This window comes from Ruegeria sp. CH5, assembly GCF_056537025.1.
The window spans coordinates 169055-224253 of the sequence record NZ_JBQFQT010000003.1 but is presented as its reverse complement, the minus strand read 5'-3'; the positions used below and the strand labels follow the sequence as shown (position 1 = coordinate 224253).

The following is a 55199-nucleotide window of genomic DNA, read 5'->3' as shown; positions in this document are numbered from 1 at the left end:
GACGCACCCGGCCTGGATCGCCCACGAACAGCGTCGGCAGGAACAGGTCATAGTCGACCAGCAAGGTCAGCCCCTTGTCGCGCACCGTGGGCTGCAGCAGCATCGCAACTTCGAGGATGCAACGTTCAAGATCGAAATCCTCCGGATGCAGCACAAGCTTGTCCGCTTCGATCTTGGAATAGTCCAGAACGTCATTGATGATGACCAGCAGCGCGTCCCCCGAATTGCGGATCGTATCGACATAAAGCCTCTGCTCCTCATTCAGAGGGGTTTCCGACAGCAGGTCGGTCATCCCGACGATGCCATTCTTCGGGGTCCGGATCTCATGGCTCATATTGGCAAGGAAAGCCGACTTGGCCCGGTTGGCGGCCTCGGCCTTTTCGCGCGCGGCTTGCAGTTGCGCCTCATGCTGGACCGAGGCCGTGATGTTCAGGGCCAGACTGACCACATCGCCGCCCTGCCCGCGCTGGTCGATCAGCTTGATATATTGCCCATTCCACAGCTGGATCACTTCGGGCGGCGGGTTGATCCGGGTCCAGCGGCGCATCATGCGGGTTTTCCACGCCTCGGCCGGTTCCGACCCGATATCGATGATGCCCTCTGTGGTCAGCAGATCAAGAATGCGGGGGTATGAAATCCCGGGCGCGACCTCATCCAGTCCTTCGAATACGCTCAGATAGGCCGTATTTGCGCTGATCAACCGATCACTGCCGTCGAAGAAGGCGAAACCGTCCTGGATCGTCTGGATCGAGTGCCAGAGGCGGCGTTCGGCCACTTCGATCTTGGCATTTGCAACGGTCAGGTCCGATTTGACCTTTTCATTCTCGCCACGCACGGTTTCGACCTCGGCCTCGGTCTCGCCGATACGTTTGGTCAGGGCCATCGCATATTCGCCCAGCTTGCGATTGGCCTCGGACAGTTCACTTTGCTGAAGTGCAAGCATGCGTTCGGCGGCCAGACGCGCCCGCCGTTCCTGTGCCAGTTTTTCTGCAAGACTCATGGTCATCTTCCCGGTCGGTTCGGGATCAGCATTCCCGCAGACCGTGAAAATCTGTTTAAGACCAAAGGCCGGTCAGCGCCGTCCTTCGCGCAGCCAGCCCGCCAGCAGGAAGCCACCCGCCAGCAGCAGCACCAGCCAGGGAGGCAACAGTCCGGCCTGGGTCACGTCACGGGTTTCATATGCCTCGCGCGGGGTCAGACCGATCCAGCCACGCCCGGCCGCAGGACGCCCGGCGCGCACGTTGCGGATTGCCGGCAGCCCGTCCTCGACCCGGATCACCCCGCCGCGCATCCCGGCCATGACCGGTTCAAGGATTTCGGCTGTTGCGATGGTGCGTTCGAATTCCCGCGGCGCCGCAGGGCCAAGGCCGATGACCGAGGACAGCTCACCTTCCTGCAGGCGATAAAGCCCAATTTCAGGGCCGAAATACTGCGCCTCGAACCGACCGGGGGACAATTCGCGCAAGGGCACTTCAAGCGTGTCGCCATTGGGTCGGGTGACCGTGACGGGGCCCACCTCTTCGTTCAGGGTCTGGCGGATGATGCGCATTGACTGCCCGTTGGCCTCTGCCCACAGCGCCTCTTCTTCAAGCTCGGGCTCTTTCATCATCCAGTGGGCAAGGCGGCGCAGCAGTTCCAACTGCGGGCCACCGCCCTCGTAGCCACGGCTCCACAGCCAGGCGTGGTCCGAGGCCAGCAACGCCACGCGCCCTTCCCCCACACGGTCCAGCACCAGCAGCGGACGGTCGTCGACGCCGGTCATCAACAATTCACCCGAGCGCTGTTTCACGTCGATCTGCCGCAGCCATGCGCCCCAGTCGCCCGTCTCACCCAGATCGGCGGTCACCGGATGACGCTGGCCCAGGTCTGTCACCGTGGGCACGTAGCGTTCTTCGATGACCCGGGCCGAGGGTTGCGCCGGCAGGATCGCAGACAGGGGCGAGCGGAAGATGCTGTCGGCGGTGGCAAAGTCTGGCCCGGCCGCAATCAGCACAGCACCGCCGTCATTGATGTAGTTGGTCACGTTGTCCAGATAGATCGCGGGCAGGATGCCGCGCCGCTTGTAGCGGTCAAAGATGATCAGGTCGAAATCGTTGATCTTCTCCAGAAACAGCTCGCGCGTGGGGAATGCGATCAGCGACAGTTCGTCCACCGGAACCCCGTCCTGTTTCTCGGGTGGGCGCAGGATGGTGAAATGCACCAGATCGACCGAGCTGTCGGATTTCAGCAGATTGCGCCAGGTTCGCCCGCCCGGATGCGGCTCGCCCGAAACCAACAGAACCCGAAGCCGGTCGCGCACGCCGTTCATCTGGATCAAGGCGGTGTTGTTGCGGTCGGTCAGTTCGCCGTCGGCCTGCGGAACCGTGAACTGGATGACGTTGCGCCCGCCATGGGGCAGGGTCACCGGCAGTTCGACATCCACACCGATCGGGATGCTGAACTGCTGCGGCTCGCCCCCGTCCACCGCAATCTCGAGCGGGGCGGACGCCGGACCGGCGGGCACCGCGCCACTGTCCTCGACCCGCAAGGTCAGAGTGACGGGCTCATCGATGATGGCAAAGGCCGGCGCATTACGCACGATCAGGCGGCGGTCCCAGTCCTGCGCGCGACCGGTCTGCAACAGGTGCATCGGCGCGGGCAGGTCTGGGGCCTGATCGACGTCATGCACGATGCCGTCGGACAGGACCAGAATTCCGGCGATCCGGGCGCGCGGTTCCTCGGCCAGCGCGGCATTCAGCGCCGCCATCACCTGGGTACCTTCGTCTCCGTCGCCGTCGCCCACGGTGATGCGGCGCAGTTCGGTGTTGTCGCGGGCCTCGATCTCGGCGGCCAGGGCCTCGGCGGTCTGCGCGGTCTGTTCGGCGCGGTCCGACAGGGTTTGGCTGGCGCTTTCATCCTCGATCATCAACACGATGTCGGTCAGCGGGGCGCGGTCCTCGATCTGGTAGACCGGGCCGGACAAAGCCGCCAGCAGCACCAGCGCCGCCAGTCCGCGCAACGCCCAACCCGACAGCCCGCGCCACAGCGCCAGAACCGTCGCGGCCAAAGCGATCGAACCGATGACCACCAGCACAGGCCACGGGATCAGCGGGTCAAAGATGACGGAACCGGTCATTGGCCCAACCTGTCAAGCAGAGCAGGCACGTGCACCTGATCGGATTTGTAGTTCCCGGTCAGCACGTGCATGACCAGGTTGACGCCGAACCGATTGGCCAGCTCGCGCTGGCGTTCTCCGGCATAGCCGCGCCCGACCGGCAGCAGCGCCTGCCCGTTCCGGTCGATTGCCCAGGCCCCGGCCCAGTCGTTGCCACCGATCACCACCGGGGTGACGTTGTCGTTGAGGTTGCGGAAGGGCATGCCTTCGATCTGTTCGGCGTCCAGGGGCGCGGCCTCGACCCAGACCTCGGTTCCGGCAAAGCGGCCGGGGAAATCCTGCAACAGGTAAAATGCACGGGTCAGGACATGATCGCGTGGAACAGGCTCTAACGCAGGGATATTCAGCGGCGCAGCCAGTTGCTGCAACTTGCGGCCATTGGGGCTCGAGGCGCCAAACCCGGCGATGTTGGCGTCCCGCGTGTCAAACAGGATCATCCCGCCCGACCGCAGATAGCCATTCAGCTTGGCATAAGCTTCGGCCGAAGGCTGGGGCTGATCCGGCGTGATCGGCCAGTAGAGCAGCGGGAAGAAGGCCAGTTCATCACGTTCAAGGTCCACGCCCATAGGCTCGGCCGGTTCGACGGACGTGCGATAAAACAGAGTTTGCGACAGGCCGCGCAGCCCGGCATGGGCGACGTCGTCAATCTGGGCATTGCCGGTCAGTACATGGGCCAGCACCAATTCCTTGGTCGCCTGCAGGGCGAATTCAGTCTCCTCGGGCGTCTGCGCATGCGCCTGCGGTGCGATCAGAACCGCACCCAGCGCGACCGCCGCCGCCCGCGCCAGCCCCAGACGCCCCGACAGCGCCAGCGAGGCCACGACGTCAACCGCCAGCAGGATCAGGGCCAGGCTCAGCAGCAGACCCCCGATCGGCGTCTCGGCACTGACCTCCTGCCCCTTGATCGGCACATCCGCAGGCCAACTTATCGGGCGCAGCGTGCTGTCCTCGGTGAGCACGTTCAGGGCCAGTTTCTGCTTGCCGCTTTCATACAGACCCGGGCGCAAGTCGGGGCCAAGGGCGCTGGATACCAGCGCCGGGCCATCGACACCGGCCAGATTGCCCGCATCAGACAAGGTTCCGAACCCGTCCATCACCTGAATCGGCTCCCACGTGGTGCCTTGCAGCTGTTCGACCTGCCGCGTCTTGGCCGCCGAGGCCACGGCCAGCCGGTCGAGCATTTCGACGAACAGGCCCGACAGCGGCAGGGTCGACCATTCAGCATCGGCGGTGACATGGAACAGCACCACCTGACCCAGGCCCAGCGGCTTGCGCGTCACCAGCGGGGTGCCATCCGACAGCGCGGCGATCACCCGGTCGGCCAGGTTCGGGTCGGGCTGCGCCATCACCTGGGTGCTGACGGTCACATCGTCGGGGATGCGCAACCCGTAGAAGGGCGAACCTTCCTGGAAAGGCGCCAGACCCTTGGCGTCGCCCCAGCTCATCGCGCCGCCGACCGAGCGGCCACCGCTGCGCAACCGCACCGGCAAAAGGGCGTCTTCGGCATCGCGGCCCAGATCGCTGGCCGCCATGTGCGGACCGGCAAAGCGCAGCAACAGTCCGCCCTGCTCGACCCATTCGACCAATCCGGCCTGTTCGGCGGGGGTCAGCTTGGCCACATCGGCCAGCACGATCACATCCGGGTTGGCGGGTAGAACCTCGGCCAGCCCGCCCTCGACGAAATCGGCGGTGGGGATCAGCACCTGCGTCAGATAGTGCAGCGGCGACAGCAGCTCCAGCCCCTCGCGGTTGACGGTTCCGGCGATCAGCGCGACCTCGCGCCGGCGCAGGCTGTCATCGGTCAGCGACACCGCCCCGGCAGACCGCTGGCCCTGCAGCTCGAACCGCGTGATGCGGGCGCGCAGTTCGGATGGCAAGGCCAGATCAGCCTGTGCCTGGGTCGCGCCGCTCTCGAAGCTGACCTCGACCGATTGCAGCAGGCGCATCACGCCCGCCGGGTCGCGCCCCTGCGCATTGATGGTGACGGTCTGCGCCGGACCGGGTGTGGCGCGCACCGCGGTGAGTCGGATCGCCCCATCCTGATAGGTGGCCGGCAGCAGCGCCAGGATCGGCGCCGCCGCGCGATAGACCGTGACCGCGCCCCGCGCCTGCAGCGCAAACAGCAGGGTTTCCCGGCCCGGATAGTCCAGCTTGTCGGTGAACCAGTGCGTATCGAACCCGCCCTCGACCGTCGACAGGTCGGCCAGCGCCTGTTCGATCTGCGCCGCGTCCGGCTGCCACGGCTGCGGAACCAGCCCGGGCAGGCGGTTGCGCCAGGCTTCGGCGGCCTGGAAAACGGGCGGTTCCGGCTCGGTCAGACGCAGGATCGACACCGGGCGCCCGGCCCGTCCGGCTTCGGTCAGCTGCGCGTCGAGCTGATCCAGCGTGGCGGGCCAGCGCGTGGCCCCGGCCCAGCTGGCATCCAGCACCAGCAGCAACGGCCCCGATCCGGACTCATCGCGCGACGGGTTCAGCACCGGGCCGGCCAGCCCAATGATGATCGCCGCCGCCGCCAGCATCCGCAGCAGCAACAGCCACCACGGGGTGCGGTCGGATACGCTCTCGTCGTCCTTCAAGCCCAGCAACAGGGTCACCGCCGGGAACAGCCGTCGGATCGGCGCGGGCGGCACGGCGCGCAGGATCAGCCACAGGATCGGCAGGGTCAGCAGACCCAGCAACACCCATGGCGCGGTAAAGCCGATGCCCGCCAGAACCGTCATCGCGCCCCTCCGTCCAGCGCACGATAGAGCCACAACAGGGCCGCCTGCGCGCTGTCGCCCGTATGGTGCAGGCCCAGCTGCCACCCGGTCACCCGGCACAGGCGGGTCAGGTCATCCTTGCGCCGCGCCAGCCGCGCCAGATAGCGCTCGCGCAGGTCGCCGGCCTTGAGGGTCTCGTGCCGGACCGAGCCGCCGACGCTTTCGAAGATGGTGCGCCCGCGATAGGGGAAGTTCTCCTCGCCCGGGTCCAGAACCTGCAGCAGCACGCCGCGCACGCCGCGATCGGCGGCCTTGGTCAGGGCCAGTTCGACCTCGTCCAGCGGGCCGAGGAAGTCAGAGATGAACACGGCGCGGGCATGGGGGATCATGGCGCGGTGTTCGGGCGGGGCATAATCGGCCTCGGTATCTTCGGACAGGGCCTGCGCCAGCCGGATGATCTGGGCGTTGCCGCGCCGGGGCGGCAGGGTGGTTCCGGTCAGGCCCACACGCTCGCCCCCGCGCACCAGCAGAATCGCCGTGGCCAACCCCAGAAGGCGGGCCCGGTCGGCCTTGGTGGGCAGAGATTTGTCGGACGCAAAGCGCATCGAGGCGCCCTGATCGACCCACAGCATGATCGACTGCGCAATCTGCCATTCGCGTTCGCGCACGTATTGCTGATCGCCGCGGGCCGAGCGCCGGTGGTCGATCATCCGCCGGCTGTCGCCGATTTGCGCCGGCCGGTATTGCCAGAAATCATCGCCCAACCCCGAACGCCGCCGGCCGTGATCGCCCAGCAGCACGGTTCCGGCCAGGTGTTCGGCCCGCGCCAACAAGGGCGGCAGCCGGGACGCCTCGGCCTCGGATCTTTCGCGAAGGGTGCGGGCCGCGTTCACGCCGCCGCCTCGGCCCGGACAAGCCCCGCCGCGGTGGTTTCGATCAGGTCGGCCAGGCTGTCACCGCGCGCCCGCGCGGCGAAGTTCAGCGCCATCCGGTGGCTGAGCACCGGGCGCGCCATGTCCAGCACGTCTTCGGCGTTGGGGGCCAGCCGGCCCTGCAGCATCGCCCGCGCCCGCACCGTCATCATCAGCGCCTGCGCCGCGCGCGGACCGGGGCCCCAGGCGACGGTCTCGGACACGCGCTCGGACACGCCGGGTTCCTCGGGGCGGAACGCGCGCACCAGATCGAGGATCAGTTCGACCACCGACTCGCCCACCGGCATCCTGCGCAGCAGAACCTGCGCGGCCAGCAGTTCTTCTTTGGTGAAGATCTGGTGCGCCTCCTCCTCGGCCGCGCCGGTAGTGGCCAGCAGGATGTCACGCTCAGTCTGGCGGTCAGGATAGTTCACGTCGATCTGCACCAGGAAACGGTCAAGTTGGGCCTCAGGCAGCGGATAAGTGCCCTCCTGTTCGATGGGGTTCTGCGTGGCAAGCACATGGAACGGCACGCCCAGCGTGCGGTCTTCGCCTGCGACGGTCACCGTGCGTTCCTGCATCGCCTGCAGCAGCGCCGACTGGGTGCGCGGGCTGGCGCGGTTGATCTCGTCCGCCATCAAGAGTTCACAGAAGATCGGGCCGGGAATGAATCGGAAATGACGGCTGCCATCCTCGGCGGTATCCAGAACCTCGGACCCCAGAATGTCGGCCGGCATCAGGTCAGGGGTGAACTGGATGCGGTTGCCATGCAGGCCCATGACCGTCGACAGGGTTTCGACCAGCCGCGTCTTGCCCAGGCCCGGCAGCCCGATCAGCAGGGCATGACCGCCACACAGCAGCGCCGTCAGCGTCAGGTCAACGACCCTCTCCTGCCCGATGAAGCGGCGGGTGATCGAGGATTTGGCCTGTTGCAGTTTCTCTTCCAGCGCTTCGATCTCGGAGACGAGGTCGGCAGGTTCGGTCATGACTTTCCCTTCCGTGGACTTATTATGGTTGAAGTGTATCGCGCTGAGAGGAAATGGCAAAAACAATGAGCGGACAAAATCCTGTGAAACCGTCCCCTGAGGGTCTGGCGGCCTCGGTCAAGGCGGCCAAACCGCGGGGTCTGCCCCCTGTCGAAAGCTGGAATCCTCCGTTCTGCGGCGATCTGGACATGCGCATCGCGCGCGATGGCACCTGGTATTACCTAGGGTCGCCCATCACCCGGTTCGAGCTTGTGAAGCTTTTTTCCTCAATTCTTAAGAATGAAGGGGACGCCTATTTTCTGGTCACCCCGGTCGAGAAGGTCGGCATCAGGGTCGAAGACGCGCCGTTTGTGGCGGTCGATTTCGACCGGACCGGCGCGGACGAGGATCAGGTTCTGACCTTTACCACCCATGTCGGCGATACGGTGTCGGCGGGTCCGGATCACCCGATACGGGTGGCCATCGACCCGGAAACAAACGAACCCAGACCCTATATATTGGTGCGATCAAACCTTGAGGCGCGGATCGACCGCAAGAGTTTCTACCGCCTTGTGGACATTGCGACGGAACGCGCCGGGCAGGTCGGGGTCTGGTCCGGCGGGCAGTTCTTTGTCTTGGGTCGCGCCGAGGAAACGCCTTAGGCAACCCGTCGTGCGGGACGGTCTTGCGCAAGGACAACCGCCAGCGCCACGACTCCGGCGCCCAGCGCCCGGGTCCAGTTCCACTCCGAACCCAGAACCACCATGATGAGCATCACGTAGAACGGGGCCACATTGATGTGGAATGACGCCAGAGCAACACCCAGCCGGCCGATCGAAGCGATGAACAGGACCTGGCTGAGGCCGAGAGAGATCACGGCGTAGATCGCCAGCATTCCTGCCTGCTGCGGGTCGATCGGCGACGATGGCCAGACTTCGAACCCGAGGACGCTCGACAGATAGAACAGCGCGCCGGCCATGAACGTGCCGCCGATCAGCGTGATCGTGGTACGTCCGGTCTGGCTGAGGTCCGGGAAGTCCCGCGCGGTCGCCATGCTGGCCCAGCAGAACAGCGCGGTCGAGGCGATGGCGCAAAGCGCGCCCAACCCCAGCTGGGCCGGCGCCACCGCGCTGGTTGCGATCAGGCCGCCTATGATCGAAACGGCAACCCCCAGCGCGAAGTTCCACCGCAATCTGCGCGTTCCCGCAGCCAGCTCGAGCAGTGTCGCAATCAAAGGCGCGCAGGAGGCGATGATGGCAACGGTTACGGGATCGGTCAGTTTCTGCGCCAGGATGATCAGGAACATGCCCAAGCCAAGTCCAAACCCGCCCACTCTCATCGCATGGGCCCAGCGCGCCCGCAGCACCGCATCCGCGCCATCGATCCACAGCCAGATCGGAATCATCACGGCCACCGCCAGCATCAGCCGCGCGGCCAGCAAGGCAACCGGCGGCCAGGTCTGCAGCAGGATTTCGGCCGCCGGGAATCCGGCCGCCCAGGTCAGCATCGACGCCACCGCCAACCCGTTTCCGGACAAGGCGGATTGCCGCGCACCGGGCACAGCGAAACTGGGCCCGCGAACGGGGTCCGGACTCATGGCCATCGGTTTCAATCCTTTTGTTGGTGCAGCGCTACGAAAATGATTCGCTGCAATACCCCGACCCTTCACATTCGGCCCACGCCGGTCTGGCCGATTTTCGACATATTGTCGTTTTCAAACCCTTTCTCTGCGCACCGCCCGCGACTAAGGTCAGCACGCCATCGGACCGAGAGGACAATGCCCCGATTTGCCGCCAATATCTCGCTGCTCTTTGCCGAGCTGCCCTATCTCGACCGATTCAAGGCGGCCGCGGATGCCGGGTTCAAGGCAGTTGAGATCCTGTTTCCCTATGACCTGGCGGCCAAGGAAACCCGTCGCGCATTGATGACCAACGGTCTGGACCTTGTGCTGATCAACGCGCCGCCGCCCAACTATACCGGCGGCCAGCCGGGCTATGCGGCTGTTCCGGGGGGCGAAGGGCGGTTCCAGTCCGACATCCGCCGCGTCCTGCGCTATGCCGAGGCGCTGAAGCCCGGTTTGATCCACGTGATGGCGGGCTATGCCTCGGGGGCGGACGCACGGGACTGTTTTGTGCGCAATCTGCAATGGGCTGCGGATTTTGCGCCGCATCAACGGTTCACGATCGAACCGCTGAACCCGGTCTCGCAGCCCGGATACTTCCTCAACGACTATGATCTGGCCGCCGCGTGCCTGGACCGGATCGACCGTCCGAATGTGGGCCTGCAATTCGACAGCTTTCATGCCCGGATGATCCATGGCGATGCACAGGCCATCTGGGACAGATTCCGCGACCGGATCTTACATGTTCAGATCGGATCGGCCCCCGACCGGTCGGAACCTGGCCGGGACGAGACCGATTTCCCCGCGTTGTTCGCAGCGATCGACGACAGCGGCTATGATGGCTGGGTCAGCGCCGAATACACGCCCTCGACGCGGCGCACCGACGCCTCTCTGCACTGGATGCGATAGGCCTGTGCACCTGCGCACTGGAAATCACATCTTGGATATCGCATACGAAGCGGCAACTCAGCAGAGGAACAGCCGCATGATCCCCGCCCGCTTTGCCCCCGTCCTGTTCGGATTGATCCTGTCGGGGCTGATGTCCTGCATCGTGACCTGCATCGCAACGGTCAAAGAGATCGGGCTGGGCCCCGAGACCTTTGTCAGCTGGATGGGCGCGTGGAGCATCAGCTGGCCGGTGGCGTTTGCTGTGGTTCTGGTCATGGCACCGTTGACCCGTCGGCTGGTCGCGCTGTTAGTCAGGCCCGAGGCCTGACCTGCCGCGAAGATGGCCCGCCGGGCCTGATGAGCGGCACGGCGCTTGCCTAATGCGCCTCGGCCCAGTTGGCGCCTTTGCCCGCATCCACCGTCAGTTTCACGTCCAGCTTCACCGCTGGATCGGGCGCGTTTTCCATCACGTCTCGGGCAATCTCGATGATCTTGTCCACCGCGTCTTCGGCCACTTCGAACAGCAGTTCGTCGTGCACCTGCAGCAGCATCTTGGCCGGCAGCCCGTCGATCGCCTCGGGCATCCGCACCATCGCCCGCCGGATCACGTCCGCCGCGGTACCCTGGATCGGCGCGTTGATCGCCGCCCGGCGGGCAAACCCCGCATGCGGCCCCTTGGCATTGATTTCTGCCGTGTGGATCTTGCGACCAAACAGGGTCTGCACATAGCCATGCTCTTTGGCAAAGGCGATGGTGTCATCCATGTAGCGCCGGATACCCGGGAAGCGTTCGAAATAGCGGTCGATGAAGCCCTGCGCCTCGGCCCGCGGAATACGCAGGTTGCGCGCCAGGCCAAAGCCCGAAATGCCGTAGATCACGCCGAAATTGATCGCCTTGGCCTTGCGACGGATCTCGGGCGTCATCTCGTCCAACGGCACGTCGAACATTTCCGACGCGGTCATGGCGTGAATGTCCAGCCCGTCGGCAAAGGCCTGTTTCAAGGCCGGAATATCGGCGATATGGGCCAGGATGCGCAGCTCGATCTGTGAATAGTCCAGCGAAACCAGAACATTGCCCGGCTCGGCGATGAAAGCCTCACGGATGCGGCGGCCCTCCTCGGTGCGCACCGGGATGTTCTGCAGGTTGGGGTCGGTCGAGGCCAGACGCCCCGTGTTCGCCCCGGTGATGGCGTAGGATGTATGCACCCGCCCCGTGTCGGGGTTGATATGGGTCTGCAGCGCGTCGGTATAGGTCGATTTCAGCTTGGACAGTTGCCGCCAGTCCAGCACACGGCGCGGCAGTTCATGCTCGGTCGCCAGATCTTCCAGCACGTCGGCACCGGTCGAATACTTGCCGGTCTTGCCCTTCTTGCCGCCTTCCAGACCCATCTTTTCAAACAGGATCTCGCCCAGCTGCGCAGGCGAGCCGACGTTGAAGGTTTCTCCGGCCAGCTCGTGGATTTCAGCCTCTAAACAGGCCATTTTCTGGGCAAAGGCGTTCGACATGCGGCTCAGCACGTCGCGGTCGACCTTGATGCCATGCATCTCCATCTCGGCCAGAACCGGCACAAGGGGGCGCTCGAGCGTTTCATAGACGGTGGTCACCTGAACCCGGTGCAACTGCGGCTTGAACAGCTTCCACAGGCGCAGGGTGATGTCGGCATCCTCGGCGGCATAGGGGGTGGCCTCGTCAATCGGCACCTTGTCGAAGGTGATCGCCGATTTGCCCGAGCCCAAGAGCGGCTTGATCGGGATCGGCGTGTGGCCCAGATAGCGTTCGGACAGCGTGTCCATGCCATGCCCATGCTCGCCCGCATGCATGGCATAGGACATCAGCATCGTATCGTCGATCGAGGCCACATCCACGCCATAGCGCGCAAAGATCTTGGCGTCATATTTCATGTTCTGTCCGATCTTCAGGATCGACGGATCCTCAAGCACCGGCTTGAGCATCTCCAGCGCCTCATCCAGCGGCATCTGCCCCTCGGCCAGCGCGTCCGAGCCGAACAGGTCGTCGCTGGCTCCGTCGCGGTGGGTCAGCGGGATATAGCAGGCCTCGCCGGGCTCGATACACAGCGAGATGCCGACCAGATCGGCGATCATTTCGTTCAGGCCCGTGGTCTCGGTATCCACGGCCAGCCAGCCGCGCTCATAGGCCTGATCGATCCATTTCCGCAGCGCAGCCGCATCGCGCACGCATTCGTATTTTCTGGCATCGAACGGAATGTCCTCGGCCTGCGGCTCATCTGCCGCCGGCGCCGGAGTATCCGCGATCACCGGCGGTTCGACGCCCAGCTTGTCGGCGATCCGCTTGGTCAGAGTGCGGAACTCCATCTCGGCCAGGAACTCCATCAGCTTGTCCGGATCGGGATCGCGCAGCTCCAGATCATCCAGCGTGAAGTCCAGCGGTGTTTCGCAATCCAGCTGCACCAGCCTCTTCGACAGCTCGATCTGATCTCGTTTCTCGATCAGAGTTTCGCGGCGCTTGGGTTGCTTGATCTCCTCGGCGCGGTCCAGCAGCGTCTCCAGATCGCCGAACTCGTTGATCAGCAGCGCCGCCGTCTTGATCCCGATCCCCGGCGCACCCGGCACGTTGTCGACGCTGTCGCCGGCCAGCGCCTGCACATCGACGACGCGCTCGGGGTAGACGCCGAATTTCTCGAACACCCCCTCGCGGTCGATGCGCTTGTTCTTCATGGCATCCAGCATCTCGACACCGTCGCCCACCAGCTGCATCAGGTCCTTGTCCGAGCTGACGATGGTCACCCGCCCGCCGGCCTGGCGCGCCTGGCAGGCCAACGTGGCGATGATGTCGTCGGCCTCGTACCCCTCCAGCTCTTTGCAGGCGATGTTGAAGGCCTCGGTCGCCTGCCGGGTCAGCGGGATCTGCGGGCGCAGGTCCTCGGGCATCGCCTCGCGGTTGGCCTTGTACAGGTCGTACATGTCGTTGCGGAAGGTGTGCGAGCCCTTGTCGAAGATCACTGCCAGATGGGTCGGCGCGTCAGGGCCGTGGTCGCCATCCACGTACCGCTGCAGCATGTTGCAAAAGCCCGAAACGGCGCCAATCGGCAGCCCGTCCGATTTCCGCGTCAGCGGCGGAAGGGCGTGATAGGCGCGAAAGATGAAGGCCGATCCGTCGATCAGATGCAGATGGCAGCCTTTTCCGAATTTGCTCATGCGCGCTCTCCCTGTCGGTCAGGGACGGTTCTGCCACAGGGGCAGCCGAGTGACCAGTCAGGAACGCGCCCTAGCCGCCAAACAGACCGCTGAAAACATCCGAGAAACTGTTCAGCAGCGCCATGATGACCAGCGCACCGAGGAACGCAAAAAACGCCATCGCGAAGAACTGGAACAGGATCGCGCCCGTTCCGATGACCAAACCGGCGATGGCCGGGCGGCGTTTTTCGTGCCGCAGGATGCCGATGACCGAGACGACGATCGCCAACCCGCCCAGCATGGCGACGCCGATCTGCAGAAAGTCATCCAGATCGCGGGTGGGCGCGACCGGCGCAGGCTGCTCCATCCCCGCGGCGGCCCGCAGGGTCGATTTACCCAACTCGGCGGCCAGTTCGCCCAGCGTCACGCCGGTGGATTGCTGCGGTGCGAACGGCCCTGCCCAGAACACGAACAAGGCTGCGAACAGGGCCAGTACCGCAAGCATAAACCCGGCCCAACCAAAAACCGGATTGCCGGTATCAGCAGCAGTCATATCGGTCATCATTCGCACCTACGTTGGTCACACCAACGCACTAGGTGAAAATCGCGGCGAGATTTGGGCGGACCGCGGTTGGGCAGGCAATCAGTGTTGCTGTGCGTCCTTCAGAACATACTTGCAATCGCAATAGGGGCACTCGACCCAGCCCTGATCCTCGGGGATCTGCAACCAGACGCGCGGATGGCCCAGCGCGCCCTCGCCGCCATCACAGGCAACGCGGCTTGTCTCGACGATCTTGGTTTCCGGAGCTTCGATTGTCACGGCGTGCGATCCTTCACTGGTTGTCGGCCTCGCGGGCATGCATTAGGTGCGTTTATGAGCGATCAGGAAACCGGGGGCAAGAGCCAGCAATGACCGATGCAGCGATCAGCCTTCGCGGCCTGCGCAAAACCTATCGCGGCGGCAAGGGCCAGCCCGAGAAACACGCGCTGAAGGGCATCGATCTGGATATCCCGCGCGGGTCTGTCTTCGGCCTGCTGGGGCCGAACGGCGCCGGCAAATCGACCCTGATCAACATCCTGGCGGGGTTGGTGATCAAGACCGCGGGCCAGGTGACGATCTGGGGCTATGACCAGGATCGCAACCCGCGCCAGGCCCGCGCCGCCATCGGGGTGATGCCGCAGGAGCTGAACCTCGACCCGTTCTTTACCCCCCGCGGCGCGCTCGAGGTGCAGGCGGGGCTCTATGGCGTTCCCAAATCGCAGCGGCGCAGCGACGAGATCCTCGAACTAGTGGGCCTCAGCGACAAGGCCGAGGCCTATGCCCGCACGCTGTCGGGCGGGATGCGGCGGCGCCTGCTGCTGGCCAAGGCACTGGTGCACCACCCCAAAATCCTGGTTCTGGACGAACCCACCGCCGGCGTGGACATCGAACTGCGCCAGATGCTGTGGGCCAATGTGCGCAAGCTGAACCAGCAGGGCATGACCATCATCCTGACCACCCACTACCTGGAAGAGGCGCAGGAGATGTGCGACGAGATCGCCATCATCGACCACGGCGAGAAGGTGGCGCAGGACAGCACCGCCAACCTGCTGGGCCGCATGGACGGACGCACCATGGTCATCACCCCCGAGGCCCCGGTAACCGCCCTGCCCGCCGCCCCCGGCGTTCAGGCCAGCCTGCGCGACGACGGCAGCCTGGCGCTGCACTACCGCAGCCCGGAAACCAGCGCCGAGCAAGTGCTCGAGGCGGTCCGCCAGGCCGGCATCCGCATCCGCGACGTGCGCACCGAAGAGGCCGATCTCGAGGACGTGTTCCTTGCCCTCACCTCCTCGCGCGCCGACGATGCCCCGGCCGACGATCAGGACCAGCCGCGCCGGGGTCTGCACCGGGTCAAGCTGTGACCCGGTCGATCCGCGCCTGATAGCAGTTGTTCCGGGCCGAGCGTACATGGATATAGGCCACCTCGGGGCGGGCAAGTATTGCATCCACCGCCGCGCTGATCCGTCCGGTGGGTGTCACGACGCCGGTACCGTAGACAATCCGGTCATCGCGGCCATAGCCCTTGATCAGATAATCGGGCGATGAGGTCAGAACCTCTGGCAGATCAGTCCCTTCATACCGTTCACAAGGGCTTGCACACAGGAAGATCGGCCCCGTTTCGGCATAAGGATGTGTCTCTGCAAAAGGCCGATGGGCCAGAATCAGCATTTCTGCACCTTCGGGAATGTGCTGCAAGCAATGGCGGCACGGATTTCCGGTTCCGGTTGATACCGCGCGTTCAGGCGCGTGTCCGTAGGCATCGGGCGCGCCTGCCTGAAAGGCGCGTACTTCGTCGGTGGGCAGGGCGGTGATCTTGAACATCTCGAGTCTCCTTTTGTTGCCCTGACAATGCGCCTGCAACACGCGGGCAGACGACCCGTTTCCTGCGCAATGCAGACAGGGACTCGAAAAAGAACAAAACGTGAATATAATGTGGAATCGCCATGTATGCCGAGCTGTCGATCACCTCGAACTTCACCTTTCTCACCGGGGCCTCGCACCCCGAGGAGTACATGGAACGCGCCGTCACCCTGGGCCTGCCCGCCATCGCCATCGCCGATAACAACTCGGTGGCCGGCATCGTCCGCGCCCATACGCAGGCGCGCGAGATCGCCCGCAAGGTGCGCGAACGCCGCGCGTGGGAAGAACAGAACACGCCCATCGGCCCGCCCCGCCCCGATCACATCCCGAAACCGCCCTCGTTCCCGGTGCATGCGGTGCCGCGCCTGATCCCGGCGGCGCGGCTGATCTTTACCGACGCCCCGCCCGTAACCGCCCTGCCCCTCAACCGGCAGGGCTGGGCCAGCCTGTGCCGCCTTCTGTCCACCGGACGGCTGCGCGCGGCCAAGGGCGACTGCATCCTGCACCTGTCCGACCTGCTGGAGTTTTCCGACGGCCTCCACCTGCTGCTCTGGCCACAGGCGGGCCGTCCGACCGGCGGCGCGAGCGGATGGCGGACACAGGCGCAACAGCTGACGCGCCGCTTTACCGGGCGCATGCATTTGCTGATGCATCCGCGCTATGACGGGGCGGATTCGGCGTTTTTCCATTTGTTAGAGACTGAATCGTGCCACCTGGGCCTGCCCACCATCGCCAGCGCCGCGCCGATGATGCATCACGGCTCGCGCCGCCGGCTGGCCGATGTGCTGACCGCGATCCGGCTGCGCCGCAAGGTGGACGATCTGGGCCGTCACGCGCTGGCCAATGGCGAACAGCGCCTGCGCTCGGAACCCGAGATGCTGCGCATCTTCAAGGGGCATGAAGGCGCCGTGGCCCGCGCTTATGCGCTCAGCCAGGAACTCACCTTCTCGTTGGACGAGCTACGCTATGAATACCCAAGCGAGGTCAGCGGCACCGAAACCCCCGCCCAGCGCCTGCACCGTCTGGCGCATGAGGGGCTGGCCTGGCGCTATCCCGCCGGCGCGCCCGAAAAGGTCAAGGCGATGCTGGCGCATGAGCTGACCCTGATCGGCAAGCTGAAATACGAGCCCTATTTCCTGACCGTCCGCGACATCGTGCACTTCGCCCGCGGTCGCGGGATCCTGTGCCAGGGGCGCGGCTCGGCGGCCAATTCGGTGGTCTGCTACTGCCTGGGCGTCACCTCGGTCAGCCCCGAGATGGGCACCATGGTGTTCGAACGCTTCGTCTCCGAGGCGCGGGACGAGCCGCCCGACATCGACGTGGATTTCGAACATGAACGCCGCGAAGAGGTGATCCAGCACATCTATGAACGCTATGGCCGCCACCGCGCGGGGCTGTGCGCCACGGTGATCCACTATCGCGGCAAGCGCGCCATCCGCGAGGTGGGCCGCGCCATGGGCCTGACCGAGGACACGATTTCCGCCCTGTCCTCGCAGCTGTGGGGGTTCTTCTCGACCGCAGGGCTCGAGGCGGAACGGATGCGCGAAATCGGCCTCGACCCCGAGGACCGCCGCCTGAAACAGACTCTGACACTGGTGCATCAGATCAACGGCTTCCCCCGCCACCTGTCCCAGCATGTGGGCGGGTTCATCATCACCGAGGGCCGTCTGGACGAGCTGGTGCCCATCGAGAACGCCACGATGGAGGACCGCACGGTCATCTGCTGGGACAAGGACGACATCGACAGTCTGGGCATCCTCAAGGTCGATGTCCTGAGCCTTGGCATGCTGACCTGCATCCGCAAGGCCTTCGACCTGATCGCCCAGCACCATCAGACGAGTTACACGCTCGCCACCCTGCCGCCCGAGGACCCGGCGGTCTATGACATGCTGTGCCGCGCGGATTCGGTGGGCGTGTTCCAGGTGGAATCACGTGCTCAGATGAACTTCCTGCCCCGGATGCGGCCGCGCAATTTCTATGATCTGGTGATCGAGGTCGCCATCATTCGCCCCGGCCCCATCCAGGGCGACATGGTGCATCCCTATATCCGGCGTCGGAACGGCGAGGAGGAGGTCAGCTTCCCCTCGGACGCGCTGGGCGAGGTGCTGGGCAAGACGCTGGGCGTGCCGCTGTTTCAGGAACAGGCGATGCAGATCGCCATCGTCGGCGCGGGCTTCACCCCCGAACAGGCCGACCGGCTGCGGCGGTCGCTGGCGACCTTCAAGAAGCACGGCAATGTCAGCGAATTCCGCACCCTGTTCCTGCGCGGGATGCAGCGCAACGGCTATGACGCCGAATTTGCCGAGCGCTGTTTCTCGCAGATCGAGGGGTTCGGCTCCTACGGCTTCCCCGAAAGCCATGCGGCCAGCTTTGCGCTGCTGGTCTATGCCAGCGCCTGGATCAAGTGCCACCATCCGGGGATTTTTGCCTGCGCGCTGCTGAATTCGCAACCAATGGGGTTCTATGCCCCCGCCCAGATCGTGCGCGATGCGCGCGAGCATGGCGTGCAAGTGCGTCCGGTCTGCATCAATGCCAGCTTCTGGGACAACGTGATGGAGCCAGACGGCCATGGCGGGCTGGCCCTGCGGCTGGGCTTTCGCCAGATCAAGGGCCTGAGCGAAGAGGACGCCAGTTGGCTGACCGCCGCGCGCGGCAACGGCTACCATCAGGTTGACGACGTCTGGCGCCGCGCGGGCCTTGGCCCCTCGGTGATCGAGCGTCTGGCCGAGGCCGATGCCTTTGCCGCCTGCGGCCTGACCCGGCGCGAGGCGCTGTGGCAGGCCAAGGCGATCGCCACCGCCCGGCCTCTGCCCCTGTTCGCGCAGGATCTGGAAGGCGAGGCGCTGGACGAGCCCGCCGCCCATCTGCCGCAGATGTCGCTGGGTGAACAGGTGGTCGAGGATTACGTCGCCACCCGCCTGAGCCTGCGGGCACACCCGGTGGCCCTGTTGCGGCACCTGCTGACGCCGGGGCAGCGCGACAATTCCGCCCCTGCATCCGGGCCGGAAAACGCGGTATCTGCCCGGAACAGAGCCTGAATCGAAAGCCCCGATCATGACCCGGCCCGTGCTGCCCCCACGCTTTCCCGCCACGCCCGACCAGATCCGCGCGCAGGTCGCCGCGTTCTACGCCCGCGTCCGGCAGGACGCCGTGCTGGGCCCGATCTTCAACCGTCACGTCACCGACTGGCCCGCGCATGAGGACCGGATCGCCGCCTTCTGGCGCAACGCCATCCTGTACGAGCGCGGCTACAGCGGCAATCCGCAGCGTGTGCATATCGAGCGTCCGGACGTGAAACCCGAAATGTTTGCCCATTGGCTGGACCTGTTCGAAGAGGTCGCCCACGGCACCCTGCCCCCGGAAACGGCCACGCCCTGGGTGGCGCTGGCCCGACGCATCGGCGCGGGGATGCAGGCCGGTGTCGCGGCCGCCCGCCAACCGGCCGGGGCTCCGCCGATCCTGCGCTGAACGGCCGGCCCTGCAGGGATGTTAGCGGTAAAGTTTGGACTATCCGACTCTGCCGATTGGGTTTAATCAGGCCTCAGACACCTGCCACAGCATCCAATCGCCCGGGACCAGCCAGATGAGCACACAGAACTCGACCCTGCAGGGACTTGGCTTTGCCTTTCTCGGGTTTGCCGTCTTTGCCACCCATGACGCGCTGATCAAGACGCTGGGCGGCACCTATTCCGTGCTGCAGATCATCTTTTTTGCCACGCTGTTTTCCTTTGTGCCGATGGCGGTCACGATCCTCGCGGACCGGACCGCTGGCAATTTTCGGCCGCATCACCCGTGGCTGGTGATGCTACGCTCGGGGCTGATGGTCACGTCGATGTCCTGTGCCTTCTACGCCTTTTCGGTCCTGCCCCTGGCCGAGGTTTATTCGCTGCTGTTTTCCTTTCCGCTGATCGTCACCGTCCTGTCGATCCCGATACTGGGCGAGGTCGTGCGCGCCCAACGCTGGGCCGCAGTGGGCGTGGGCCTGATCGGAGTGCTGATCGTCCTGCGCCCCGGCGCGACCGAGATCACCCTCGGCCACCTTGCCGCCCTGACGGCCGCGTTCTGCAGCGCCTTCGCATCCGTGCTGGTGCGAAAGATCGGAAACGAGGAACGCTCGGCGGTGCTGATCCTTTATCCGATGCTGCTGGCGATCGCGGTCATGAGCCTTGCGCAACCGGCGGTCTATCAGCCGCCCTCTCTGATCCATCTGGCGATGATGGCTTTGGTCGGCGTGTTTTCGGTGATCGCCCAGCACCTGATCATCCTGGCCTATCGCGCGGCACCGGCGGGCGTGGTTGCACCCAGCCAGTACAGCCAGATCATCTGGGCCACGATTTTCGGCGCGGTGTTCTTTGGGGAAAAGCCCGACAAATGGGTGGCCGTGGGTGCCGCGATCATCATCGCATCGGGCATCTTCGTCGTCTGGCGCGAAAGCCGGGCAGACGTGTCCACGAACAAACCAGTTCTACGTGTGCGTTCGCCACGCGTAGATACGGGCGCATCAGCAAGGCCAAAGTCGAACACCGACCAGTCTTGAGCTGAGCCGCCACAAAAAAACGGCGCAGATCGACTGCGCCGTCCAATTTTTGTCAAGGTGACCCAAGCCTCAATAAACCACCACCGACCGGATGCTTTCGCCCTTGTGCATCAGGTCGAAGCCGGTGTTGATGTCGTCCAGGCCCATGGTGTGGGTGATCATCGGGTCGATCTCGATCTTCCCTTCCATGTACCAGTCGACGATTTTGGGCACGTCCGTGCGCCCACGCGCGCCGCCGAAGGCGGTGCCGCGCCACGACCGGCCGGTGACCAGCTGGAACGGACGGGTCGAGATCTCGGCCCCCGCGGGTGCCACACCGATGATGATGGATTCGCCCCAGCCTTTGTGCGCCGATTCCAGCGCCGCGCGCATCACCTGCACGTTGCCGGTGGCGTCAAAGGTGTAATCCGCACCGCCCTTGGTCAGGTTCACCAGATAGGGGACAAGATCGCCCTCGACCTCGGTCGGGTTCACGAAATCGGTCATGCCGAATTTTTTGGCCATCTCGACCTTGGCGGGGTTCAAGTCAACGCCGACGATCTGATCGGCCCCGGCCAGACGCAGACCCTGGATCACGTTCAGGCCGATGCCGCCCAGGCCGAACACGATGGCGCGGCTGCCGATCTCGACTTTGGCGGTGTTGATCACCGCGCCGATGCCCGTGGTCACGCCACAGCCGATATAGCAGATCTTGTCGAACGGCGCGTCCTCGCGCACCTTGGCAAGTGCAATCTCGGGCAGAACCGTGTGGTTCGAGAAAGTCGAGCATCCCATGTAATGCAGGATCGGATCCCCATCCAGCGTCGAGAAACGCGAGGTGCCGTCGGGCATCAAACCCTTGCCCTGCGTCTCGCGGATCGCCTGGCACAGGTTGGTCTTGGGGTGCAGGCAGTATTCGCACTCGCGACATTCGGGAGTGTAGAGCGGGATCACGTGATCGCCCGGCTTCAGGCTGGTCACGCCCGGGCCGACCTCGACCACGACGCCGGCACCCTCGTGGCCCAGAATGGCCGGAAACAGGCCCTCGGGGTCGGCGCCCGACAGGGTGAATTCGTCGGTATGGCAGATGCCGGTGGCCTTGATCTCGACCAGAACCTCGCCCGCCTTGGGGCCTTCGAGGTTCACGTCCATCACTTCCAAGGGCTTGCCCGCCTGAACGGCGACGGCGGCACGGGTTCGCATGTTGCTTGTCTCCCTGTCTTGTTTGACCCGACCCTGCGTCAAATACAGGGTGTTTTCAACTGCGCTTTCATGGCAGTCTCTGTAAGCTTTTGATATTTCAGAAACGACATTGCCGAAAAGAGGAGCGCCAATGTACCGGTTCATCCCGATCCTGATCGTCCTGGCCGCCTGCGCCGAAACCGACCTGCCCGAACCGGGCTCTGCCGAGGTGGATGCCGCCCCGGTGGATCTGGCCTTCTGCAAGGGCGAACCCTTTGCCCAGTCCGTGGGGCAACCGGTCTCGACCATTCAGGCCAGCCTGCCGGAACGGAGCCGCGTTCTGGGCCCCGATGACATCGCCACGCAGGATTACCGCATCGACCGGCTAAACGTCTATGTGAACGGAGCCGGGGTCATTCAGCGGCTGACCTGCGGATAAGGCGGACTCGACTCGGGGCATGATTCTCAGATAAGAACAAAATGAGAACACTTTGATGTCTGCCCGATGCCCAAACGCCGAATACTCTCGCTGTGGTTCCCCCGTCTGGGGGCCGAACGGCTGATCCGCGCCGCGCGGGGCCTGCATACAGGCCCGCTGGCGGTGGTGGCCGAACAGTCGAACATGCAGGTCATCACCTCGCTGAACACTGATGCACAGGCCGCCGGTCTGCGCGTGGGCCAGCCGGTGCGCGATGCCCATGCCATGTGCGCGGCCCTTGTCACCCGCCCCCGCAACGCCCCGGCCGAGGCTGCTTTTCTGACCGCGCTGCGCCGCTGGGCGGGCAAGTTCAGCCCCTGGGTCGCCGAAGAGGCGCCCGATGGCCTGATCGTCGATCTGTCGGGCTGCGCCCACCTGTTCGGCGGCGAAGAGGCGCTGCTGGACGTGATCGAGACCGACTGCGCCGACATGGGTCTGAGCGTGCAGATGGGCATTGCCGACACGCTGGGCGCGGCCTGGGCGCTGGCGCGCTATGCCGGGCAAGAGGCCACCTCGGACCGCAGCGGCGACGCCATCTCCCAAGAGGCCCGCGCCACCCGCGCCCGCGCCGGCAAGCGGCGGCACTGGACCAAGGGCGGTGCCGCGCCGCAGGTGGTGGCCGTGGGCGGCGGGGCCCGGATCGCGCCGCCGGGGCAGGCCTATGGCGCGCTCGCCCCCCTGCCCATCGCGGCGCTGCGGCTGGACGACCAGACCGTGGCGCAGCTGAACCGGCTGGGCCTGCGGCGGATCGGCGACCTGCTGGGCCAGCCGCGTGCCAGTTTGGCCCGCCGATTCGGGCGCGGGCTGGTGCTACGGCTGGATCAGGCGATGGGCAGCGCACCCGAGCCGGTCTCGCCCGCGCGGCCCCCGCATCACTTTGCGGTGCGGATGACCCTGCCCAACCCGATCGGCCTGGCCGAGGACGTGATGGCCGCCATCGACCGGATGCTGCCGACCCTGTGCGCCCGGCTGGAAGAAAAGGCGCGCGGGGCGCGGACCCTGCGGCTCGAGGCGCACCGCACCGATCAGGCGGCCGAGATCATCGAGATCGGACTGGCCCGGCCGAGCCATGACAAACACCGCATTCGCCCTTTGTTAGAGATGAAAATCGACCAGATCGACGCAGGCTATGGCATCGACATGCTGCGGCTTGCGGCGGTGCAGACCGAGCCGGTGCATGCCCGCACCCTGACCGGCCATGCCGAGGCCAGCCGCGCCGTCCGCAACCGTCTGGAGGGGAACACGGCGCTGGACGATCTGATCGGAAAGCTGGGCGCGCGGGTGGGGCTCGAGGCGATCACGCGGCAACACCCGGCGGCTTCGCACATCCCCGAGAAAACCGCGCAGACGCTGGCGGCGGCCTGGTCGGAACCGGCCCGCGACTGGCCCGTCCCGCCGCGCCCGCGCCCCCTGCTGATGTGGCGGCCCGAGCCGGTGATGGCCCCCGACCACCCGGATGTGCCCACCAGCTTCCGCTGGCGCGGGCGCGACTGGCAACTGGCGCAGGCCACCGGCCCGGAGCGGATCGCCCCGGAATGGTGGCTGGACGACCCCAACTGGCGCAGCGGCGTGCGCGATTACTGGGTGGTGGTGACCGAACAGGGCGAGCGGCTGTGGCTGTTCTACGGCCATGGCGGCACAATGTCGGCGGGCTGGTTCTGTCAGGGACGCTTTGGTTAGAGTCTATTTTCCGCGATAAACCAGAAGATCCGGAAGGTAATCGATCAGCCGGATGACCCACGAGAACGGCGCCGGAAAGTCGGTCCGGAAGCGCCGGTGCGCCATTGCGCGCAGTACGCGCTGCGCGGCGTCTTCGGGCTCCATCAGCATCGGCATCTTGAAGCTGTTCTTGTCGGTCAGCCGGGTCTTGATGAACCCCGGATTGACGATGCGCACCGTCACCCCGGTTCCGGCCACGTCATGCCGCATCGTTTCGGCCAACGAGATCAGCGCCGCCTTGCTGGACCCGTACCCGATCGCCGCAGGCAGTCCGTGATAGCCCGCCAGCGACCCGATCAGTGTAATGTCGCCACGCCCTGCCTTCACCATGGCCGGCACGGTTTCCCCCAGAACCCGCAGCGCGCCTGAATAGTTCACGTCGCTGATGGCCAGCGCGGCTTCGGTCTTCCAGTCCTGCGCGCGCATCGGCTCATAGGCCCCGGCGTTGTAGACCAGACCATCGACCGGGCCGATCTCGGCCACGGCGCGGCGCACCTGCGCCAGATCGGTCACGTCCAGCGGCACCGCACGGGCATGAGGCAGCGCGGCGCAGATCTGCTCCAGCCGCTCGGCATTGCGCGCGGACAGCACAAGGTGCGCGCCCTGACCGCTCAAGCCTTCGGCCAGCGCCCGGCCCAGACCTTCGCTGGCACCGATGATCCAGTAGGTTTTTCCGTCAAAACTGCTCATGCCGGGCGGTTCGCATATGCCGAAGCGTGAACAGCCGCGGTCTTGGGTTGGGTTGTCTCGATCATAACACCTTTCATTACGCGGACGGGCTGGTCTCGGATCACCAGCAGCCGCGATTGATGCAATCCTGACGCACTGCCCGCAGATCAGCGGAAACAGGGAAAAACATGGCCCGGATTTGATCCGGTCCGGCCTACCCTGCGTATCCTATTGTAAAATGTCGCATAAAGAGGATGGCATGTTCGACGAAACCCGGGGCGTACGGAAAAAAATCGCAATTGTAGGCGCAGGCATCTCAGGATTATCAGCGGCTTATTACCTGTCAGAGAGCCACGACGTCACCCTGTACGAGGCCGAACCCCGTCTGGGCGGACATGCCCGCACGGTAATGGCCGGCCGCAATGGGGATCAACCGGTCGATACCGGATTCATAGTCTTCAACTATGCCACCTATCCCTTTCTGACCAAGCTGTTCGGTGAACTGGATGTGTCGGTCATCAAAAGCGAGATGAGCTTTGGCGCCACCATCGACAATGGTCGCATCGAATATGGCCTGAACAATCTGCGCACCATCACCGCGCAGAAGCGCAACCTCGTGCGGCCCTCGTACTACAAGATGATCGCCGACATCCTGCGCTTTGGCAAAGAAGCGCCCGAGGCCGCCCGGGATGATGACACCACGATTGGTGAACTGGTTGACCAGATGCGGCTGGGCCACTGGTTCCGCAACAATTACCTGATGCCGATGTGCGGCGCGATCTGGTCCACTCCGGTGGAGTTCGTCGATCAGTTTCCGGCGCGGTCGCTGGTGCAGTTCTTCCGCAACCACGCCTTGCTGTCCAGCAAACGCGGCGCCCAGCACCAGTGGTGGACCGTAAAGGGTGGCAGCATCGAATATGTCCGCCGGATCGAATCCGCTCTGCGCGGCCGGGGTTGCGACATCCGCCTGGGCGCGCCGGTCTCTAACGTCGAACGCGATGCCTTGGGCGTGACCGTTCAGGCGCAGGGCCGCTCGGATCAGTATGACGAGATCATCCTGGCCACCCATTCCGACCAGTCGTTGGCCATTCTGGGCCAGAACGCCACCGCCGACGAGGCCGCGGCGCTGGGCGCGATCCGCTATCAGCCCAACCGCGCGGTCTTGCACTGCGACCCCAGCCAGATGCCGCGCCGCCGCGCCTGCTGGTCCAGCTGGACATACCGCTCGCAGGCGGGCAACGTGGGCGTGACCTACTGGATGAACCGGTTGCAGAACATCCCCGAAAGCGACCCCCTGTTCGTCACCCTGAATCCGTCTTCCGACATCGCGCCCGACAAGATCTATGACGAGGTGGAATTCGCCCATCCGGTGTTCGACAAGGCCGCGCTGAAAGCGCAGGGCCAGATCCGCGAGATGCAGGGCCGCAACCGGACCTGGTTCGCCGGCGCCTACAACCGGCACGGGTTCCACGAAGACGGAATCGCCAGCGCGATGCATGTTGTCGGGCTGTTGAACGGCGATCCGCAAACCATCGGAGCTGAAAATGCGATACCTGATCCAAGCGTCGCTGTCCCGGTTACGGCCAGCCCGTAACGCAGCGATCCTGAGCCTGGTTCTGCTGGCCCCTGCCGGGCTGGCGGCCACGCCCGTCACCAACGTGCTGCCCGATGCCGAGCTGCGTGGCACTGCCACCTTCCGGTTCCTAGGTCTGCCGATCTATGATGCGCAGCTGTTCACCAAAGGCGGCGGCCCGCTCAGCTGGTCGCAGGATTTTGGGCTGAAGCTGACCTATCGGAAATCGTTGAAGCAGAAGGCGTTGATCGAATCCACGCTGGACGAGATGGCCCGGCAGGGCAACAGCGCCCCGATCGAGGCGCAGTTGAAAACCTGCTATCAGGCGGTCGGCGCCGGTGACAGCTATCTTGCCGTCACCAAAGGCCCCGACGCGGTCGAATTCTGGCGCAACGGGCGCAAGACCTGCACCCTCTCCTATCCGGGGATCAAGCGCAGCTTCATGTCGATCTTTCTGGGCAACAACACCCGGTCCGCTGCTTTCACGCGTCAGCTGCGGGGTCAGTGATGTTGTATCCGCGTGTCAGCCTCTATGCGCTGATGCTTGCTGCGGCGGGTATCCCGCTCTACATCCACCTGCCGCGTTTCGCGGCGGTGAACCTCGGGATCGGCCTGGGCGTGATCGGCACGGTTCTGCTGCTGATCCGGCTGGTGGATCTGGTGCAAGACCCGCTGATCGGCTGGGCCATTGACCGCTGGCCCGGCTCACAGATGGGTTTTGCCGTCTTGGCCGCCGGAGGCCTGGCGGTCGGTTTTCCGCTGTTGTTCTCACTGCCGCAGGGGGCGAGCGTCGGTGCTCTTGTGGCGATCCTGATCCTGCTGTTTTCCGCCTACAGCCTGGGCACCATCCTGCTTTATGGCCGCAGCGCGACGCTGGCGAAACAGGCCACCCCGCGCGAGTTGATGACCCTCGCCGCCTTTCGTGAGGGCGGGCAACTGGCCGGCGTGGTTCTGGCCGCCAGCGCACCGGCGCTGTTCGTGGCCTTGGGCGCGGGCGCACAAGGCTATCCGGCCTTCGGGCTGTTTCTGGGCGCGCTGGCGCTGGTCACCATGGTGCTGACATTGCCGATCTGGCGGCGCGCGCCCGTCACCGGGCGGGGCCTGTCGTTCGACGGGCTGGGTCAGGCCGGGGCCCTGCGTCTGCTGGCGCTGGCGCTGGTCAACAGCCTGCCGGTTGCGATCACCTCGACCCTGTTCTTGTTCTTCGTCGAAGACCGGCTGCAATTGCCGGGCAAGGCCGGGCCGCTGCTGATCCTGTTCTTCCTCAGCGCCGGTGCCACAGTGCCGCTCTGGGCGCGGCTCAGCAACCGGATCGGCCCGAAACAGACTCTGATCATCGCGATGCCGCTGGCCATTTTGGGCTTTGTCGGCGCAGCCATGCTGGCGCCCGGCAACCTGGCCGGGTTCGCGGTGATCTGCCTGGCGTCGGGGGCGGCGCTGGGGGCGGACATGGTGGTTCTGCCGGCCATGTTCTCGGTGGTGCTGACACGCGCGGGGCTGAATGCCTCGGCGGCCTTCGGTATCTGGTCTTTCGCCGGCAAACTGGGGTTGGCATTGGCTGCATTCTTCACCCTTCCGCTGCTGGAACGCAGCGGCTTCGTGCCCGGTCAGACGAATTCGGCGCAGGCGTTGGAAACGCTCAACCTGGCCTATGCCGTGCTGCCCTGCATCCTGAAACTCGGCGCGTTCGGAATGGTCCTGACGCTGCCTACAGAGGTACCCGCAAAATGACATTTCTTCTGATTGCCGCACTGGCCGTATTGGCCCTGATCGCGGTCAAAACCCGCCTTCTCAGCTTTCGCGCGCAATCGCCGTCGGACTATACCGGAACCGGCCCCGATTTCTCGCTGAAGGACAATCTGAACGGGGAAATCCTGTCCGAAGGGCTGATCTATGGCCCGACCGGCAAGATGTCGAACAGCTTCGTGGCGCGGATGATCGGGGAATGGAACGGCAATTCCGGCACTCTGACCGAGTATTTCACCTATTCGAACGGCAAGCAGATGACCCGCAAATGGTACCTGACCATGGGCACAGGCAACAGCTTTACCGCAACCGCCGACGACATCGTCGGCGAAGGCCGCGGCGTTATCTCGGGCGCGACGGTCAAACTGACCTATCGTATCGTTCTGCCCGAAGACGCCGGGGGCCACACCCTGGACGTCACCGACTGGATGTACCTGACCGAGAGCGGGGCGATCATGAACCGCTCGGAAATGCGCAAGTTCGGGCTGAAGGTGGCCGAGCTGGTCGCCACGATGCGCCCCGCCCCGCCGGAAAAGACGGCGCATGTGCCCGGCGCAAACGGCCATGACCGGACCGCCGACCCGAGGGCTCTGCAATGACCCGGCTCATGAAACGACTGGCCTTCGCGTGCCTGCTGCTGACGGCGGCTTGCGCCTTCAAACCGAAAGTCCCGACCACTTTCCTGTCGGACCGCCAGCTGAACCTCGAAGAGTTCTTTGAGGGCCACACCGTGGCCTATGGGCAGTTCCAGGACGTTCTGGGCAACATCCCGCGCCGGTTCACGGTCGACATCAACGGGACATGGGACGGTCAGACGCTGACTTTGGTCGAAGACTTCGTCTATGACGACGGCGCCACCGAACAGCGCATCTGGACCCTGACCAAAACCGGCGAGGATACATGGACCGGCACCGCACCCGGCGTTCTGGGCACCGCGTCGGGAACCGAGCGTGGCGACACGTTCAACTGGAAATACCGCATCGACCTGCCGGTGAAGGGCGGCACGATGCGTGTCGATTTCGACGACTGGATGTGGCTGCTGGACGATGACCGCCTGCTGAACCGCGCCTACGTCTCGCGCTTTGGCATCCGGCTGGGCGAAGTCGTGCTGTTCTTCGAAAAGAAGTAACCGCGCGGCGCGGCAACTTGGTCAGTCTTTGGAAAAAGTGGTGAGCCGTGCAGGATTCGAACCTGCGACCCACTGATTAAAAGTCAGTTGCTCTACCAACTGAGCTAACGGCCCACTCTTTTCATCGGATCGTTTCGATCCGTGGCGCTGTCTAAGGCATTTTCCCGACTGGGTACAAGCCCTTTTTCGCACCGCGTTCCGCCTGAAATCATTGTGTTCCCGGCGTCCCGATAGGCGGCCTAATTAGGGTTGAGGCGGCGGGGGGTCAACCCCTTTTTTCAGGAATCTTCGCGCCGGGCTGGATTCATGTCTGCGGCAAGGCTATATGCCCGCCATGCAGCAACGATCCGACACCGGTTTGCCCTTCATGAAGATGCACGGGCTTGGCAATGACTTCGTCATTGTGGACGCGCGCGCGCATCCGGTGCAGATCACGCCGGCGCTGGCGCGCGGGATCGGACACCGGCAGTTCGGGGTCGGATTCGACCAGCTGGCCGTCATCGAAAACGGCGAATCGGATGCGCATCTGGTGTTCTACAATGCTGATGGGTCGATCTCGGCCACCTGCGGCAACGCCACCCGCTGCATCGCCCGGTTCCTGATGCAGGAAAGCGGCAAATCCGAACTGACGCTGACCACCAGCCACGGCACGCTGCAGGCGCGGGACGCGGGCGACGGGCTGACTTCGGTCAACATGGGGCATCCGCAGCTGGACTGGGCCGACATTCCATTGGCCGAAGAGGTGGATACGCTGGAACTGCCGATCGAAGGCGGACCAGTGGCAACCGGCATGGGCAACCCGCATTGCACCTTCTTCGTCGAAGACGCCGAGGCGATTCCGCTGGAGGAATTCGGCGCGCGCTATGAGCATCACCCGCTCTATCCGCAGCGCACCAATGTGCAGGTCGCCCAGATCATCGGCCCGGATCAAATCCGCATGCGGGTGTGGGAGCGCGGCGTGGGCATCACGCTGGCCTCGGGCTCGTCGTCCTGCGCCACGGCCGTGGCCGCGGCGCGGCGCGGCCTGACCGGACGCAAGGTGCAGATCGAACTGGACGGCGGCACCATCTGGATTGATTGGCGCGAGGACGGCGTCTGGATGACCGGCACCACCTGCCATGTCTTCTCGGGCACGCTGAAGCCCGAGTTTCTGGAGTCGCTGGGATGAACCCGCCGAAATTCACCACGCTGGGCTGCCGGCTCAACGCCTATGAGACCGAGGCGATGAAGGAGCTGTCGCAGCAGGCCGGGCTGACGGACGCGGTGATCGTGAACACCTGCGCCGTCACCGCCGAAGCCGTCCGCAAGGCCCGGCAGGAGATTCGCAAGCTGCGCCGCGAGAACCCCAGCGCCCGGCTGATCGTCACCGGCTGCGCGGCCCAGACCGAACCTCAGACCTTTGCCGAGATGGACGAGGTCGATGCGGTGATCGGCAACACCGAAAAGATGCGCCCCGAGACCTGGAAAGGCATGGCCGCCGATTTCATCGGCGAGACCGAGACGGTTCAGGTCGATGACATCATGTCGGTCACCGAAACCGCCGGCCACCTTATCGACGGATTCGGCACCCGCTCGCGCGCCTATGTGCAGGTCCAGAACGGCTGTGACCACCGCTGCACCTTCTGCATCATCCCCTATGGCCGCGGCAACTCGCGCAGCGTCCCGGCGGGCGTGGTGGTGGACCAGATCAAGCGGCTGGTCGACCGGGGCTATAACGAGGTCGTGCTGACCGGCGTCGATCTGACATCCTGGGGCGCCGGCCTGCCCGCAAGCCCCAAGCTGGGCGATCTGGTCATGCGCATCCTGAAACTGGTGCCCGACCTGCCGCGCCTTCGCATCAGCTCGATCGATTCGATCGAGGTGGACGAGAACCTGATGCAGGCCATCGCGACCGAATCGCGCCTGATGCCGCATTTGCACCTGTCGCTGCAGCATGGTGACGATCTGATCCTGAAACGGATGAAGCGCCGCCACCTGCGCGACGACGCCATCCGCTTTACCGAAGAGGCCCGCAAGCTGCGCCCCGAGATCACCTTTGGCGCCGACATCATCGCGGGCTTTCCGACGGAAACCGAGGCGCATTTCGAGAACTCGCTGAAACTGGTCACCGACTGCGACCTGACCTGGCTGCATGTCTTTCCCTATTCCAAGCGAGAAGGCACGCCGGCGGCGCGCATTCCGCAGCAGGTCAACGGCAAGGTCATAAAGGAACGTGCGGCCAGGCTACGTGAGGCGGGTGATACGCAGGTAGCCAGGCACCTGGCGGCCCAACTGGGCAAGACCCATCACATTCTGATGGAGAATTCTCACATGGGCCGGACCGAGCAGTTCACCGAAGTGACATTTGCGAACGCGCAACCCGAAGGGCAGATCGTCACTGCCGCCATCACCGGGGTTCGCGATCAGCAGCTGGTGGCCTGACGCCTCTCAGGCCGGCCCGTCAGTCGCCAGAAGCTCTTCCATGAAAACACTGATCAGTTGGGCCCGCCCGTCCACGCCGGCTTTTCCATAGATCGAAGCCGATTGCGCGCGAACGGTACCCACGGCGCGGCCTCGGATCCGGGCGATATTCTCATTGTCGACGCCCTTGAGGATCAACAGGCCCACTTCGCGCTCGGCGCTGGTCAGGCCCCAGCGGGTAAAGAAAGTGTCGATCACGGCGCTCATTTCTCCCTGCGCCGCGCGCAGGCCTTGTTTTGCCTGGTCCATTCGCGCCAGCAATCTGCGCAGCTCGAGCATGAAAAACAGGACGCCAAGGCAAAGGACGGTCGCGACCAGGGATTCCAAAACGAGATGCGCCAGAGGCTCGCTGCCATCGAGGTCCAGGATGGCGTCACCCATGTAGAATGCGGCACATAGCCCCTGAACCACGATCATCGCCGCCATCAGAACGGCCCGGCGTGCATCCGCATCGCCGGACCGCAGGTTGTCGGTGATCCATTTGATCATTTGGTCGACCAGCCATCAGGAATATTCTTGTCCCCTGTTACCATGGCTTTGACCAGAGCGACACCGGTTCGACGTTGGTCCAAAAGCACGCCAAGCACGTGCAGAAGAACGCTGAGCATCAGCCAGTTGAACGCCAGCTCGTGCGCATTCTCGACCCAGCCCACCCCGAAGAAGGCCGTGGTACCCATCATGGTACCTGTGGCGCAGATGACGCCTAACGTCATCCAGATGTTGTAGACCATCAGCGCGCCCAGAGGATTGTGCGACAGGTGAACCGACCGGTCGCCCCGGACCGTGTCACGCACATGTCGGACCGCAGCATTCGGGCTGAACGGGAATGCCGAGAACCTGGCTGGTGCCGGCCCAAGGACGCCCCAGGCCAAGCGCAGCAGAACCAGCCCGAGTACGGCATAGCCGACGTATTCGTGCAGAAGCCCCTCGGGGTCGGTCACAGCGGCGTTGAGCAGAATGCTCAGAACCACCGACCAGTGGATCAGGCGGACCAGCGGGTCCCAGACCCGGATGGTGCGGGCGCCCTCGCGCCCGCTCTGGTGCTGGATGGACTCGGACATTGCCGGTCACTTGTCCTCGATCTTTTGGATCTTGCCGGACGCGGGGTTCACATAGACCTCGGCCATCTGTCCGTCTTTCACGACATAGGCCTCGATTTCACCGTCCTCCATTTCGATCTTGCGCACGTCATAGCCAAGCTCGGTCAGAGCGGTGCGCACCTCGGTCTCTGTCTTGCCCAGTTCCGTATCCGGCACCAGGTCCAGAGCCAGAACCGGAGTGGCCACAAGCAAAGCGGCTGCAAGTATGGGTAGTTTCATGTCGGGTCTCCTTGGTTTCGATCCTGCGTCAGACCGCCTGACGCTGTCGAAAACCTGAGCAGCCGACTCCGCCGGTGCCATGCGCATTCCGCTTAAAAGCTGTGAATAAGCCCGCGCTGATGCCAGGTTCGGCGAGTTTCCGACCGCAAAAAGAAACAACCCCGCGGCATGCGCGGGGTTGTCTTGCTCTTGCAGGTGACCTTCAGGTCAAACCGACTTTTTGCCTTTGACCGGCGCCCACAGACGCTTGTTCACTAGGTAGAGAAGCACCGACATGATGGTCAGGAACAGAACCCCGACAAAGCCCGAGGCCTTGCGATCCATCATTTTTGGTTCGGCGGCCCACATCAGGAACGCAGAGACGTCCTGGGACATGGCCTCGACGGTGTTTTCGTGTCCGTCGGCAAACTCGACCTGTTCGTCAGACAACGGCGGACCCATCGAAATCCAGCCGCCCGGGAAGGCGGTGTTTTCGTACAGGATCGTGCCGGCCTCTTCTTTTTCCTTGCCGGTATAGCCGTCCAGCAGCGAGGCGATATATTCAGCGCCACCCATGCCTTTGACCAGCTGGTTGATCCCCAGACCGTAGGGGCCGTGGAAGCCTGCACGTGCCTTGGCCATTAGGCTCAGGTCAGGTGCGCCCACGGCATCGTTGGCCGGGAAGTGATCGGTCGGCCTAGCCGGGCGAAAATCGTCCAGCTCGGGATCGAACACCTCGAACGAGCCAGCGGCATAAGCGATGACTTCTTCTTCCGAGTAGCCCAGCGCCGTGAGGTCGCGCAGCGGTACGTATTTCAGACCGTGGCAGGCCGCGCAAACCTCGGTATAGATCTGCAGGCCGCGCTGAAGCTGGTTCTGATCGTAAGCGCCAAAGGGCCCTTCGAACGAGAAGTCGAAGTCCTCGATATGCTGCTCACCGCCTCCGGCTGCGGATACCGCAGCAGGAGCAAGGGCGATGGCAAACGCGGCACCGATTGCAAGTTTCTTGAACATGGTTTCCGGTCCCTCTTCTTACTCGGCCGGCGTGGCGTCGGCGTCAGCCTTGCCATAATGCGCGTTGAAGTCTTCTTCGATGGTTTCCGGCTGGGCATCGGGCTTTTCGATGACACCCAGGATCGGCAGGATCACGAAGAAATAGGCGAACCAGTAGGCGGACGCGATCAGCGAGAAGGTCGCATAGGGCTCTTCCGCCGGCATCGCACCCAGCCACATCAGGGCAAAGAAGTCGATGACCAGAAGGTAGAACCACCATTTGAACATCGGGCGGTACTTGCCCGAACGCACGGTCGAAGTGTCCAGCCACGGCGCCAGCGCCATTGCCAGGATTGCACCGAACATCGCCAGAACACCAAAGAACTTGGCGTCGATGATGCCACCGGTAATGAAGCTGGCGAACTGCACGACCCAGACTTCGCTAGTGAAGGCACGCAGGATCGCGTAGAACGGCAGGAAGTACCATTCGGGCACGATGTGCGCGGGCGTGACCAGCGGGTTGGCTTCGATGTAGTTGTCCGGGTGGCCCAGGTAGTTCGGCATGAAGCCGACGATTGCCCAGAACACGACCAGGATGACGGCCAGCGCGAACAGGTCCTTGATCACGAAATAGGGCCAGAACGGCAGCGTGTCTTTCTCGGCCTCGGCTTTCGACGTGCGGCGAACTTCAACACCCGTGGGGTTGTTGTTGCCGGTGGTGTGGAAGGCCCAGATATGCACGATGACCAGCCCTGCGATGATGAAGGGCAGCAGATAGTGCAGCGAGAAGAAGCGGTTCAGCGTCGCGTTGTCGACGGCCGGTCCGCCCAGCAGCCAGGTCTGGATCGCTTCGCCCACGAAGGGGATCGCGCCGAACAGGCCGGTGATCACGGTGGCGCCCCAGAAGGACATCTGACCCCAAGGCAGAACATAGCCCATGAAGGCGGTGCCCATCATCATCAGGTAGATCAGCATGCCGATGATCCAAGTCACTTCGCGCGGCGCCTTGTACGATCCGTAGAACAGACCGCGGAAGATGTGAATATAGACCGCCACGAAGAACAGCGACGCGCCGTTCATGTGCAGGTACCGCAGCATGTAGCCGCCGTTTACGTTGCGCATGATGTGCTCGACGCTGGCAAAGGCCAGATCGACATGCGGGGTATAGTGCATCACCAGAACGATGCCGGTGACGATCTGCAACGCCAGGCAGAAGGTCAGGACGATGCCCCAGATCCACATCCAGTTCAGGTTCTTCGGGGTGGGGATCATCAAAGTGTCGTATAGAAGACCGACAATGGGCAGACGGTTGTTCAGCCACTTCTCGCCGTTGGTCTTCGGTTCATAGTGATCGTGCGGGATACCGGACATGAGCGCGTCTCCTTAACCCAGCTTGATGGTGGTTTCGTCGAGGAACTCGGCGACCGGGATATGCAGGTTTTCCGGAGCGGGACCTTTGCGGATACGGCCCGCCGTATCGTAGTGCGATCCGTGGCACGGGCAGAACCACCCGTGGAAATCACCGGCGCCGTCGCCCAGAGGAACGCAGCCCAGATGGGTGCAGACGCCCATCATCACCAGCCATTCGCCGGCTTCGTCCAGCGTCCGGTTTTCGTCGGTCGCGGGCAGGTTCGGCTTGTTTTCGTTCCGGTCGTTCTGATCCGGCAGATCCTCCAGCGGCACTTCGCGGCCCCAGTTGATCTCTTCTTCGGTACGGCGACGAATGAAGACGGGCTTGCCCAGCCACTTGACCGTGATCTGGGTGCCGATCTCGACGCCGCTGACATCCACGCGGATCGAGGACAGCGCCTGAACGTCTGCCGAGGGGTTCATTTGGTTGACCAGGGGCCACACGGCGGCTCCCGTTGCAACGACACCTGCGCCGCCGGCGGCGTAGTAGAGGAAATCTCTGCGGGTGCCTTCGTGGTCTTCTGCGTGGGACACGAGGTTTTCTCCGATTCCAGCGCCCGGCTACGGGCAAACATGCATCAGCACCGCATCAAAGCGGCGTCTCATCGCGGGTATCTAGCTGGCGGAAATCGGTTCGTCCAGCGGTCATAGGCGCGCACTACGCCGCATCTGGGCATTCATGTCACAATGAAGGGGTCATTTTTCAAGAACTTCCTCGGGTGTTGCGAAAAACGCCGTTCGAAGGCGCGAATCACTTCGCAGGTGATTCTCTGACCCTTCGCCCCCGGCCCGGCCGAGCACCTGTTCACTCGGGTACCCGGCGCGAGGCATATTCAACAGCGAACGGACCGCGAAGTTCCGGGTCCAGATAACCCATGTAAACATCTATTTTGAAATCATTTTTTTCGGTTGTGCTGCGATGAATTTCCCGGTTGCGACCCCGGGGTTTTTCAAGCAAAGGCGGCGGGCGCGCGACCGATCTGAATGAGGACCCAAATGACTTTGTTTAAAAATTCCATTCTGCTGCTCGCGTTCACCGCCGCACACCACGCCGCCGCCGAAGGCGACGCCGCGCGCGGCGAGAAACTCTACAACCGCTGCTCGTCCTGTCACGCCATCATCAAGGATGGCGAGGTTCTGATCAAAGGCGGCATCACCGGCCCGAATCTCTATGGTGTGGTCGGCAGGGCCGCCGGAACCGAAAACGACTATCTGAACGGCAGTGAACGGCTGCCCATCGGCATGTTCACCGATGACATGATCCGCGCCGGTGAAAACGGCCTGGTCTGGACGCAGGAAAATATCGCCGCCTACGCCCGCGACCCGATCGGGTTCATTCAGGACTTCCTGAATGACGACACCGCCCGCCCGAACATGAGCGTCAAGCTGAAGACAGGCGCCGAGGATATCGCCGCCTATCTGGCCACTTTCACCGACTGAACCCAACCCGGCGCCAGTCAACTGTCCCGCATCAGGGCGGCCAGTTGACCAAGCTCGGTGCCGATCCCGGACTGCTCGACATTCTCGGCCGCGGCCAGTCGCGCCGCCTCGGGCTTGTTCTGGTTCAGTTTCCAGGTGCCGTCGATCTGGGTGATCTGCATGCGGCAGGGCACGATCATGCGCATCATGCGCTCCAGCGCCGCCGGGTCCATCTTGTCGGCGCGCCAGGGCGGTTTGGGTTGCAGCCGCTGCTCAAAAAAGGCCGATTGCCGGTCCAGCAGATCGCGCAGCCGGTCCTGCGGCTGCAATTCCAGCCGGCCGGTCAGGTGGACTGCCACGTAATTCCACGTGGGCACCTGATCCGCGACCTCGTACCAATCGGGCGAGACATAGCCGTCGGGCCCCTGAACCGCGATCCGCGCCTCCTGCGGGTTGGCCAGCGCCCGCACGATCGGGTTCGAACGCACCAGATGCAGTTCGGCCACCGCGCCATCCTCGGACAGCAGAAAGGGCACATGGCTGATCAATGGCGGGCCGTCGACCGACAGCGCCAGTACGCCGAATCCCCGGCTGCGGGCAAACTCCACATGGCGCGCGCGGTCCTCGGCGCGAAAGGCTGGGTTGGGGTGCATGACCGTCCTCCTGCAGACAGGTCTTGCAGATCGCGCGCACGCTTGGCAAGGTCGCGCCGTTCTCAGGGCGGGGCGGAATTCCCCACCGGCGGTATGCGGGCCCAGACCCGCCAGCCCGCGAGCGGCTCTGTCATTCAACCGACAGAGTGTCAGCAGATCTGGTGAGAGGCCAGAGCCGACGGTTAAAGTCCGGATGAAAGAGAACGAGCAGCGCGCCTCGCCAAGGGCGCGTCTGTCCGTGATCGCCTTGGGTGACGTGTCATGCCGCGCTGGCCGCGAAACCCTTCGCACCCGCCAGCAGGCCACCAAGCTGAAAGGAGATCACGTTGACACACACCCGCTATGCTTTCGTCAAAGCCAACTGGCATGCCGATATCGTCGACCGCGCGCTGGACGGTTTTCTGGAGTTGATCCCCGCCGATCAGGTCGATGTGTTCGACGTGCCGGGCGCGTTTGAAATGCCCCTGCTGGCCCGCGACCTGGCCCGGACGGGCCGCTATGCCGCCGTGGCCTGCGCGGCTTTTGTCGTCGATGGCGGCATCTACCGGCACGATTTCGTGGCGCAGGCCGTGGTTGACGGGCTGATGCGCGCGGGGCTGGAAACCGGCGTGCCGGTCCTGTCGGTGTCGCTGACGCCGCACCAGTACCAGGAAACCGACCATCACAACGCCATCTACCGCGCGCATTTCGTGGAAAAGGGGCGCGAGGCGGCCCGGGCGGCGCTGAAAATCGTCGAAACCCGCGCCGCACTGACCCGTGCGGCCTAAGCACACTGGGTTGGGGCAGCGATGCCCCAACCGCAAATCCGCTTGAGGCGGCAGGCTCTCGCCGTTAATCACGACCCTCAAAGGAGCACGCCCCATGTCGATGAACAGCTTTGGACACCTTTTCCGCGTCACCACCTGGGGTGAAAGCCACGGCCCCGCGCTGGGCGCCACGGTGGATGGCTGCCCGCCCGGCGTCCCGATCGACGAAGGCATGATCCAGCACTGGCTGGACAAGCGCAAACCGGGCCAGAACAAGTTCACCACCCAGCGACGCGAGCCCGATCAGGTGAAGATTATGTCGGGCGTGTTCGAGGGCCAGACAACCGGCACCCCCGTCCAACTGATGATCGAGAACACCGATCAACGCTCGAAGGATTACGGGGACATCATGGACAAGTTCCGCCCCGGCCATGCCGACATCACCTATTGGCAGAAATACGGCATCCGAGACTATCGCGGCGGCGGGCGCAGCTCGGCCCGCGAAACGGCGGCGCGTGTGGCCGCGGGCGGGCTGGCGCGCGAGGCGATCAAGCAGATCGCGCCCAATGTCCAGATCACCGGCTACATGACCCAGATCGGCCCGCACCGGATCGACCGCGCCAACTTTGACTGGGCGCAGATCGAACAGAACCCGTTCTGGACCCCGGATGCACAAGCCGCCGAGGACTGGGCGGCCTATCTGGACGATCTGCGCAAATCCGGCAATTCGGTCGGCGCGGTGGTCGAAGTGGTGGCGCGCGGCGTTCCCGCGGGCCTGGGCGCGCCGGTCTATGGCAAGCTCGACACCGATCTGGCCGCGGCGATGATGTCGATCAACGCGGTCAAAGGTGTCGAAATCGGCGAAGGCATGGCCGCCGCCGAACTGACAGGCGAGGCCAATGCCGACGAGATCTTCATGGGTCAGGACGGCCCGCAATACAGCTCGAACCACGCGGGCGGCATTTTGGGCGGCATCTCAACCGGGCAGGACATCGTGGTGCGTTTCGCGGTCAAGCCCACCTCGTCGATCCTGACCACGCGCAAGACCATCACCAAATCGGGCGAAGAGACCGAGATCATCACCAAGGGCCGCCACGACCCCTGCGTCGGCATCCGCGCCGTCCCGGTGGGCGAAGCGATGATGGCCTGCGTGATCCTGGACCACCTGCTGCTGCATCGCGGCCAGATCGGTGAAAACCGTGGACGGATTGGCTGAGCTGCGCGACCGCCTGCGCGCAGTCGTCGCGCAGCGGATGATCACCGACCCGGCCCATGACCTGGCCCATCTGGACCGTGTCTGGGTCAATGCCCGCGCCATCGCCGATGCGCAGACCGACAGGACCCTGCTGCTGGCGGCCTGCTATCTGCACGATCTGGTCAACCTGCCCAAGAACGACCCCGACCGACACCTGGCCTCGCGCCGGTCGGCCGAGGAGTCCGAGCCTGTTCTGCGAGACCTGGGCCTGAGCGATGCCCAGATCGCCGCCACCCGCCACGCGATCGAGGCGCACAGTTTTTCCGCCAACATCCCGCCCGAGACGCCCGAGGCGCGCATCCTGCGCGATGCCGACCGGCTGGATGCGCTGGGCGCCATCGGGATCGCGCGGAATTTCTCGGTGTCCGGTGCTTTGGGGCGGACGCTCTATGATCCGGCCGATCCGTTCGCATCACACCGTCCGCTGGACGATCTGCACTATTCGATCGACCACTGGAAGGTGAAGCTGCTGGCCCTGCCCGACGACATGCTGACCGAGGCCGGACGGCAGATCGCGCAGCAACGGGTCCGGCGCATGATTCGGTTTCTGACCGAGTTTGCCGAAGAGATCGGCAGCCCGCTGCCCGACAGCTGGACACGCCCCAATCCGACCCGTTGATCTTTGCCGCGCAAGGGGGCAGGGTCGCGCCGATGGCCCAATCCATGACCTCTCATCGCCCTTTGCTGGCCGTGACGCTGAAACTCAGCGCGCTGTTCCTGTTCACGGCGATGTCGGCGCTGGTCAAGGCGCTGTCGGCGGATTTCCCGCCGGGCCAGATGGTGTTTTTCCGTTCGCTTTTCGCGGTGCCGGTGATCGTGGCCTGGCTGATCTCGCGCGGGGAACTGGCGCAGGGCTTTGTCGTCAGGAAGCCCATGGGCCATTTCTGGCGTGGGGTGCTGGGCACCACCGCCATGGGCCTGACCTTCACCGGGCTCAGCCTGCTGCCCCTGCCCGAGGTTACGGCCATTGGCTATGCCACCCCGATCTTCACCCTGATCCTGGCGGCGCTGCTGCTGGGCGAGCGCATCCGCCTGATCCGCATCGGCGCGGTGGCGATCGGGCTCTTGGGCGTGCTGATCATGATCTGGCCGCGGCTGGGCTCGGCCGATCTGGGCACCGGGGCCACGATCGGCGCGCTGTGCGTGCTGGGTGCGACCGTGGCCCGAGGCTTCGTGCAGATCCACATCCGGCAACTGGTTCAGGTCGATCACCCCGCCGCAATCGTCTTCTATTTCTCGATGACCGCCACGCTGCTGTCAGCGCTGACCGTGTTCTGGGGCTGGACCATGCCGACCCTGAACCAGCTGCTGATCCTGATTACGATGGGGCTGATCGGCGGCGTCGCGCAGATTCTGGTGACCTCGTCCTACCGGTTCGGGCAGGCCTCGATGCTGGCGCCCTATGACTACACGTCGATGCTGTTTGCGATCTTCATCGGCTATGTCTGGTTCGACGAACTGCCGACCCTGGCGATCCTGCTGGGGGCGGCACTGGTGATCGCCGGCAATGCGGTGGTGATCTGGCGCGAACACCAGCTGGGTCTGGAACGCGGCAAGGCGCGGTCGCTGACCGATCACAAACCCTGACTTTACCTTTCGCGCCCATCGCCTAGGTTGGCGCGGACAATCAACGAGGTTTTGCCATGAGCGACGCACAGGACCACAAACAGAAGATGCAACAGGTGCAGGCCCAGCACCGCAAGAAAGTGTCCGAGGCCGTGGATCCCGGCCGCGGGCTGGTGCTGATCAACACCGGCAAGGGCAAGGGCAAATCCTCGGCCGCGTTCGGCGTGGTGATCCGCGCATTGGGCTGGGGCCAGAAGGTCGCCGTGGTGCAGTTCATCAAGGGCAAATGGAAGACTGGCGAGCGGCGGTTCTTCGAAGAGCGCGATCTGGTCACCTGGCACACGATGGGCGAAGGCTTCACCTGGGACACCCAGGACCGCGACCGCGACATCACCGCCGCCACCGCCGCCTTCGACAAGGCGCGCGACCTGATGGCCAGCGGCGACTATGACCTTGTGGTGCTGGACGAGATCAACATCGCCCTGCGCTATGAATACCTGTCGGTGGACGCAGTGATCGAGGGGCTGAAGGCCCGCTCGGACCGGACCAGCGTGTTCCTGACCGGGCGCGACGCGCCGCAGGCGCTGCGCGACTATGCCGATCTGGTCACCGAAATGACCGAGGAAAAGCACCCGTTTCAGGCCGGCATCAAGGCCCAGCGCGGCGTCGATTTCTGATCGGTCAACGCGGGACGGCACCACTTGCCGGTGCCGCCGGCGTGCTCTGCGGGACAGTGGCGATCCGGGCGTCCGCAACCCCGGCCGCCCGGTCACAGCATCCGTCCTGGCATTTGCAGTCCAGGTAGGCCACCAGGTCGCCATCGGCGCAGCACCCGCTGCCAAGGGGCAGGTCTGAACTGGACAGAAGTTCAAGTATCGGGTCGCGCATCGCGTGGCCTTTCCGAAATCGTTTCCGAGACGGTGGCGCGCCCTCGCGGGTGTACGGCTTGGCGTGCAGGCCGTCTCGGAATCAAAGGCTTGATACCGGGGTATCTGGCGTTGGGCTAAAACTGACAATTTCTGTCGGACTTTTCAAGACCAAAATTCGCCCCGGCCAAATGGCCGGAGCAAGGGGTCAGGCGGTGGCTGTCTGGTCGGGCGCGCTGAGCGAGATTACGGCCACCACGGCGGCGCCATTCAGCCAGTAGTAGACCGCATCCAGACCGGTGAAGCCGAACAGGCTGGGCGCGAACAGGAAGGTGAGCCCCACCAGCAGATCGACGGCCAGGTGAAACCTGTAGGGCAGCACGCGCCAGACGCCCAGGTGATGATCCGTCAGCACCGTCAGCATGAAAGCCGCCACGCCGGTGGCCACCGAGAGCCACAGCGCAATCGGGTTCGACGCGCCCAGTCCCAGAAGAAATGGCAACCCCATCAGGGCAAGTGCCACCGGGTAGTCCAGATAGGCATGAATGGTGCGGGTAACGAAACGCAGAGACATGATGTTTCCTTTCCTTGATTGAGGACGGATCAAGGATATGTTCGCCAGCCCGAACGTAGCAGCCCAGATCGTTTGGAATACCTTGCAGATCGTCCGCCAGTTTGCCGGATCAGTGCATCGCCCTGTAAGCGGCCGGAGACAGACCGATCTGCTTCTTGAACACCCGCGAAAACGCCGCCTCGGAGGCATAGCCGACCTGAGCCGCCGCGTCGGCCACGTTCCAGCGGCTTTCGATCAGTCCGTGGCAGGCGATCTGCATACGCCAGTCGGTCAGGTATTGCATGGGCGTGGCGCCCATCTTCTGGGTGAACAGCTGTGCGAAGGTCGTGCGCGACATGCCGGCTTCACGCGCCAGCGATGCCACGCTCCACTCGCGGGCCGGGTCGCGGTGAAAGGCGCCCAGCGCGCGTGATATACGTGGATCGGCGAAGCCCGACAGGGCCGCATCGGTGGGGCTTTGATGTTGCAGATAGGCGCGGATCGCCTGGGCGAACAGAACCTCAGACAGTTTCAGCGCGATCAGGTCCCCGCCGATCCGGGCACCCGCAACCTCGGATTCGATCATCCGCAGCGTCGCCTCGATCCAGGCCCCGGCGGATTCGCCGTAATTCTCGATCAGGATATAGGGCGGCAGACGGTCGATCAGCATATGCCCTGTGCCGCGCCGCCCGGCCGGACCGGCAAACGAGAAATGCCCGCAGATCAGTTGGGTGTCACGGTCCTGCTCGGCTCCGCCATAGACCAGCACACCGTCACCTTTGTAGCCGGCCCGGTCCAGAACCTGCTCCAGCGGCAGAGCATCCACGGGCCGGACCTCGTTGCACAGCAGCGCATGTGCGGCCCCGTGCGGGATCAGGATCAGATCCCCCTGCCGCAACCGCAGGGTCTCGCCGGTGGTGGACACATGCACCTTTAGCTCTCCGCGCTGGACGAAGTGAAACCGGGCGACGTTTTTGAATGCGGGCACCTGCACGCCGAAGGGCGGCGTGAACGAGGTCCGGAAATACAGGGTGCCCCGCAAAGACAGGCGCGTCAGGATATCGCTGAGCAGGTCCAACATGCGCCAAGGATACGGATTCGCACCCGATCGTCCAGCGCAGCGGACGATCTGCAACAAACCCCGGACGGGCGGCAAGGCCGGTCGGCCACCGCCCGAGCGGATGTCGGATCAGCTGCGAACCAGCTGTTCGTAATCGTTGGCGATCTCACGGGTCAGGTCGCCGACCTCGAAGGTATACTCACCGATCTGGCCTACCGGCGTGACCTCGGCCGCGGTGCCGGTCAGCCAGCACTGTTCGAATTCGGCCATCTCCTCGGGCAGGATGTGGCGTTCGTGTACGGTGATGCCTTTGTCTTTCAGCATCTGGATCACAGTCTGGCGGGTAATCCCGTTCAGGAAGCAGTCGGCCAGCGGTGTATGCACTTCGCCATCCTTGACGAAGAATACGTTGGCACCGGTCGCCTCGGCCACATAGCCGCGGTAATCCATAAACAAGGCATCCGAACAGCCTTTGGCCTCGGCCTTGTGCTTGGAGATGGTGCAGATCATGTACAGCCCCGCCGCCTTGGCATGGACCGGGATGGTTTCCGGGCTGGGCCGCTTCCATTCAGCGATGTCCAGCTTGGCGCCCTGCATCTTGGCGTCGCCGTAATAGGCACCCCAGGGCCAGACCGCGATGGCCATGCGCACCGGGTTGCGCGCCGAGGCCACGCCCATGTCCTCGCCCGAACCGCGCCAGACCAGCGCGCGCACATATGCGTCCTTGAGGCCGCTTTTCTCGAGCGTTTCGGCCTTGGCCGCCTCGATCTGATCGACCGTGTAGGGCATCGGCATGTCCAGCGCCTCGGCCGACTTGATCAACCGCTCGGAATGTTCGCGGCTTTTGAAGATCTTGCCGTTATAGGCGCGCTCGCCCTCGAAGACCGAGCTGGCATAGTGCATCGCATGGGTCAGGACATGCACCTTGGCGTCGCGCCAGGGCACAAATTCGCCATCCATCCAGATGACACCGTCACGATCGTCATATCCCGCCATCCGAAACCTCCTGACCCGGGCCACATTTCCGATTGTTGCGCCACTTAGGTCCGACCCGGACACAAAATTGCGCAAAAACTGCGATTCGATACCTGTCCGCCCTTGGAATGTCAATAACGCTGACTTAAAGTCGGGGCGTGTAACGAATGAGGCCCGATATGTCCGAGATCCGCCCCGCCCCGGTCTTTGGCGGAGAAAGCCTGTTGTTTCTGACAGATGAACAGCTTCGCCAGGGGATCGAGGCGATGTTCTTCGCCTATCGTGGCTTTACCGCCGACCCCGACCGCATCCTAAGCGAAATGGCCTATGGCCGGGCGCATCACCGGGCGATCCATTTCATCAACCGTGCGCCTGGCACCACGGTGAACAACCTGCTGGCGATTCTGGGGGTGACCAAGCAATCGCTGAACCGGGTGCTGCGCACGCTGATCGACGACGGCCTGGTCGAGAGCCGGGTCGGCACCGTCGACAAGCGCGAACGCCACCTGTACCTCACCGAAAAGGGCAAGGCGCTCGAGTCGCAGCTGTCGGACGCCCAGCGCGCCCGGATGCGCGCGGCCTACAAGGATGCCGGCCCCGAGGCGGTTGCCGGATTCCGCAAAGTTCTTGAAGCGATGATGGATGCTGATATGCGTCGGGCCTATACGAAACTGCGGGATTCAACTTCATGAGCGATGTGGACGCCCATCTTCTGATCGTCGATGACGATGAACGCATCCGTGATCTGCTCAAGAAATTCTTGATGCGCAGCGGATTTTTGGTGACGGCGGCGCGCGATGCAGCCCATGCGCGGCGGGTCCTGTCGGGGCTGGATTTCGACCTGATCGTGATGGACGTCATGATGCCGGGCGAGGATGGCGTCAGCCTGACCCGGGCCCTGCGCGAGACGCATGACACGCCGATCTTGCTGCTGACGGCACGCGGCGAGACCGAGCACCGGATCGCCGGATTGGAAGCCGGGGCCGATGATTACCTGGCCAAACCGTTCGAGCCCAAGGAACTGCTGCTGCGGATCAACGCGATCCTGCGGCGGATGCCGGAAACCACGGCACAGGATACGGCTGCCAAGATCCTGCATCTGGGGCCGATACGCTATGACATCGAACGCGGCGAGATGTGGCAGGGCGAAGAGCCGGTGCGGCTGACCGCCACCGAAAGCCAGTTGATGAAGATCTTCTCGGCCCAGCCGGGCGAGCCGATCAGCCGGTCGAAGCTGGTCGAGGATCTGGGGCGCGACAAGGGGCAGGCGCAGGAACGTGCAGTGGACGTGCAGATCACGCGCCTGCGCCGCAAGATCGAGCAGGACCCCAAGCAACCGCGCTATCTGCAGACGGTGCGGGGCGCAGGATATATGCTGGCGCCGGATTGATTTTGCCGCCGCCCGGCGTTTTCTTGCCTTCGGCGAGGATATTTTTGGCCAGATGAAGTTGGGATATTCATGAAGACCGCTGTTTTGACGCATGCTGACTGTCTGGGTCATGTCACCCCCGAGGGGCACCCCGAGCGGGTGGCCCGGCTGGAACATATCCTGCATGCGCTGGAGCCGCTGGACCTGCAGCGGGTGACCGCGCCGCTGGCGGCGGATGACGATCTGCTGCGCATCCATCCCGAGAGTTACATCCGCGAAATCCGTGACAGCCGCCCCACCGAGGGGTTCCGCCAGATCGACGGGGATACGTTCATGTCGCCCGGCTCGGTCGATGCGGCCTATCGGGCGGGGGGGGCCGTGGTGCGGGCGGTGGACATGGTGCTGGGCGGTGAGGCGCCGAATGCGTTCTGCGCCATTCGGCCGCCGGGCCATCATGCCGAACGGGAAACCGCCATGGGGTTCTGCCTGTTCGGCAATGCCGCTCTGGCGGCGAAACATGCGCTGGATCATCACGGGCTGGATCGGGTCGCGGTGGTGGATTTTGACGTGCATCACGGCAATGGCACGCAGGATCTGCTGTGGGACGAGGCCCGTGCGCTGGTGATCACCAGCCAGCAGATGCCACTGTGGCCGGGTTCGGGACGGCCGGATGAAACCGGGGCGCATGACACCATCGTAAACATCCCGCTGACCCCCGGCACCGGCGGAGCCGAGATGCGCGCGGCCTACGAGGCGCAGGCCTTTCCCCGGCTGCGCGCGTTCCAGCCCGAGCTGATCATCATCTCGGCCGGATTCGACGCACATCAGGACGATCCGCTGGCCAATCTGAATTGGTCCACCGACGACTTCGCCTGGATCACCGAACAGCTGTGCCGGATCGCCGATGAGCTGTGTGGGGGCCGTATCGTCTCGACTCTGGAAGGCGGGTATGATCTGAACGCATTGGCCAAGGCCACACGCGCCCATGTTGAAGAACTAATGAAGGCAGCCCGATGACCGAGACCCCCGTTGAAGAGATGACATTCGAACAGGCGATGAAAGAGCTGGAGGCCGTGGTCGGCCAGCTGGAGCGCGGCGACGTGGCGCTGGACCAGTCGATCGCCCTGTACGAGCGCGGCGCCAAGCTGAAGAAACGCTGCGAGGACGAGTTGAAGCGCGCCGAGGAGAAAGTGGCCGCCATCACGCTGGATGCCGATGGGCAGCCCACCGGGACGACCCCTGTCGAAGGTCTGTAATGTTTTCCGAAAGGCTGGTTCAGGATGCCGCGCTGATCCAGGCGCAGTTCGATCTGGTTCTGGGCGCGCTGGACGATGTCGATGTAACCCGCGCGATGGCCTATGCCACGCAGGGCGGCAAGCGGCTGCGCGGATTTCTGGTGCTGGAAAGCGCCCGGCTGCATGGGATGGACGAGACCTGCGCTATCTGGCCCGCGACCGGGATCGAGGCGCTGCACGCCTACAGCCTGGTACACGACGACCTGCCCTGCATGGACGATGACGATCTGCGGCGCGGTCGTCCGACCGTGCACAAGCAATGGAACGACGGCATCGCGGTTCTGGCTGGCGACGCTTTGCAGGCGCTGGCGTTCGAGCTTTGCACCCGGCCCGAGGTCGGATCTTCAGACGTTCGGGCGGAACTGGCGCTGACCCTCGCCCAAGCCAGCGGCGCGCAAGGCATGGTTCTGGGTCAGGCGTTGGACATCGCGGCCGAAACTGCCGAACAACCTTTCACCCTGCCGGAAATCACGCATCTTCAGGCCGGCAAGACCGGGGCGCTGATCGAATGGTCGGCGTGCGCCGGTGCTGTTCTGTCGGAGGCTGATCCGACCCCATTGCGCCAATATGCCCGTGCGCTGGGTCTTGCCTTTCAGATCGCCGACGACATCCTTGATGTGGAGGGTGACAGCGAAAAGGCGGGCAAACGATTGCAGAAGGACGCACAGGCGGGCAAGGCAACTTTCGTTTCGCTGCTGGGTCTGGATGCAGCGAAGGCGCGCGCTGCCGAGCTGGTTGAGCAGGCCTGCGCCGCGTTGGACGCCTACGGACCGCGGGCCGAAACCTTGAAGGACGCCGCCCGCTTCGTTATTGCGCGTGAAAGCTGAACCGTAAGGGATGCCATGTCAGACCGTCCGAACACCCCGCTTCTGGACCTTGTGAACCGCCCGGCGGATCTCAAGCAGTTTTCGGACGCGCAGTTGCATCAGCTGGCGCACGAGCTGCGGGCCGAGACGATCTCGGCCGTTTCGGTGACCGGCGGGCATCTGGGCGCGGGGCTGGGCGTGGTCGAGCTGACCGTGGCCCTGCACGCGGTGTTCGACACGCCGCGCGACAAGATCATCTGGGATGTCGGGCACCAGTGCTATCCCCACAAGATCCTGACCGAGCGGCGCGACCGCATCCGCACCCTGCGCCAGAAAGGCGGCCTCAGCGGGTTCACCAAGCGCAGCGAAAGCCCCTATGACCCGTTCGGCGCGGCGCACAGTTCGACCTCGATCAGCGCGGCATTGGGCTTTGCCGTGGCCCGGGACCTGGGCGGGGTCACGCCCGAGGGGCTGGGCGACGCGATCGCGGTGATCGGCGACGGGTCGATGTCGGCTGGCATGGCTTTCGAGGCGATGAACAACGCCGGCCACCTGAAAAAACGCCTGATCGTGATCCTGAACGACAACGAGATGAGCATCGCCCCGCCCGTGGGTGCGCTGTCGAACTATCTCTCGCGCATCTATGCCGAAGAGCCGTTCCACGATCTGAAGGCCGCCGCCAAGGGGGCGGTGTCGCTGCTGCCCGAACCGTTCCGCGAAGGCGCCAAGCGGGCCAAGGAGATGCTCAAGGGCATGGCCGTGGGCGGTACGCTGTTTGAAGAACTGGGATTCTCCTATGTCGGCCCGATCGACGGGCATGACCTGGACCAGCTGCTGCCAGTGCTGCGCACGGTCAAGGCGCGGGCGACCGGGCCGATTCTGATCCACGCGCTGACCAAAAAGGGCAAGGGCTATGCCCCGGCAGAGCAGGCCCGCGACAGGGGCCATGCCACCGCCAAGTTCGACGTGGTCACCGGCAAGCAGCAGAAGGCGCCGTCGAACGCGCCGTCCTACACCTCGGTCTTCGGCAAGACCCTGGTAGACGAGGCCAGTCGCGACGACAAGATCGTGGCGGTGACCGCGGCGATGCCCGACGGCACCGGGCTGAACCTGTTCGCCGAACGCTACCCGTCACGCTGTTTCGACGTGGCGATTGCCGAGCAGCACGGGGTCACTTTCTCGGCCGCGTTGGCGGCGGGGGGGATGAAGCCGTTCTGCGCGATGTATTCCACGTTTTTGCAGCGCGGCTATGACCAGGTGGTGCACGACGTGGCGATCCAGCGCCTGCCGGTGCGCTTTGCCATAGACCGCGCGGGGCTGGTTGGTGCTGATGGCGCGACCCATGCCGGGTCGTTCGACATCGCCTACCTGTCCAACCTGCCGGGGATGGTGGTGATGGCCGCCGCCGACGAGGCCGAACTGGTGCACATGGTCGCCACCGCCGCTGCCCATGACGACGGCCCCATCGCGTTCCGCTATCCGCGGGGCGAAGGCGTGGGTGTCGATCTGCCCGAACGTGGACAGGTTCTGGAAATCGGCAAGGGCCGCCTGATCCAAGCGGGGGCGCGGGTGGCGATCCTGTCCTTCGGCACGCGCCTGGCCGAGGTACAGAAGGCCGCCGAATCTTTGGCCGCGCGCGGTATCACGCCGACCATCGCCGACGCCCGGTTCGCCAAGCCGCTGGACCGCGACCTTATCCTGGACCTGGCCGCCAACCACGAAGCGCTGATTACCATCGAAGAAGGCGCCATCGGCGGGTTCGGCAGCCACGTTGCGCAGCTGCTGGCAGAGGAAGGCGTATACGACCGAGGACTGAAATACCGCTCGATGGTGCTGCCGGACATTTTCATCGACCAGGCCAGCCCTGCCGACATGTATGCGGTCGCAGGCATGAGCGCCGAACAGATCGAAGCCAAGGTGCTTTCCGTTCTGGGCGTTGCATCAATCGGAGAAAAGCGCGCCTGATCCCGACCGGATCGTCGGTTGCCCTCATCCAGAACGGCACTCGGTTCGAACGGAGGGTATACAAGGCAAGTCGCCCACCAACAAAACCTCACATCGGGGTCAATAACCGGTCTTGCCTACGCCCGTTGGACGGTTTAAACGATCCTTCGCACCGCATACCGCGCCCCCACGGGCACGGGTGCGCGTAGAAAATGGGCCGCTGTAGCTCAGCTGGTAGAGCACGTCATTCGTAATGATGGGGTCGGGGGTTCGAGTCCCTTCAGCGGCACCATAGCTTCTCGGAACAAACTTCGGTGGCTTGCCGCCGGTTTTCCCGTCTGTTGCTTCGGTTCCTCAATTTATCTGCCGTACAACCTTTCCAGAAGTTTGGGTTGCTCATCCGCGAGGCGGCCCTAACTCGACGGAAATGACGCAGTCAAACGAACGCTGTTCCAGCCGGCTCATCCTGGTGCTGGGCGACCAACTGAGCCAAAACTTGAGCGCCTTGAGTCAGGCGGAGAAGGCGCGCGACACGGTTTTGATGGCCGAAGTCGCGGACGAGGCGGGATATGTTCCGCATCACAAAAAGAAGATCGCGTTTGTCTTTTCGGCAATGCGCCATTTCGCAGATGAGCTCGGTGCGGCGGGGTGGCAGGTCCGTTATGTCAGGCTGGATCACCCTGACAATACCGGCTCCATCACAGGCGAGATCGCGCGGGCCATCGCGGATCTGTCGATTACAAACGTTCAGGTGACCGAGCCCGGCGAGTATCGGCTGCAAACCGCCTTGCTGGAGTGGGCGGACCAAAGCCAAACCGATCTACATATGCTGGAAGATGACCGGTTTGTCGCCACGCATCAGGAGTTCCGCAATTGGGCGGACAGACGCAAGCAGTTGCGGATGGAATATTTCTATCGCGAGATGCGGCGCAAAACGGGGCTGTTGATGAACGGCGACCAACCCGAAGGCGGGCGCTGGAACTTTGATGCGGAAAACCGCAAACCCGCCACTGCCGATCTGTTTATGCCCCGACCGCCCCGATCCGACCCGGATGACATCACCACCGAGGTTCTGAGCCTTGTCGAAACCCAGTTTGGCGACAACTTCGGACAGCTGCGCCCGTTCTGGTTCGAGGTGACCCGCGCCGGCGCGCTCGAGGCGCTGGACCATTTCGTGGAACACGCTCTGCCTCTGTTCGGGGACCATCAGGACGCAATGCTACAGGCAGAACCGTTCCTCTATCACTCGGTCCTGTCGCATTACCTGAACGCGGGTCTGCTGGGGCCGATGGAGATCTGCCGGCAGGTCGAGCGTGCCTACTATGAAGGCCGCGCGCCTTTGAATGCGGTCGAGGGCTTTATCCGTCAGATCATCGGCTGGCGAGAATATGTTCGGGGCCTCTATTGGCTGAACATGCCCGGGTACACGGAACGGAACCACTTCGGGGCAACCCGCCAGCTGCCGGATTTCTACTGGACGGCCAAAACGGAAATGGCCTGCATGGCGGCCGCTATCGGGCAGACGCGCGACCACGCCTATGCCCACCATATCCAGCGCCTGATGGTGACTGGCAATTTCGCGATGCTGGCCGGGGTCGATCCGCACGAAGTCCACGAGTGGTATCTGGCGGTTTACGCCGATGCGTATGAATGGGTCGAGGCCCCCAACGTGATCGGAATGAGCCAATTCGCCGATGGCGGATTGCTTGGGTCAAAACCCTACGCAGCAAGCGGAAACTACATCAACAAGATGTCGGATCACTGTTCGCATTGCCGCTATGACGTGAAACGCAAGTTCGGTGCGAATGCCTGCCCTTTCAATCCACTGTATTGGGATTTCCTAGCACGCAACGCCGACAAGCTGCGTGGCAATCCCAGGTTGGGCCATGCCTACCGAACCTGGGACCGTATGGACCCCGAAAAACAGGCCCAATACCGCGACAGCGCGCGCGAGATACTCGACAGCCTCTAGCGTTGGCCGGTCGAAGATGATCGGGCTCGGCGGCAACGCTGCGAGCAGTGGCGGACCTCGTCCCAGACCTTGGCCCATTTTCGCCGCCAGGTGAAAGGGCGCCCGCATGTGGCGCAGGTTTTCGTCGGAAGATCCGACTTTTTCCGCATCCGCATCTAGTCCCCCAGATCCAATGACAATTGCGCCGGGTTGCGGGTGGTCGCACGGCTGTTTCCTTTCCGCAAGCGCCCTTTGCGGCTGCCATGCCGGGCCAAGACCTTCGCAGCCTCGTCCCGGAATCCGTCCCCGCGCCGCACCGCCCAGATCCGATCCCGGGCGAACCGGGCCGCCGCGACGTGATCGACGATGGGCATCGGGTAGCGTTTGCCCAGCACGGCACCTGCATTCTCGGCCTTCCACGGCTCTTGCAGATGGCGATCCGGGATATCCGCCAATTCCGGCAACCAACGGCGGGTAAAGGTCCCGGTCGGGTCCTGATCATGGCCCTGTTTCACCGGGTTGTAGATCCGCAGCGCGTTGATACCTGTGGTGCCAGCCTGCATCTGCACCTGGCTCCAGTGGATGCCCGGTTCGTAATCGGAGAACAGGCGGGCGAGAACCTCACCGGGCGCGTGCCAGTCAAGCCACAGGTGATAGCTGGCCGTCGCCATCACCATCGCGCGCATTCGAAAGTTGAGCCACCCTGTTGCCCGCAAGTACCGCATGCATGCGTCAACAAATGGCAGGCCGGTCTCGCCATTGGCCCAAGCCTCCAGCCGATGCGAATCCGGGGCCGAGGGACGGATCCCGTCATAGGCGCGATGCACGTTCTGGAACTCGATCCGGGGGTCATCCTCCAGTTTCTGGATAAAATGGCAGTGCCAATGCAACCGGCCTTCGAACGAGGACATCGCCCCCCGCCACTGTTTGTCAGGGGTGTGGCTCAGCGCTTTTTGCCGCGCCCATGTGGACTGCATCACCTCGCGCATCGACAGCGTTCCCCACGCCAGATGCGGGGACAGGCGCGAACACGCGTGTTCCCCCAGCTGCGGTGAGGACATCGCGCTGCGATAGGTCCGGCCGCGCGTGCTCAGGAATGTGGTCAACCGGTCCGACGCCGCCGTGTGGCCGCCCGACTGGCGCCGTGGACATGGGTCCGGGTGCAACCCCAGTTCCCTGCTGGACGGGATCCCACCCGGGTCCATCGGGATGGGCCGCAATATGGGTGCGGGCGTGATCGGTTCGCTCATGAAGCGATCCCACTCTTTGGCCCAGCCATTGCGCGACGCCAGACGACGGCGAACCCCGTGATTGCGCGGCTGGTGCCAGGGAATACCCCGGGTTCGGCACCAGGACGCCACGCGTTTGTCCCGCTGAAAGGTCCAGTCGTTTCCCGTTTCTTCATGCGACCAAAGAGCCGTGAGGTCGAAACTCTGCGCAAGATCGTCCAGGACCGACAGCATCTCGCCCGTCCGTACGATCAGAGGCTGGCCCAATTCCGCAAGCTGACTGCGCAGCTCGACCAGGGTTTCGTGGATGAACGCCCATTGGCGAGCGGACATGTCGGGCTGACGCCAAAGATCGGGTTCAATCACGTAGAGCGGCACCAGCGCCCCCCGCTGTGCCGCCTGAGCCAGGGCACGATTGTCCTGCACTCTGAGATCCCGCTTGAACCAGACGATCTGCAAAACCGTTCTCCGAACCAAATCTGGGCAATAGCTAGTCTGGTCCGGCCAGCCCTCAACCGGGTTCAATGCGCCCCGGCAGGGCCGGGACGCAAAAACCGCGCGGAACCGGTTCTGTCATGACCCGTCGCGACCGAAGCCTGTCGGCAAATGGGCAGGACAGTTTGCAAACCGCTGTCTTGACGGGCGCTTTTTCGGTTGCAATGATTAAAACATGGGCGCTTTGAAAACTATTTTCGTTTCAGCACTATGCACTTTCTCATCCATCGGATTGCTTCATGCTGAAACCGACATGGTCAAATCGTTTGCCGGCTGCGCCGGGCGTTTTTCGGCCGAGATGGAGCATGCCTGGCTTCTGAACGACCCCAAGGCGCAAGACTACGAGTTGCTTCGCGGCGGTTTCGTGTCCTTGCTTGAGGCGACCGTGACGGCAGAGGAGGCCGAACTGGTCCTGAGCCACCGGGTGAACTCAAAACACGCCCATGCGCGCTTGCTCCATACGGCGACCTTTGGCTCGGACATCACGGCGGCCAGCGCCGCGCGGCAAACGGCCAGCGACCTTCTGGATCAGTGCAGCCTGCTGATACTGGGCGGCGTCTGAGACCACCCTTCGCTGCAGCGCCGCATTTTTGGGCGAACCATGCGGCACCGCCGCAAATTTGGGCAACACGCTGAATCAATCCAAAAACTCGTGCCACCGGACTCTGAGCCCCGGCAAAAGCTGACCTAGCAATGTGGTGCGCCGAAAGACGGCTTGGAAAATGTGCGAAGGTGCCCGGCCTAGGAACCTGATGACGCCCTCGCACACCGCAATTAAGCGTGGGGGGTATATGGGATGTTTCGGCGTTCCGGACAAGCCTGCTGCGCATCGCACAAAAGGAAACGCTGATGCACTCCAAACTACTCAACACTACTGCTGCTGTATTGTTCGCAACCGCCCTGCCCGCACTGGCCGATTGCCCGATCAAAGTGGGCGTTCTGCACTCATTGTCCGGTACGATGGCCATCTCCGAGACCACGCTGAAAGACACGATGGAGATGCTGGTCGAACAGCAGAACGAAGCTGGTGGCCTGCTGGGCTGCGAGCTGGAAGCCGTAGTTGTCGACCCCGCCTCGGACTGGCCGCTGTTTGCCGAGAAAGCGCGCGAACTGCTCACCGTTCATGAAGTTGACGTGATCTTTGGCAACTGGACATCGGTCTCCCGCAAATCCGTGTTGCCGGTCATCGAAGAGCTCAACGGTTTGCTGTTCTATCCGGTTCAGTACGAAGGCGAAGAAAGTTCGAAGAACGTCTTCTACACCGGTGCCGCACCGAACCAGCAGGCGATCCCGGCAACGGACTACTTCCTTGAGGAACTGGGGGTCGAGAAATTCGCCCTGTTGGGCACCGACTACGTGTATCCGCGCACGACGAACAACATCCTCGAAAGCTATCTGCAGCAGAAAGGCATCGCCGAAGAGGACATCTTCGTGAACTACACGCCCTTTGGCCATTCCGACTGGTCCAAGATCGTGGCGGATGTCGTTGCGCTGGGCGCGGACGGCAAGAAAGTCGGCGTCATCTCGACCATCAACGGCGACGCGAATGTGGGCTTCTACAAGGAACTGGCCGCCGCAGGTATCTCGGCCGATGACATTCCGGTTGTTGCCTTCTCGGTCGGCGAGGAAGAATTGGCCGGCCTGGACACGACCAACCTTGTCGGACATCTGGCCGCGTGGAACTACTTCCAGTCAGCAGAGAGCGAAGCGAACGAGGCCTGGGTTGCCGCCTGGAAAGCCCGCATGGGCGAAGATCGGGTGACCAACGATCCGATGGAAGCGCATTACATCGGCTTCAACATGTGGGTGAACGCCGCAACTGAGGCGGGCTCGACGGATGTCGATGCCGTGCGCGCAGCCATGTACGGCCAGGAATTCCCGAACCTGACGGGCGGCACGGCCGTCATGCTGCCGAACCACCACCTCGCCAAGCCGGTTCTGATCGGCGAAATCCAGGAAGACGGTCAGTTCGACATCATCAGCCAGACCGAAGAGGTTCCGGGCGATGCCTGGACGGACTACCTGCCCGAATCCGCGGTTCTGATCTCGG

56 protein-coding genes, 2 tRNA genes and 1 riboswitch (2 of these 59 running past the window's edge) are annotated in these 55199 nt (G+C 63.9%); of the genes, 32 read left to right on the top strand and 26 right to left on the bottom strand.

The annotated features are described in order from the left end of the window. The 5 genes from ACR0JC_RS11405 to ACR0JC_RS11385 form a co-directional block, all read right to left on the bottom strand. Positions 1 to 1000 carry the 5' portion of a response regulator gene (locus tag ACR0JC_RS11405; protein WP_480763946.1) on the bottom strand. 1214 nt of this gene lie to the left of the window's left edge, so only the first 1000 of its 2214 coding nucleotides appear in the window; it begins with the start codon at positions 998 to 1000; its stop codon lies beyond the left edge, outside the window. A gap of 72 nt (positions 1001 to 1072) precedes the next feature. After that, the gene (locus ACR0JC_RS11400) at positions 1073 to 3115 is read right to left on the bottom strand and encodes a DUF7408 domain-containing protein (RefSeq protein WP_170341847.1); all 2043 of its coding nucleotides are present in this window, start codon (positions 3113 to 3115) and stop codon (positions 1073 to 1075) included. After that, positions 3112 to 5874, bottom strand: a complete 2763-nt coding sequence (locus ACR0JC_RS11395) for a DUF4159 domain-containing protein (RefSeq protein WP_170341844.1) — start codon at positions 5872 to 5874, stop codon at positions 3112 to 3114. Before ACR0JC_RS11395 ends, ACR0JC_RS11400 begins: the two co-directional genes overlap by 4 nt. Continuing rightward, positions 5871 to 6746 carry a DUF58 domain-containing protein gene (locus ACR0JC_RS11390; RefSeq protein WP_170341842.1) on the bottom strand — a complete coding sequence of 292 codons (876 nt, stop codon included), beginning with the start codon at positions 6744 to 6746 and terminating at the stop codon, positions 5871 to 5873. Before ACR0JC_RS11390 ends, ACR0JC_RS11395 begins: the two co-directional genes overlap by 4 nt. Further along, positions 6743 to 7750: an AAA family ATPase gene (locus tag ACR0JC_RS11385; protein ID WP_170341840.1), complete on the bottom strand. Its 1008-nt coding sequence runs from the start codon at positions 7748 to 7750 to the stop codon at positions 6743 to 6745. Before ACR0JC_RS11385 ends, ACR0JC_RS11390 begins: the two co-directional genes overlap by 4 nt. 65 nt (positions 7751 to 7815) lie before the next feature. Here ACR0JC_RS11385 and ACR0JC_RS11380 point away from each other — a divergent pair, with 65 nt between their 5' ends. Further along, the gene (locus ACR0JC_RS11380; RefSeq protein WP_170341838.1) at positions 7816 to 8391 is read left to right on the top strand and encodes a DUF1285 domain-containing protein; all 576 of its coding nucleotides are present in this window, start codon (positions 7816 to 7818) and stop codon (positions 8389 to 8391) included. On the opposite strand, the gene ACR0JC_RS11375 is transcribed toward ACR0JC_RS11380, so the two are convergent. After that, complete coding sequence (locus tag ACR0JC_RS11375) at positions 8388 to 9326, bottom strand: DMT family transporter (RefSeq protein ID WP_170373009.1); 939 nt, start codon at positions 9324 to 9326, stop codon at positions 8388 to 8390. The two genes, ACR0JC_RS11380 and ACR0JC_RS11375, sit on opposite strands and share 4 nt — an antisense overlap. Positions 9327 to 9506: 180 nt before the next feature. Here ACR0JC_RS11375 and ACR0JC_RS11370 point away from each other — a divergent pair, with 180 nt between their 5' ends. Further along, positions 9507 to 10259: a hydroxypyruvate isomerase family protein gene (locus tag ACR0JC_RS11370; RefSeq protein WP_170341834.1), complete on the top strand. Its 753-nt coding sequence runs from the start codon at positions 9507 to 9509 to the stop codon at positions 10257 to 10259. A gap of 76 nt (positions 10260 to 10335) precedes the next feature. Beyond that, a complete protein-coding gene (locus tag ACR0JC_RS11365; RefSeq protein WP_170341832.1) occupies positions 10336 to 10566 on the top strand; it encodes a DUF2798 domain-containing protein in 231 nt (76 codons plus the stop codon). Positions 10567 to 10615: 49 nt separating this feature from the next. On the opposite strand, the gene polA is transcribed toward ACR0JC_RS11365, so the two are convergent. From polA to ACR0JC_RS11350, 3 genes are all read right to left on the bottom strand, one after another. Continuing rightward, a complete protein-coding gene (polA, locus tag ACR0JC_RS11360) occupies positions 10616 to 13414 on the bottom strand; it encodes a DNA polymerase I (RefSeq protein ID WP_170341831.1) in 2799 nt (932 codons plus the stop codon). Between the two features lie 70 nt (positions 13415 to 13484). Further along, positions 13485 to 13955 (bottom strand): hypothetical protein, encoded by a 471-nt coding sequence (locus ACR0JC_RS11355; RefSeq protein ID WP_170341830.1) that lies wholly within the window; start codon positions 13953 to 13955, stop codon positions 13485 to 13487. A gap of 81 nt (positions 13956 to 14036) precedes the next feature. Beyond that, a complete protein-coding gene (locus ACR0JC_RS11350) occupies positions 14037 to 14213 on the bottom strand; it encodes a zinc-finger domain-containing protein (RefSeq protein ID WP_005980050.1) in 177 nt (58 codons plus the stop codon). 89 nt (positions 14214 to 14302) lie between these two features. On the opposite strand from ACR0JC_RS11350, the gene ACR0JC_RS11345 reads away from it, so the two are divergent. Next, positions 14303 to 15295, top strand: coding sequence for an ABC transporter ATP-binding protein (locus tag ACR0JC_RS11345; RefSeq protein WP_170341828.1), 993 nt, complete (start codon positions 14303 to 14305; stop codon positions 15293 to 15295). Here ACR0JC_RS11345 and ACR0JC_RS11340 read toward each other — a convergent pair. After that, positions 15285 to 15755 carry a DUF1203 domain-containing protein gene (locus tag ACR0JC_RS11340; protein WP_170340942.1) on the bottom strand — a complete coding sequence of 157 codons (471 nt, stop codon included), beginning with the start codon at positions 15753 to 15755 and terminating at the stop codon, positions 15285 to 15287. The two genes, ACR0JC_RS11345 and ACR0JC_RS11340, sit on opposite strands and share 11 nt — an antisense overlap. A 122-nt stretch (positions 15756 to 15877) precedes the next feature. On the opposite strand from ACR0JC_RS11340, the gene ACR0JC_RS11335 reads away from it, so the two are divergent. From ACR0JC_RS11335 to ACR0JC_RS11325, 3 genes are all read left to right on the top strand, one after another. Continuing rightward, positions 15878 to 18832: an error-prone DNA polymerase gene (locus tag ACR0JC_RS11335; protein WP_170341826.1), complete on the top strand. Its 2955-nt coding sequence runs from the start codon at positions 15878 to 15880 to the stop codon at positions 18830 to 18832. A 16-nt stretch (positions 18833 to 18848) separates the two neighbouring features. Then, entirely contained in the window at positions 18849 to 19262 is a 414-nt protein-coding gene (locus tag ACR0JC_RS11330; protein ID WP_170341824.1) for a group III truncated hemoglobin, read from the top strand. A 115-nt stretch (positions 19263 to 19377) separates the two neighbouring features. Continuing rightward, complete coding sequence (locus ACR0JC_RS11325; protein ID WP_170341822.1) at positions 19378 to 20331, top strand: DMT family transporter; 954 nt, start codon at positions 19378 to 19380, stop codon at positions 20329 to 20331. A 69-nt stretch (positions 20332 to 20400) separates the two neighbouring features. Here the strand turns inward: ACR0JC_RS11325 and ACR0JC_RS11320 are convergent, their stop codons facing one another. Beyond that, complete coding sequence (locus tag ACR0JC_RS11320) at positions 20401 to 21513, bottom strand: S-(hydroxymethyl)glutathione dehydrogenase/class III alcohol dehydrogenase (RefSeq protein ID WP_170341821.1); 1113 nt, start codon at positions 21511 to 21513, stop codon at positions 20401 to 20403. Between the two features lie 130 nt (positions 21514 to 21643). On the opposite strand from ACR0JC_RS11320, the gene ACR0JC_RS11315 reads away from it, so the two are divergent. Continuing rightward, positions 21644 to 21931, top strand: a complete 288-nt coding sequence (locus tag ACR0JC_RS11315) for an I78 family peptidase inhibitor (protein WP_170341819.1) — start codon at positions 21644 to 21646, stop codon at positions 21929 to 21931. Positions 21932 to 21997: 66 nt separating this feature from the next. Further along, complete coding sequence (locus ACR0JC_RS11310; protein ID WP_170370321.1) at positions 21998 to 23650, top strand: DUF6504 family protein; 1653 nt, start codon at positions 21998 to 22000, stop codon at positions 23648 to 23650. A 3-nt stretch (positions 23651 to 23653) separates the two neighbouring features. On the opposite strand, the gene ACR0JC_RS11305 is transcribed toward ACR0JC_RS11310, so the two are convergent. Further along, positions 23654 to 24379, bottom strand: a complete 726-nt coding sequence (locus ACR0JC_RS11305; protein WP_170342879.1) for an SDR family NAD(P)-dependent oxidoreductase — start codon at positions 24377 to 24379, stop codon at positions 23654 to 23656. Between the two features lie 238 nt (positions 24380 to 24617). On the opposite strand from ACR0JC_RS11305, the gene ACR0JC_RS11300 reads away from it, so the two are divergent. From ACR0JC_RS11300 to ACR0JC_RS11280, 5 genes are read left to right on the top strand one after another with little or no spacing between them, the layout of a single operon-like run. After that, entirely contained in the window at positions 24618 to 25952 is a 1335-nt protein-coding gene (locus tag ACR0JC_RS11300; protein WP_170342877.1) for an NAD(P)/FAD-dependent oxidoreductase, read from the top strand. Then, on the top strand, positions 25903 to 26439 hold the full coding sequence (locus tag ACR0JC_RS11295; RefSeq protein ID WP_170342875.1) for a hypothetical protein: 537 nt from the start codon (positions 25903 to 25905) through the stop codon (positions 26437 to 26439). The genes ACR0JC_RS11300 and ACR0JC_RS11295 overlap by 50 nt, the downstream gene beginning before the upstream one ends. Continuing rightward, on the top strand, positions 26439 to 27662 hold the full coding sequence (locus ACR0JC_RS11290) for an MFS transporter (protein ID WP_170342872.1): 1224 nt from the start codon (positions 26439 to 26441) through the stop codon (positions 27660 to 27662). Before ACR0JC_RS11295 ends, ACR0JC_RS11290 begins: the two co-directional genes overlap by 1 nt. Continuing rightward, the gene (locus ACR0JC_RS11285; RefSeq protein WP_170342870.1) at positions 27659 to 28276 is read left to right on the top strand and encodes a DUF3833 family protein; all 618 of its coding nucleotides are present in this window, start codon (positions 27659 to 27661) and stop codon (positions 28274 to 28276) included. Before ACR0JC_RS11290 ends, ACR0JC_RS11285 begins: the two co-directional genes overlap by 4 nt. Before the next feature lie 8 nt (positions 28277 to 28284). Further along, entirely contained in the window at positions 28285 to 28806 is a 522-nt protein-coding gene (locus ACR0JC_RS11280; protein ID WP_170342913.1) for a DUF3833 family protein, read from the top strand. A gap of 38 nt (positions 28807 to 28844) precedes the next feature. Here ACR0JC_RS11280 and ACR0JC_RS11275 read toward each other — a convergent pair. Continuing rightward, positions 28845 to 28920, bottom strand: a tRNA-Lys gene (locus ACR0JC_RS11275). Positions 28921 to 29131: 211 nt separating this feature from the next. Between ACR0JC_RS11275 and dapF the strand changes: the two genes are divergently transcribed. Together dapF and mtaB are read left to right on the top strand one after the other, a co-directional pair. Next, complete coding sequence (dapF, locus tag ACR0JC_RS11270) at positions 29132 to 29974, top strand: diaminopimelate epimerase (protein WP_170342867.1); 843 nt, start codon at positions 29132 to 29134, stop codon at positions 29972 to 29974. Further along, positions 29971 to 31227, top strand: a complete 1257-nt coding sequence (mtaB, locus tag ACR0JC_RS11265; RefSeq protein WP_170342865.1) for a tRNA (N(6)-L-threonylcarbamoyladenosine(37)-C(2))-methylthiotransferase MtaB — start codon at positions 29971 to 29973, stop codon at positions 31225 to 31227. Before dapF ends, mtaB begins: the two co-directional genes overlap by 4 nt. A 6-nt stretch (positions 31228 to 31233) precedes the next feature. Here the strand turns inward: mtaB and ACR0JC_RS11260 are convergent, their stop codons facing one another. The 6 genes from ACR0JC_RS11260 to petA all read right to left on the bottom strand — a co-directional run bounded on the left by ACR0JC_RS11260 (position 31234) and on the right by petA (position 35501). Continuing rightward, on the bottom strand, positions 31234 to 31755 hold the full coding sequence (locus ACR0JC_RS11260; RefSeq protein WP_170342863.1) for a helix-turn-helix transcriptional regulator: 522 nt from the start codon (positions 31753 to 31755) through the stop codon (positions 31234 to 31236). Continuing rightward, positions 31752 to 32327: a cytochrome b/b6 domain-containing protein gene (locus tag ACR0JC_RS11255; RefSeq protein ID WP_170342861.1), complete on the bottom strand. Its 576-nt coding sequence runs from the start codon at positions 32325 to 32327 to the stop codon at positions 31752 to 31754. The genes ACR0JC_RS11260 and ACR0JC_RS11255 overlap by 4 nt, the downstream gene beginning before the upstream one ends. 6 nt (positions 32328 to 32333) lie before the next feature. Next, positions 32334 to 32585, bottom strand: coding sequence for a PepSY domain-containing protein (locus tag ACR0JC_RS11250; RefSeq protein WP_170342859.1), 252 nt, complete (start codon positions 32583 to 32585; stop codon positions 32334 to 32336). 207 nt (positions 32586 to 32792) lie between these two features. Next, a complete protein-coding gene (locus ACR0JC_RS11245; protein WP_170342857.1) occupies positions 32793 to 33578 on the bottom strand; it encodes a cytochrome c1 in 786 nt (261 codons plus the stop codon). A gap of 18 nt (positions 33579 to 33596) precedes the next feature. Next, positions 33597 to 34928: a cytochrome b gene (petB, locus tag ACR0JC_RS11240; protein ID WP_170342855.1), complete on the bottom strand. Its 1332-nt coding sequence runs from the start codon at positions 34926 to 34928 to the stop codon at positions 33597 to 33599. Positions 34929 to 34940: 12 nt separating this feature from the next. Beyond that, on the bottom strand, positions 34941 to 35501 hold the full coding sequence (petA, locus tag ACR0JC_RS11235; protein ID WP_093964025.1) for a ubiquinol-cytochrome c reductase iron-sulfur subunit: 561 nt from the start codon (positions 35499 to 35501) through the stop codon (positions 34941 to 34943). 462 nt (positions 35502 to 35963) lie between these two features. Here petA and ACR0JC_RS11230 point away from each other — a divergent pair, with 462 nt between their 5' ends. Further along, positions 35964 to 36407 (top strand): c-type cytochrome, encoded by a 444-nt coding sequence (locus tag ACR0JC_RS11230; RefSeq protein ID WP_170342853.1) that lies wholly within the window; start codon positions 35964 to 35966, stop codon positions 36405 to 36407. A gap of 17 nt (positions 36408 to 36424) precedes the next feature. On the opposite strand, the gene ACR0JC_RS11225 is transcribed toward ACR0JC_RS11230, so the two are convergent. After that, a complete protein-coding gene (locus ACR0JC_RS11225) occupies positions 36425 to 37039 on the bottom strand; it encodes an FMN-binding negative transcriptional regulator (RefSeq protein WP_170342852.1) in 615 nt (204 codons plus the stop codon). Between the two features lie 54 nt (positions 37040 to 37093). After that, positions 37094 to 37248: riboswitch (FMN riboswitch) on the top strand. A gap of 117 nt (positions 37249 to 37365) precedes the next feature. On the opposite strand from ACR0JC_RS11225, the gene ACR0JC_RS11220 reads away from it, so the two are divergent. From ACR0JC_RS11220 to cobO, 5 genes are all read left to right on the top strand, one after another. Further along, complete coding sequence (locus tag ACR0JC_RS11220; RefSeq protein ID WP_170342850.1) at positions 37366 to 37806, top strand: 6,7-dimethyl-8-ribityllumazine synthase; 441 nt, start codon at positions 37366 to 37368, stop codon at positions 37804 to 37806. 94 nt (positions 37807 to 37900) lie between these two features. Continuing rightward, complete coding sequence (gene aroC, locus ACR0JC_RS11215; RefSeq protein ID WP_170342848.1) at positions 37901 to 39001, top strand: chorismate synthase; 1101 nt, start codon at positions 37901 to 37903, stop codon at positions 38999 to 39001. After that, positions 38985 to 39659, top strand: a complete 675-nt coding sequence (locus ACR0JC_RS11210) for an HD domain-containing protein (protein ID WP_170342846.1) — start codon at positions 38985 to 38987, stop codon at positions 39657 to 39659. Before aroC ends, ACR0JC_RS11210 begins: the two co-directional genes overlap by 17 nt. Positions 39660 to 39691: 32 nt before the next feature. After that, a complete protein-coding gene (locus ACR0JC_RS11205) occupies positions 39692 to 40627 on the top strand; it encodes a DMT family transporter (protein ID WP_170342844.1) in 936 nt (311 codons plus the stop codon). Between the two features lie 56 nt (positions 40628 to 40683). Further along, entirely contained in the window at positions 40684 to 41283 is a 600-nt protein-coding gene (gene cobO, locus ACR0JC_RS11200; protein WP_170342842.1) for a cob(I)yrinic acid a,c-diamide adenosyltransferase, read from the top strand. 4 nt (positions 41284 to 41287) lie between these two features. On the opposite strand, the gene ACR0JC_RS11195 is transcribed toward cobO, so the two are convergent. The 4 genes from ACR0JC_RS11195 to ACR0JC_RS11180 form a co-directional block, all read right to left on the bottom strand. After that, positions 41288 to 41494, bottom strand: a complete 207-nt coding sequence (locus ACR0JC_RS11195; protein WP_170342839.1) for a hypothetical protein — start codon at positions 41492 to 41494, stop codon at positions 41288 to 41290. A 186-nt stretch (positions 41495 to 41680) separates the two neighbouring features. Then, complete coding sequence (locus ACR0JC_RS11190; protein WP_170342836.1) at positions 41681 to 42046, bottom strand: hypothetical protein; 366 nt, start codon at positions 42044 to 42046, stop codon at positions 41681 to 41683. A 109-nt stretch (positions 42047 to 42155) separates the two neighbouring features. Next, on the bottom strand, positions 42156 to 43106 hold the full coding sequence (locus tag ACR0JC_RS11185; RefSeq protein ID WP_170342833.1) for an AraC family transcriptional regulator: 951 nt from the start codon (positions 43104 to 43106) through the stop codon (positions 42156 to 42158). Between the two features lie 108 nt (positions 43107 to 43214). Next, a complete protein-coding gene (locus ACR0JC_RS11180) occupies positions 43215 to 44081 on the bottom strand; it encodes a branched-chain amino acid aminotransferase (RefSeq protein ID WP_093964015.1) in 867 nt (288 codons plus the stop codon). A 158-nt stretch (positions 44082 to 44239) separates the two neighbouring features. Between ACR0JC_RS11180 and ACR0JC_RS11175 the strand changes: the two genes are divergently transcribed. From ACR0JC_RS11175 to ACR0JC_RS11140, 8 genes are all read left to right on the top strand, one after another. Then, on the top strand, positions 44240 to 44752 hold the full coding sequence (locus ACR0JC_RS11175) for a MarR family winged helix-turn-helix transcriptional regulator (protein ID WP_170342830.1): 513 nt from the start codon (positions 44240 to 44242) through the stop codon (positions 44750 to 44752). Then, a complete protein-coding gene (locus tag ACR0JC_RS11170; protein ID WP_093964013.1) occupies positions 44749 to 45450 on the top strand; it encodes a response regulator in 702 nt (233 codons plus the stop codon). The genes ACR0JC_RS11175 and ACR0JC_RS11170 overlap by 4 nt, the downstream gene beginning before the upstream one ends. Before the next feature lie 69 nt (positions 45451 to 45519). Beyond that, the gene (locus tag ACR0JC_RS11165) at positions 45520 to 46446 is read left to right on the top strand and encodes a histone deacetylase family protein (protein WP_170342827.1); all 927 of its coding nucleotides are present in this window, start codon (positions 45520 to 45522) and stop codon (positions 46444 to 46446) included. Then, positions 46443 to 46685 (top strand): exodeoxyribonuclease VII small subunit, encoded by a 243-nt coding sequence (locus tag ACR0JC_RS11160; protein ID WP_170342825.1) that lies wholly within the window; start codon positions 46443 to 46445, stop codon positions 46683 to 46685. Before ACR0JC_RS11165 ends, ACR0JC_RS11160 begins: the two co-directional genes overlap by 4 nt. After that, positions 46685 to 47551 (top strand): polyprenyl synthetase family protein, encoded by an 867-nt coding sequence (locus ACR0JC_RS11155; RefSeq protein ID WP_170342823.1) that lies wholly within the window; start codon positions 46685 to 46687, stop codon positions 47549 to 47551. Before ACR0JC_RS11160 ends, ACR0JC_RS11155 begins: the two co-directional genes overlap by 1 nt. Positions 47552 to 47566: 15 nt before the next feature. Further along, a complete protein-coding gene (gene dxs / locus ACR0JC_RS11150) occupies positions 47567 to 49495 on the top strand; it encodes a 1-deoxy-D-xylulose-5-phosphate synthase (protein WP_170342820.1) in 1929 nt (642 codons plus the stop codon). A 195-nt stretch (positions 49496 to 49690) separates the two neighbouring features. Continuing rightward, positions 49691 to 49766 (top strand) — tRNA-Thr (locus ACR0JC_RS11145). A gap of 135 nt (positions 49767 to 49901) precedes the next feature. Continuing rightward, positions 49902 to 51446 carry a cryptochrome/photolyase family protein gene (locus ACR0JC_RS11140; protein ID WP_480763945.1) on the top strand — a complete coding sequence of 515 codons (1545 nt, stop codon included), beginning with the start codon at positions 49902 to 49904 and terminating at the stop codon, positions 51444 to 51446. Here ACR0JC_RS11140 and ACR0JC_RS11135 read toward each other — a convergent pair. Then, complete coding sequence (locus tag ACR0JC_RS11135) at positions 51443 to 51595, bottom strand: DUF2256 domain-containing protein (RefSeq protein ID WP_217353607.1); 153 nt, start codon at positions 51593 to 51595, stop codon at positions 51443 to 51445. The genes ACR0JC_RS11140 and ACR0JC_RS11135 overlap by 4 nt on opposite strands. A gap of 6 nt (positions 51596 to 51601) precedes the next feature. Next, entirely contained in the window at positions 51602 to 53113 is a 1512-nt protein-coding gene (locus ACR0JC_RS11130; protein WP_170364024.1) for an FAD-binding domain-containing protein, read from the bottom strand. Positions 53114 to 53402: 289 nt separating this feature from the next. Here ACR0JC_RS11130 and ACR0JC_RS11125 point away from each other — a divergent pair, with 289 nt between their 5' ends. Next, positions 53403 to 53711, top strand: a complete 309-nt coding sequence (locus tag ACR0JC_RS11125) for a hypothetical protein (protein ID WP_170340832.1) — start codon at positions 53403 to 53405, stop codon at positions 53709 to 53711. Positions 53712 to 53998: 287 nt separating this feature from the next. After that, positions 53999 to 55199, top strand: the 5' portion of a protein-coding gene (gene urtA, locus ACR0JC_RS11120; protein WP_170342811.1) for an urea ABC transporter substrate-binding protein. Its footprint extends 74 nt past the window's final position; 1201 of the gene's 1275 nt are visible here — the first part of the coding sequence; it begins with the start codon at positions 53999 to 54001; its stop codon lies off the right edge, out of view.

What these genes read in the sequence shown, in the direction of transcription:
- ACR0JC_RS11135 (WP_217353607.1), bottom strand. Translation starts at nt 51,595, where the DNA reads ATGCGGAAAAAGTCGGATCTTCCGACGAAAACCTGCGCCACATGCGGG.
- polA (WP_170341831.1), bottom strand. Translation starts at nt 13,414, where the DNA reads ATGAGCAAATTCGGAAAAGGCTGCCATCTGCATCTGATCGACGGATCG.
- ACR0JC_RS11175 (WP_170342830.1), top strand. Translation starts at nt 44,240, where the DNA reads ATGTCCGAGATCCGCCCCGCCCCGGTCTTTGGCGGAGAAAGCCTGTTG.
- ACR0JC_RS11190 (WP_170342836.1), bottom strand. Translation starts at nt 42,046, where the DNA reads ATGTCTCTGCGTTTCGTTACCCGCACCATTCATGCCTATCTGGACTAC.
- ACR0JC_RS11205 (WP_170342844.1), top strand. Translation starts at nt 39,692, where the DNA reads ATGGCCCAATCCATGACCTCTCATCGCCCTTTGCTGGCCGTGACGCTG.
- ACR0JC_RS11165 (WP_170342827.1), top strand. Translation starts at nt 45,520, where the DNA reads ATGAAGACCGCTGTTTTGACGCATGCTGACTGTCTGGGTCATGTCACC.
- ACR0JC_RS11230 (WP_170342853.1), top strand. Translation starts at nt 35,964, where the DNA reads ATGACTTTGTTTAAAAATTCCATTCTGCTGCTCGCGTTCACCGCCGCA.
- ACR0JC_RS11300 (WP_170342877.1), top strand. Translation starts at nt 24,618, where the DNA reads ATGTTCGACGAAACCCGGGGCGTACGGAAAAAAATCGCAATTGTAGGC.
- ACR0JC_RS11320 (WP_170341821.1), bottom strand. Translation starts at nt 21,513, where the DNA reads ATGCGAACCCGTGCCGCCGTCGCCGTTCAGGCGGGCAAGCCCTTGGAA.
- ACR0JC_RS11255 (WP_170342861.1), bottom strand. Translation starts at nt 32,327, where the DNA reads ATGTCCGAGTCCATCCAGCACCAGAGCGGGCGCGAGGGCGCCCGCACC.
- ACR0JC_RS11260 (WP_170342863.1), bottom strand. Translation starts at nt 31,755, where the DNA reads ATGATCAAATGGATCACCGACAACCTGCGGTCCGGCGATGCGGATGCA.
- ACR0JC_RS11195 (WP_170342839.1), bottom strand. Translation starts at nt 41,494, where the DNA reads ATGCGCGACCCGATACTTGAACTTCTGTCCAGTTCAGACCTGCCCCTT.
- ACR0JC_RS11290 (WP_170342872.1), top strand. Translation starts at nt 26,439, where the DNA reads ATGTTGTATCCGCGTGTCAGCCTCTATGCGCTGATGCTTGCTGCGGCG.
- ACR0JC_RS11250 (WP_170342859.1), bottom strand. Translation starts at nt 32,585, where the DNA reads ATGAAACTACCCATACTTGCAGCCGCTTTGCTTGTGGCCACTCCGGTT.
- ACR0JC_RS11370 (WP_170341834.1), top strand. Translation starts at nt 9,507, where the DNA reads ATGCCCCGATTTGCCGCCAATATCTCGCTGCTCTTTGCCGAGCTGCCC.
- ACR0JC_RS11345 (WP_170341828.1), top strand. Translation starts at nt 14,303, where the DNA reads ATGACCGATGCAGCGATCAGCCTTCGCGGCCTGCGCAAAACCTATCGC.
- ACR0JC_RS11365 (WP_170341832.1), top strand. Translation starts at nt 10,336, where the DNA reads ATGATCCCCGCCCGCTTTGCCCCCGTCCTGTTCGGATTGATCCTGTCG.
- ACR0JC_RS11330 (WP_170341824.1), top strand. Translation starts at nt 18,849, where the DNA reads ATGACCCGGCCCGTGCTGCCCCCACGCTTTCCCGCCACGCCCGACCAG.
- ACR0JC_RS11245 (WP_170342857.1), bottom strand. Translation starts at nt 33,578, where the DNA reads ATGTTCAAGAAACTTGCAATCGGTGCCGCGTTTGCCATCGCCCTTGCT.
- ACR0JC_RS11340 (WP_170340942.1), bottom strand. Translation starts at nt 15,755, where the DNA reads ATGTTCAAGATCACCGCCCTGCCCACCGACGAAGTACGCGCCTTTCAG.
- ACR0JC_RS11380 (WP_170341838.1), top strand. Translation starts at nt 7,816, where the DNA reads ATGAGCGGACAAAATCCTGTGAAACCGTCCCCTGAGGGTCTGGCGGCC.
- ACR0JC_RS11295 (WP_170342875.1), top strand. Translation starts at nt 25,903, where the DNA reads ATGCGATACCTGATCCAAGCGTCGCTGTCCCGGTTACGGCCAGCCCGT.
- ACR0JC_RS11335 (WP_170341826.1), top strand. Translation starts at nt 15,878, where the DNA reads ATGTATGCCGAGCTGTCGATCACCTCGAACTTCACCTTTCTCACCGGG.
- ACR0JC_RS11400 (WP_170341847.1), bottom strand. Translation starts at nt 3,115, where the DNA reads ATGACCGGTTCCGTCATCTTTGACCCGCTGATCCCGTGGCCTGTGCTG.
- ACR0JC_RS11125 (WP_170340832.1), top strand. Translation starts at nt 53,403, where the DNA reads ATGGTCAAATCGTTTGCCGGCTGCGCCGGGCGTTTTTCGGCCGAGATG.
- ACR0JC_RS11155 (WP_170342823.1), top strand. Translation starts at nt 46,685, where the DNA reads ATGTTTTCCGAAAGGCTGGTTCAGGATGCCGCGCTGATCCAGGCGCAG.
- ACR0JC_RS11225 (WP_170342852.1), bottom strand. Translation starts at nt 37,039, where the DNA reads ATGCACCCCAACCCAGCCTTTCGCGCCGAGGACCGCGCGCGCCATGTG.
- ACR0JC_RS11185 (WP_170342833.1), bottom strand. Translation starts at nt 43,106, where the DNA reads ATGTTGGACCTGCTCAGCGATATCCTGACGCGCCTGTCTTTGCGGGGC.
- dapF (WP_170342867.1), top strand. Translation starts at nt 29,132, where the DNA reads ATGCCCGCCATGCAGCAACGATCCGACACCGGTTTGCCCTTCATGAAG.
- cobO (WP_170342842.1), top strand. Translation starts at nt 40,684, where the DNA reads ATGAGCGACGCACAGGACCACAAACAGAAGATGCAACAGGTGCAGGCC.
- ACR0JC_RS11395 (WP_170341844.1), bottom strand. Translation starts at nt 5,874, where the DNA reads ATGACGGTTCTGGCGGGCATCGGCTTTACCGCGCCATGGGTGTTGCTG.
- ACR0JC_RS11140 (WP_480763945.1), top strand. Translation starts at nt 49,902, where the DNA reads ATGACGCAGTCAAACGAACGCTGTTCCAGCCGGCTCATCCTGGTGCTG.
- ACR0JC_RS11325 (WP_170341822.1), top strand. Translation starts at nt 19,378, where the DNA reads ATGAGCACACAGAACTCGACCCTGCAGGGACTTGGCTTTGCCTTTCTC.
- aroC (WP_170342848.1), top strand. Translation starts at nt 37,901, where the DNA reads ATGTCGATGAACAGCTTTGGACACCTTTTCCGCGTCACCACCTGGGGT.
- ACR0JC_RS11305 (WP_170342879.1), bottom strand. Translation starts at nt 24,379, where the DNA reads ATGAGCAGTTTTGACGGAAAAACCTACTGGATCATCGGTGCCAGCGAA.
- petB (WP_170342855.1), bottom strand. Translation starts at nt 34,928, where the DNA reads ATGTCCGGTATCCCGCACGATCACTATGAACCGAAGACCAACGGCGAG.
- ACR0JC_RS11180 (WP_093964015.1), bottom strand. Translation starts at nt 44,081, where the DNA reads ATGGCGGGATATGACGATCGTGACGGTGTCATCTGGATGGATGGCGAA.
- ACR0JC_RS11170 (WP_093964013.1), top strand. Translation starts at nt 44,749, where the DNA reads ATGAGCGATGTGGACGCCCATCTTCTGATCGTCGATGACGATGAACGC.
- ACR0JC_RS11280 (WP_170342913.1), top strand. Translation starts at nt 28,285, where the DNA reads ATGAAACGACTGGCCTTCGCGTGCCTGCTGCTGACGGCGGCTTGCGCC.
- ACR0JC_RS11160 (WP_170342825.1), top strand. Translation starts at nt 46,443, where the DNA reads ATGACCGAGACCCCCGTTGAAGAGATGACATTCGAACAGGCGATGAAA.
- ACR0JC_RS11375 (WP_170373009.1), bottom strand. Translation starts at nt 9,326, where the DNA reads ATGAGTCCGGACCCCGTTCGCGGGCCCAGTTTCGCTGTGCCCGGTGCG.
- ACR0JC_RS11385 (WP_170341840.1), bottom strand. Translation starts at nt 7,750, where the DNA reads ATGACCGAACCTGCCGACCTCGTCTCCGAGATCGAAGCGCTGGAAGAG.
- ACR0JC_RS11285 (WP_170342870.1), top strand. Translation starts at nt 27,659, where the DNA reads ATGACATTTCTTCTGATTGCCGCACTGGCCGTATTGGCCCTGATCGCG.
- mtaB (WP_170342865.1), top strand. Translation starts at nt 29,971, where the DNA reads ATGAACCCGCCGAAATTCACCACGCTGGGCTGCCGGCTCAACGCCTAT.
- ACR0JC_RS11355 (WP_170341830.1), bottom strand. Translation starts at nt 13,955, where the DNA reads ATGACCGATATGACTGCTGCTGATACCGGCAATCCGGTTTTTGGTTGG.
- ACR0JC_RS11315 (WP_170341819.1), top strand. Translation starts at nt 21,644, where the DNA reads ATGTACCGGTTCATCCCGATCCTGATCGTCCTGGCCGCCTGCGCCGAA.
- ACR0JC_RS11310 (WP_170370321.1), top strand. Translation starts at nt 21,998, where the DNA reads ATGCCCAAACGCCGAATACTCTCGCTGTGGTTCCCCCGTCTGGGGGCC.
- dxs (WP_170342820.1), top strand. Translation starts at nt 47,567, where the DNA reads ATGTCAGACCGTCCGAACACCCCGCTTCTGGACCTTGTGAACCGCCCG.